Annotated in this window: 49 protein-coding genes (1 of these 49 cut by a window edge); 18 read left to right on the top strand and 31 right to left on the bottom strand. The window is 58.1% G+C overall.

Annotated features, from left to right (window positions below):
- The coding region (locus ACYQZ5_RS14865) for an Eco57I restriction-modification methylase domain-containing protein (RefSeq protein WP_459846725.1) at positions 1-2305 on the top strand (2305 nt) is incomplete at its 5' end.
- Positions 2306-2313: 8 nt separating this feature from the next.
- Here the strand turns inward: ACYQZ5_RS14865 and ACYQZ5_RS14860 are convergent.
- The 4 genes from ACYQZ5_RS14860 to ACYQZ5_RS14845 all read right to left on the bottom strand — a co-directional run bounded on the left by ACYQZ5_RS14860 (position 2314) and on the right by ACYQZ5_RS14845 (position 8258).
- Positions 2314-6120 (bottom strand): helicase-related protein, encoded by a 3807-nt coding sequence (locus tag ACYQZ5_RS14860; RefSeq protein ID WP_379730299.1) that lies wholly within the window; start codon positions 6118-6120, stop codon positions 2314-2316.
- Between the two features lie 79 nt (positions 6121-6199).
- Complete coding sequence (locus ACYQZ5_RS14855; RefSeq protein WP_225935246.1) at positions 6200-6421, bottom strand: DUF8139 family protein; 222 nt, start codon at positions 6419-6421, stop codon at positions 6200-6202.
- A gap of 11 nt (positions 6422-6432) precedes the next feature.
- Complete coding sequence (locus ACYQZ5_RS14850) at positions 6433-7212, bottom strand: RipA family octameric membrane protein (RefSeq protein ID WP_379730298.1); 780 nt, start codon at positions 7210-7212, stop codon at positions 6433-6435.
- 212 nt (positions 7213-7424) lie between these two features.
- On the bottom strand, positions 7425-8258 hold the full coding sequence (locus tag ACYQZ5_RS14845) for a TIR domain-containing protein (protein WP_379730297.1): 834 nt from the start codon (positions 8256-8258) through the stop codon (positions 7425-7427).
- A gap of 224 nt (positions 8259-8482) precedes the next feature.
- Here ACYQZ5_RS14845 and ACYQZ5_RS14840 point away from each other — a divergent pair, with 224 nt between their 5' ends.
- A complete protein-coding gene (locus ACYQZ5_RS14840) occupies positions 8483-9511 on the top strand; it encodes a Cdc6/Cdc18 family protein (protein WP_379730296.1) in 1029 nt (342 codons plus the stop codon).
- A gap of 15 nt (positions 9512-9526) precedes the next feature.
- Here ACYQZ5_RS14840 and ACYQZ5_RS14835 read toward each other — a convergent pair whose 3' ends face one another.
- Complete coding sequence (locus ACYQZ5_RS14835; protein WP_379730295.1) at positions 9527-10216, bottom strand: SOS response-associated peptidase; 690 nt, start codon at positions 10214-10216, stop codon at positions 9527-9529.
- Between the two features lie 303 nt (positions 10217-10519).
- On the opposite strand from ACYQZ5_RS14835, the gene ACYQZ5_RS14830 reads away from it, so the two are divergent.
- The 4 genes from ACYQZ5_RS14830 to ACYQZ5_RS14815 all read left to right on the top strand — a co-directional run bounded on the left by ACYQZ5_RS14830 (position 10520) and on the right by ACYQZ5_RS14815 (position 16139).
- Positions 10520-12433: a DUF262 domain-containing protein gene (locus ACYQZ5_RS14830; protein ID WP_379730294.1), complete on the top strand. Its 1914-nt coding sequence runs from the start codon at positions 10520-10522 to the stop codon at positions 12431-12433.
- A gap of 387 nt (positions 12434-12820) precedes the next feature.
- Complete coding sequence (locus ACYQZ5_RS14825; protein ID WP_379730293.1) at positions 12821-13660, top strand: hypothetical protein; 840 nt, start codon at positions 12821-12823, stop codon at positions 13658-13660.
- Positions 13661-13662: 2 nt separating this feature from the next.
- Complete coding sequence (locus ACYQZ5_RS14820; protein ID WP_379730350.1) at positions 13663-13968, top strand: DUF8156 family protein; 306 nt, start codon at positions 13663-13665, stop codon at positions 13966-13968.
- A 2-nt stretch (positions 13969-13970) separates the two neighbouring features.
- Positions 13971-16139 carry a type B DNA-directed DNA polymerase gene (locus ACYQZ5_RS14815; RefSeq protein ID WP_379730292.1) on the top strand — a complete coding sequence of 723 codons (2169 nt, stop codon included), beginning with the start codon at positions 13971-13973 and terminating at the stop codon, positions 16137-16139.
- Positions 16140-16278: 139 nt separating this feature from the next.
- Here ACYQZ5_RS14815 and orc4 read toward each other — a convergent pair whose 3' ends face one another.
- Positions 16279-17511, bottom strand: a complete 1233-nt coding sequence (gene orc4, locus ACYQZ5_RS14810; RefSeq protein ID WP_136718528.1) for a DNA replication protein Orc4 — start codon at positions 17509-17511, stop codon at positions 16279-16281.
- Positions 17512-18141: 630 nt separating this feature from the next.
- Positions 18142-18465: a DUF6788 family protein gene (locus tag ACYQZ5_RS14805; RefSeq protein ID WP_008364341.1), complete on the bottom strand. Its 324-nt coding sequence runs from the start codon at positions 18463-18465 to the stop codon at positions 18142-18144.
- A gap of 138 nt (positions 18466-18603) precedes the next feature.
- Between ACYQZ5_RS14805 and ACYQZ5_RS14800 the strand changes: the two genes are divergently transcribed.
- Both ACYQZ5_RS14800 and ACYQZ5_RS14795 read left to right on the top strand, forming a co-directional pair.
- Positions 18604-19530 carry a helix-turn-helix transcriptional regulator gene (locus ACYQZ5_RS14800; RefSeq protein ID WP_379730290.1) on the top strand — a complete coding sequence of 309 codons (927 nt, stop codon included), beginning with the start codon at positions 18604-18606 and terminating at the stop codon, positions 19528-19530.
- Positions 19527-20330, top strand: coding sequence for a DUF6036 family nucleotidyltransferase (locus ACYQZ5_RS14795; RefSeq protein WP_379730289.1), 804 nt, complete (start codon positions 19527-19529; stop codon positions 20328-20330). The genes ACYQZ5_RS14800 and ACYQZ5_RS14795 overlap by 4 nt, the downstream gene beginning before the upstream one ends.
- 12 nt (positions 20331-20342) lie before the next feature.
- Here the strand turns inward: ACYQZ5_RS14795 and ACYQZ5_RS14790 are convergent, their stop codons facing one another.
- Positions 20343-21158, bottom strand: coding sequence for a hypothetical protein (locus ACYQZ5_RS14790; protein ID WP_379730288.1), 816 nt, complete (start codon positions 21156-21158; stop codon positions 20343-20345).
- Positions 21159-21361: 203 nt separating this feature from the next.
- On the opposite strand from ACYQZ5_RS14790, the gene ACYQZ5_RS14785 reads away from it, so the two are divergent.
- Positions 21362-22381 carry a hypothetical protein gene (locus tag ACYQZ5_RS14785; protein WP_379819002.1) on the top strand — a complete coding sequence of 340 codons (1020 nt, stop codon included), beginning with the start codon at positions 21362-21364 and terminating at the stop codon, positions 22379-22381.
- Between the two features lie 82 nt (positions 22382-22463).
- Here the strand turns inward: ACYQZ5_RS14785 and ACYQZ5_RS14780 are convergent, their stop codons facing one another.
- From ACYQZ5_RS14780 to ACYQZ5_RS14735, 10 genes are all read right to left on the bottom strand, one after another.
- A complete protein-coding gene (locus ACYQZ5_RS14780; RefSeq protein WP_379730286.1) occupies positions 22464-23396 on the bottom strand; it encodes an ArdC-like ssDNA-binding domain-containing protein in 933 nt (310 codons plus the stop codon).
- An 87-nt stretch (positions 23397-23483) separates the two neighbouring features.
- Positions 23484-23831 (bottom strand): DUF8013 domain-containing protein, encoded by a 348-nt coding sequence (locus ACYQZ5_RS14775; protein ID WP_222609100.1) that lies wholly within the window; start codon positions 23829-23831, stop codon positions 23484-23486.
- Positions 23832-23902: 71 nt separating this feature from the next.
- Positions 23903-24904, bottom strand: coding sequence for a DUF6610 family protein (locus ACYQZ5_RS14770; protein WP_379730285.1), 1002 nt, complete (start codon positions 24902-24904; stop codon positions 23903-23905).
- Between the two features lie 123 nt (positions 24905-25027).
- A complete protein-coding gene (locus tag ACYQZ5_RS14765) occupies positions 25028-25249 on the bottom strand; it encodes a DUF8129 domain-containing protein (RefSeq protein ID WP_379730349.1) in 222 nt (73 codons plus the stop codon).
- A 139-nt stretch (positions 25250-25388) separates the two neighbouring features.
- A complete protein-coding gene (locus ACYQZ5_RS14760; protein WP_379730284.1) occupies positions 25389-25700 on the bottom strand; it encodes a hypothetical protein in 312 nt (103 codons plus the stop codon).
- 97 nt (positions 25701-25797) lie between these two features.
- Positions 25798-27003 (bottom strand): hypothetical protein, encoded by a 1206-nt coding sequence (locus ACYQZ5_RS14755; protein ID WP_379730283.1) that lies wholly within the window; start codon positions 27001-27003, stop codon positions 25798-25800.
- Positions 27004-27129: 126 nt separating this feature from the next.
- Complete coding sequence (locus tag ACYQZ5_RS14750; RefSeq protein WP_379730282.1) at positions 27130-27672, bottom strand: hypothetical protein; 543 nt, start codon at positions 27670-27672, stop codon at positions 27130-27132.
- On the bottom strand, positions 27669-28214 hold the full coding sequence (locus tag ACYQZ5_RS14745) for a hypothetical protein (protein WP_174955913.1): 546 nt from the start codon (positions 28212-28214) through the stop codon (positions 27669-27671). Before ACYQZ5_RS14745 ends, ACYQZ5_RS14750 begins: the two co-directional genes overlap by 4 nt.
- Positions 28215-28330: 116 nt before the next feature.
- Positions 28331-28462, bottom strand: coding sequence for a hypothetical protein (locus tag ACYQZ5_RS14740; protein WP_379730281.1), 132 nt, complete (start codon positions 28460-28462; stop codon positions 28331-28333).
- Positions 28462-29130, bottom strand: a complete 669-nt coding sequence (locus tag ACYQZ5_RS14735) for a DUF6166 domain-containing protein (protein ID WP_379730280.1) — start codon at positions 29128-29130, stop codon at positions 28462-28464. Before ACYQZ5_RS14735 ends, ACYQZ5_RS14740 begins: the two co-directional genes overlap by 1 nt.
- A gap of 135 nt (positions 29131-29265) precedes the next feature.
- Here ACYQZ5_RS14735 and ACYQZ5_RS14730 point away from each other — a divergent pair, with 135 nt between their 5' ends.
- Both ACYQZ5_RS14730 and ACYQZ5_RS14725 read left to right on the top strand, forming a co-directional pair.
- Positions 29266-30633, top strand: a complete 1368-nt coding sequence (locus tag ACYQZ5_RS14730) for a restriction endonuclease (protein ID WP_379730279.1) — start codon at positions 29266-29268, stop codon at positions 30631-30633.
- 350 nt (positions 30634-30983) lie between these two features.
- The gene (locus tag ACYQZ5_RS14725) at positions 30984-31325 is read left to right on the top strand and encodes a hypothetical protein (RefSeq protein ID WP_379730278.1); all 342 of its coding nucleotides are present in this window, start codon (positions 30984-30986) and stop codon (positions 31323-31325) included.
- 87 nt (positions 31326-31412) lie between these two features.
- Here ACYQZ5_RS14725 and ACYQZ5_RS14720 read toward each other — a convergent pair whose 3' ends face one another.
- Complete coding sequence (locus ACYQZ5_RS14720) at positions 31413-31985, bottom strand: hypothetical protein (protein ID WP_379730277.1); 573 nt, start codon at positions 31983-31985, stop codon at positions 31413-31415.
- 207 nt (positions 31986-32192) lie between these two features.
- Between ACYQZ5_RS14720 and ACYQZ5_RS14715 the strand changes: the two genes are divergently transcribed.
- Positions 32193-33056: a hypothetical protein gene (locus ACYQZ5_RS14715; RefSeq protein ID WP_379730276.1), complete on the top strand. Its 864-nt coding sequence runs from the start codon at positions 32193-32195 to the stop codon at positions 33054-33056.
- A gap of 22 nt (positions 33057-33078) precedes the next feature.
- On the opposite strand, the gene ACYQZ5_RS14710 is transcribed toward ACYQZ5_RS14715, so the two are convergent.
- Together ACYQZ5_RS14710 and ACYQZ5_RS14705 are read right to left on the bottom strand one after the other, a co-directional pair.
- Positions 33079-33474: a DUF7567 family protein gene (locus tag ACYQZ5_RS14710; RefSeq protein ID WP_379730275.1), complete on the bottom strand. Its 396-nt coding sequence runs from the start codon at positions 33472-33474 to the stop codon at positions 33079-33081.
- 336 nt (positions 33475-33810) lie between these two features.
- Positions 33811-34551 carry an Lrp/AsnC family transcriptional regulator gene (locus tag ACYQZ5_RS14705; protein ID WP_379730274.1) on the bottom strand — a complete coding sequence of 247 codons (741 nt, stop codon included), beginning with the start codon at positions 34549-34551 and terminating at the stop codon, positions 33811-33813.
- A gap of 756 nt (positions 34552-35307) precedes the next feature.
- Here ACYQZ5_RS14705 and ACYQZ5_RS14700 point away from each other — a divergent pair.
- From ACYQZ5_RS14700 to ACYQZ5_RS14685, 4 genes are all read left to right on the top strand, one after another.
- Positions 35308-35658 carry a hypothetical protein gene (locus ACYQZ5_RS14700; protein WP_379730273.1) on the top strand — a complete coding sequence of 117 codons (351 nt, stop codon included), beginning with the start codon at positions 35308-35310 and terminating at the stop codon, positions 35656-35658.
- A gap of 1 nt (position 35659) precedes the next feature.
- Positions 35660-36103 carry a universal stress protein gene (locus ACYQZ5_RS14695; protein WP_379730272.1) on the top strand — a complete coding sequence of 148 codons (444 nt, stop codon included), beginning with the start codon at positions 35660-35662 and terminating at the stop codon, positions 36101-36103.
- Positions 36104-36158: 55 nt separating this feature from the next.
- Positions 36159-36845, top strand: coding sequence for a potassium channel family protein (locus tag ACYQZ5_RS14690; protein ID WP_379730271.1), 687 nt, complete (start codon positions 36159-36161; stop codon positions 36843-36845).
- A 174-nt stretch (positions 36846-37019) separates the two neighbouring features.
- The gene (locus ACYQZ5_RS14685; RefSeq protein WP_379730270.1) at positions 37020-38510 is read left to right on the top strand and encodes a TrkH family potassium uptake protein; all 1491 of its coding nucleotides are present in this window, start codon (positions 37020-37022) and stop codon (positions 38508-38510) included.
- 87 nt (positions 38511-38597) lie between these two features.
- On the opposite strand, the gene ACYQZ5_RS14680 is transcribed toward ACYQZ5_RS14685, so the two are convergent.
- From ACYQZ5_RS14680 to ACYQZ5_RS14645, 8 genes are all read right to left on the bottom strand, one after another.
- The gene (locus ACYQZ5_RS14680) at positions 38598-38960 is read right to left on the bottom strand and encodes a DUF7568 family protein (RefSeq protein ID WP_379730269.1); all 363 of its coding nucleotides are present in this window, start codon (positions 38958-38960) and stop codon (positions 38598-38600) included.
- Positions 38961-38963: 3 nt separating this feature from the next.
- Positions 38964-39455: a DUF7995 family protein gene (locus ACYQZ5_RS14675; RefSeq protein ID WP_074879733.1), complete on the bottom strand. Its 492-nt coding sequence runs from the start codon at positions 39453-39455 to the stop codon at positions 38964-38966.
- A 104-nt stretch (positions 39456-39559) separates the two neighbouring features.
- The gene (locus tag ACYQZ5_RS14670) at positions 39560-39976 is read right to left on the bottom strand and encodes a DUF8025 family protein (RefSeq protein WP_379730268.1); all 417 of its coding nucleotides are present in this window, start codon (positions 39974-39976) and stop codon (positions 39560-39562) included.
- Between the two features lie 74 nt (positions 39977-40050).
- Positions 40051-40713: a DUF6735 family protein gene (locus ACYQZ5_RS14665; protein WP_379730267.1), complete on the bottom strand. Its 663-nt coding sequence runs from the start codon at positions 40711-40713 to the stop codon at positions 40051-40053.
- A gap of 67 nt (positions 40714-40780) precedes the next feature.
- Complete coding sequence (locus ACYQZ5_RS14660) at positions 40781-41161, bottom strand: hypothetical protein (protein ID WP_379730266.1); 381 nt, start codon at positions 41159-41161, stop codon at positions 40781-40783.
- 91 nt (positions 41162-41252) lie between these two features.
- A complete protein-coding gene (locus ACYQZ5_RS14655) occupies positions 41253-41441 on the bottom strand; it encodes a DUF8012 family protein (RefSeq protein WP_049908471.1) in 189 nt (62 codons plus the stop codon).
- A gap of 138 nt (positions 41442-41579) precedes the next feature.
- Positions 41580-42461, bottom strand: coding sequence for a biosurfactant protein 1 (locus ACYQZ5_RS14650; protein WP_379730348.1), 882 nt, complete (start codon positions 42459-42461; stop codon positions 41580-41582).
- A gap of 94 nt (positions 42462-42555) precedes the next feature.
- On the bottom strand, positions 42556-43482 hold the full coding sequence (locus ACYQZ5_RS14645; RefSeq protein ID WP_379730264.1) for a transcription initiation factor IIB: 927 nt from the start codon (positions 43480-43482) through the stop codon (positions 42556-42558).
- Positions 43483-43598: 116 nt separating this feature from the next.
- Between ACYQZ5_RS14645 and ACYQZ5_RS14640 the strand changes: the two genes are divergently transcribed.
- On the top strand, positions 43599-44180 hold the full coding sequence (locus tag ACYQZ5_RS14640) for a DUF8048 family protein (protein ID WP_379730263.1): 582 nt from the start codon (positions 43599-43601) through the stop codon (positions 44178-44180).
- Between the two features lie 3 nt (positions 44181-44183).
- Here the strand turns inward: ACYQZ5_RS14640 and ACYQZ5_RS14635 are convergent, their stop codons facing one another.
- Entirely contained in the window at positions 44184-44945 is a 762-nt protein-coding gene (locus ACYQZ5_RS14635) for a hypothetical protein (protein ID WP_379730262.1), read from the bottom strand.
- Positions 44946-45054: 109 nt separating this feature from the next.
- On the opposite strand from ACYQZ5_RS14635, the gene ACYQZ5_RS14630 reads away from it, so the two are divergent.
- Entirely contained in the window at positions 45055-45780 is a 726-nt protein-coding gene (locus tag ACYQZ5_RS14630) for a hypothetical protein (protein WP_379730261.1), read from the top strand.
- Positions 45781-45931: 151 nt separating this feature from the next.
- On the opposite strand, the gene ACYQZ5_RS14625 is transcribed toward ACYQZ5_RS14630, so the two are convergent.
- A protein-coding gene (locus ACYQZ5_RS14625; protein ID WP_379730260.1) for a homing endonuclease associated repeat-containing protein crosses the window boundary here: on the bottom strand, positions 45932-46163 show its 3' end. It continues 731 nt past the right edge of the window; the window shows 232 of its 963 coding nt (coding positions 732-963); its start codon lies beyond the right edge, outside the window; its stop codon occupies positions 45932-45934.

Below are 46163 nucleotides of genomic sequence, written 5' to 3'. Positions count from 1 at the left end.
GCAATGCATTGAGTATTTCCAGCGGCTCGAAGCTGAAGGGCAAGGCTGGGAGCTAGAATCCAGAACGCGAGAAGAGATAGAGGAAATTGAGTCTGGAAAAGGCTCCTCATCACTGTACGCAAAGCGAACGGCCATTCTCAACAATTTGTACGGAGTCGATATCGACGAAGGTGCTGTTGAGATTTGCAAGCTCAGGCTCTGGTTGTCGATGGTCGCTGATATCGAGGATGAACCGAGCGAGGTGGAGCCGCTCCCCAACATCGATTTCAACGTACGACGGGGCAACAGCCTAATCGGTCAACTCGATACGGACATCGAGAGTAACGAAGACGGAGACAGCGATCTCGATTCTTGGGAGGTGAAAACTCGTTTTGAGGACGTGAAAGAGGCCATCAAGAAGCACAAGAAAGCGGAGACCAGTGTTGAAGCCCAAGAATGGCGGAAAGAGGCAGAAGACAGAATAGAGGGACACCGGGACAAATTTGACAAGATCCTTCGGCGAGAATTCCAAGACGCTGGCTTTGACGACATAACGATCGAGGAAATTCGGGAGTGGTCACCCTTCCACTGGCCGTTGGAGTTCGCCGACGTCTTCGAGAAAGGTGGATTCGACGTGTTCATCGGGAACCCACCATGGGACATGCTCTACGCGAATCGCGACGACTTCTTCATCCGCAACGATGAGCAGTTCCGTACCTATCCGTCGGAGGAAAAAGACGGTGTGATGGAAGACCTCCTCTCAAGCCCTGAAGTTGCGTGGGAATGGGAGGACTACAAGGAATCAATGGAAACTCAGGCAGACTTCTTCACGCAGGGAGATGTTTATAAGCTCCAATCTCCAGTGGTGGGCGGTCGAACGATGCCGACAAAGAACGAACTTTCGGCTCTTTTTCTTGAGCGGGTCTTCAGACTCTCCAGAGACGGCGTGAAGGTGAGTCTACTCCTCCCCGGTACTATCTTCGGGGGAGTAATGGGGAAAGACCTCCGAATGCATCTGCTGGACCACACGGACGTGGAGAATCTCATCGGGTTCGAGAACAAGGGTATCTTTGAGGCTATCGACGATAGATACCGGTTCGCGATTCTGACGTTCGAATATGGGGGGAAGACATCAGCTCTTCGGGGGATATTCAACCAACGTGACATGGATATAGTCTACAGGATCGAAGATGAGGCAGTCAACATTCCGCGCGACGTACTCGTCAGTTATTCTCCAGAAGGGGGAATCTTCCCATCCATCACCTCGCAGATCGAAGTAAGCGTCTTGGAGAAGGTAGTTGAGCAGCCTTCCTTGGGTGAAGATTTAGAGGAGACTTGGACAGTTGATATGCTCACTAAGGAGTTCGTTGAATCAACTGATAAGGATAGGCTCTTGACATCGCCGGAGGAGGCCGACTATCCCGTCTACGGCGGCAAAAATATCCACCAGTTCCAGTACGATAATACCCACACAGGAGCGTTAGATGGACCGCAGTACTGGAGTCGGGGGATGTACGATCCACCGAATAGTGCTCAGTACCGTGTTCGAGAGAAGAAATTCAACAGGGGTAATCTCAAACGGGCAATCTACGACGCCTTTGGAGGTTCAGAGACGAGCAAGTCTCAAGTTCAATTCGTAGATGAACTACTCGAAGAACACCGTGGTCACGGACTTGAGGAAGAAGATGTCCTGCTCGATTGTACTGAATACCGAATCGGCATTCGAGACGTTTCTCGATCCCGGGACGAGCGGACGATAATAGCGACGGTACTTCCGAAGGACGTCATTTGTCTCCACACCATTAACACGTTCAAGCCGTTCGCTATTGAGCCGGAAGAGGAACACCTCACAGAGTCCCCACTTCGGTCACCCTACGTCCGGCGATTTACGGATCAAGAACTCTTCGTGGCAACGGGGCTCCTGAACAGCATTGCGTTCGATTTCCTGATGCGAACCAAAGTCGAGACGCACATCGTCAAGCGCGAGCTATTGGAATCCCAGCTACCACGCCTCACCGATGGAGATGACTGGTTCCATTATATCGCTGAACGAGCTGCCCGGTTGAACTGTTACGGAGAAGAATTCAAAGAAATGCGTGAGCGACTCGGCGGAATCGAGGCAGCGGTAGAAGATCAAGAACGCAGAGAATTACAGGCTGAAATCGACGCGGCCGCATTCCACGCGTATGGCCTGGAACGTCGTGACGTGAAGTTTGTCCTCGACGACTTCCATCGCGTTGAGAATCCGAAGCTGATGGACGAGATGTACTTCGATCTGGTCTTGGAGAAATATGATCTGCTGGATCAGAAGGGGCCCCTACCGTAGCTCCCAAATCACTGTCCGACAACCCCCCAGCATACGAGCTTCGCTTGTACATCACTCTCTCCCATCAGTTTTGTCTGGTATTCAGTAGAGGCTTCGACGTTCTCTTCCAAGAACTCCCCAAGCTGACTGAGAAACTCCACAGTCTGCCACTCTGGGAAGGAGTCATACTGCTCGTTTTGGCGAAAGATCTCCCGTAAAATTCGGTCTTCATCCGTGTTCGCCAGCTTTACTTCCTGCAGCCGCTCTTCGATGTCGTTAGCCCATTCTTCTATCGTTTCGAACTCTTCGACAGGAGCCGGCTCATCGCCGTGATTCGGCTGAACGTAGTGACTGATGAAATCGAGGATCGTCTCTTGTTCCTTCGAGAAGGCCTCTCCCTGTTTGAAAGCACCCTCAACTTGGCCCTCTCGAATCACCTCAAGACGCTCGTCAAGCACTGCTTGAATTTCGCCGCGATTCGATAACACCGTATCTGGATTTCCGGTAATCGGGTCGCCGTCAACTGAAGGGTCAATGTTGAGCGTGCTCACGGGCCGCTCTTTGACCTCGTCGGCGAAGGGCTTGTAGTAGAAAGCACGACGGACGCGACCAAGCGGGGACTCGTGGTCATCATCGTCGAACCAGAGGTGGGCAAGGGCGAACACCCCCGGACGAGGACCGGCATCGTGGTCAGTTACATTCGTGTAGAGGAATTCCCGTTCTTCGGGCGGGTCATCGAAGAAGTCCTCAGCGTACTCGAAGTCTTCCGCGGTCAGGTCGTAATCCTCGTTCAGTTCTCGCTTCAGAAGGTACCGTTCGAACGCAGCGTGTTCATTACTCCCAGCGTTGCGGAGGAGCGGATTCTTGCTCGTGTCGTCGAGTTCATTCACATCGTCAATTTCACGGGATTTCTGGAGAGAGTCCTCAATCTCGTCTACCTGTAATTCCCCGATTGTCTTCTCCGTGTCTACACCTGTCTTTTCGAGAATCTGGTCTTCGTTCGGATCGAGGATGTTGTTCTCCTTTCCGACGATGAGCGCGATATCGTTGATCTTTGCCTGCAGACGTTTCAGGAGCTTAATCGCCGCCTCGATGTCGCCGTCCGGGTAGAAGTTGTGGACGTGTTTCTCGGCGGTACTCCCAATCCGGTCGACTCGCCCGACACGCTGGACAATCCGCATCGGGTTCCACGGCAGGTCGTAATTGACCACCACATGAACGTCCTGAAGATTAACCCCTTCACTCAGCGTGTCAGTGGCCACTACGTACTGTAGCTCTGAATCCCCCGACTCGGCGAGCGTTTGCTGATAGCCTGACGCCTCAGGGGCAAAGCGTTGAATAATGTCCTGCTTATTCTCGTCGCCACCCTTGACGACGGCACTGTTCGCCTCGGTAAGTGGTGAATCCGCGTTGTCACAGAGGGTTCGATAGACGTAGTCTGCAGTTGCTCGATACTGCGTGAAGATGAGCACCTTCTGGTCGTGATCAGAGAGGACATCTGCAAGTCGGTCGATCTTCGGGTCGCGGAACTCGCGGAGTGAAAAGACGGCCTCGTAAAAGTCGCGTGTGGCGGGGTCGACTTCGCTCAGGTCACTATTCGGGTAGAGAATCGGATTCATCTCTTCTTCAGGAATATCTGGGAGGACACCAGCGCCGTGGTCAGCGAGCCATTGCCGCGTGGAAACCGCATAATCGCTCACATCACCCGCATCACGGGCGACATCACCGATGAACTGCGAGAGGAAATACGAGAGAAGGGTGAGGTCCTCCCTGATGTACGTCTTCACCTCGCCGATGGTGGCGTCTGCCAGTTCATCTCCCTCGGTATCAGCTCCTTCTTCCGATTGAATAGCGGTGGTATCGAAACCGAATTCTTCGAGTGTTTGTTCGAGATCTTCAGCAGCGTCGGCTCCTTCGACAAAGTCACCGAGTTCAGAGTCATCCCCCTCCCGAACAGTTCGGAGCATATCGATGTCTTCGTCCTCGGGGAGTTCACCAAGAAGGCCGAGAAGCTGGCGTTCGCTCTGATGCAGCGTCTCGATCGACTGGACGAACGCGTACGTTGAGGACTCGAGCCGTTTGAGGAGGTTCAGCTTGTAGAGAGCTTTCAGAGTGCTCCCCGCTTTCGGGTTTTTGACTGTGATGTGGGGAAGGTGGAGGGCGTCCATCACGTCGGGAAGCATCCGATATATTGGCTGGTAGGCCGCCGGCAGGGAGTACTGTTGCTTGTTGAGTTTCGGCGGCTTGAAGCTCATCTCGAAGTCTTCGCTGTCCTGAATCTGATCTTTGACGTGCTTGCGCGTCCGGAGAACCATCACTTCGTTCAGGATATTCGAAATCTCAGAGGAGTGTCGCTGTAGCTGCTCGGTGATTTCTTGCTGTTCGTCGTCGCCGACCTCCTCTTTCCCGGATGCGATGCGTTTTCGCGTCTCCGAGAGTTCGATATATTCGTCGAACGCATCAAAGTCGAGTGACGCCTTGTTCCGAAGTTCCTCCGGGCTGGTGAACAAGCTGATGAGGTTCTTTAGGTCGGTAGCGCTGTTATTGATCGGGGTCGCGGTCAGCATAATCATCGTCTTTCCGCGGAGTTGCCTGAGATTCGCGTGTCGTCGCGTCCCCTTGTAGTCATCATCGTGGTCCGGATTCGGTCGCCACTTCCCGTAGTTCCGGAACCGATGAGCCTCGTCGATAAGCAGGACGTCAAACTCGTCTTTGAGGTCCTGCACCTCGTCGTAGGAGAGATTCTGGAACTTGCTGATACTCATCACGTCAAGGTGCGTGCCGTCTACCTCTAACCCGAAGTACGGATTGCCGTCTTCGTCAGTGTCGTTCTGGAGTAGGTCTTCCCACTGATCAGTCAGGTTGGCCGGGACAATGAGGAGACAGTGGTCGCCACGTTGACGGTAGTCGTGGAGGAGTTCACCCCCAATAAATGATTTTCCCAGGCCGACCGAGTCGGAGACGATGCACCCGTTGAACTGGGAGAGCTTCTCCTTTGCACTCTCGTACCCGAGCTTCTGGAAGTAGTACAGTGGGCTGTCACGGATGTTGACGTTCCCACTCAGTTCGTCGTAGGCGAGCAGCTTGTAGAGCTCGAACGGTTCGAGATACGTGCCCAGCTCCTCAGATGACGTTTCCTGGTCGGACTCGTCCTCCTGCTGTTCCTTCCAGTCCTGGTACTCCTCGCTGTTCTCGATGATTCGGATGATTTCCTCACTGAACTCCTCGGCGTTGGCCCACTGGTTGTCGTACCACTCCTCGAACGCTTCGGCCTTGTGTCGATCCTGACTCGTGAGGTTCAGCTCGATGTTGTTCTGGTGGCCGCTCTTGGTGAAGTTCGAGGAGCCGACAACTGTAGCACATGGGCGGGTGTCTTCATCCCCGTCGTGTCCCCAATCTTCGTCATCTTCGAGTGGCGCTCGAAATGATGCACCCTTTGCGTGGAAGTAACCGTTTTCAGGATTTCGCACACGGACGCTCACCTCGCCTTCGGCGATAAAGTCTCGTAGCCGGTCTAGTCGGCCGATCTGAGCGTTATTCAGCTCCGAGATGCTTTCTCTCACTTCTCTTTTGAGTTCCTCTTTGAGATTCTGTCCCTCACCGATTTCGTCAGCAGTTCCCCTATTCGTCTGACGACCCATCAAAATCCGAAGCGGAGCGTGGCCGAGATCATCGGGGTCAGCCAAGTTTTCAAGGTCTTCCCGGTAGAGGTCAAATCCTGAGAGATAAAAGTAGCCAGTTGCGATACGGCCTTCCTCGATCTGGGGAATGATCCGCTTGTAAGCGTCTTCTAGTGTTCTGTTGGCGTTATCGACAAGCGGAGGAAGTGAGAGCATCGTAATGCCGAGATGTATTCAGTACGCGAACTTAGTGTTTAGTGACCTCCCTACAGAGGTGGCACCAGACAATAGTCAATCAAACTGGCCGAAGATCCCGCCAGCGGACGTCAACGGTGTCACCATTAGCGATTTCAACCCGAAAAAGATAGCCCTCTCGTTGATCATCAGTCACAGCTCCCGCATCGTCTGAGATGATCTCAACGACTGTTCCTCGACGTCCATGGAGGCGCTCGTGATCTGGATCTGTCTCGTCCGGGATATCGATTCGGACCGTGTCTCCAATATCGAATCGTTTCATAGTAGGTGTCATCAGCTCCGCGTCCAGAATAGCCCTATCGAACCAGCCATAACGGTTGCACCGATTATTAGCCCGACTGTGGTCGGAGACGGCAGGGAATAGCCTGCACTCGTGAGCAAAGGAGTTAGAATGAACCCACCAGCGTATCCTCCGACAGTAAGATATCCAGCGGCAAGGAGACGGACAAACCACTGTTCGACAATCGTATGCGAGCGGTGATCAGGGTCGTCATCAGGTCGGGGCTCAACGATTTCCGGATCGGGCTTTTCCCGCTTGAGGTATCGCCATTCATCAAGATACATTCGGACAGGAAGGGCAGACTCGATTTGGTTGAGAATAGCATATCGGGCCTTGTTCAGCCGGCGATACGACTGTAAACTCTGATACCAAAAGTAACAGATCAGACTTCCAAATCCAGAGGCGAATAGAACGATTGCAGCACTCGTAGTCGTCAAATTTCCTCGGGCGAGAGCGAAGAGTCCGGCTAGTATCGACGTCAAAATCAAGCCGAAAAATCGGTTCATCTGAACCCGCTGATTCGCAGTCTCGATTGCCACCTCCCCATAGTGGATGTATTGATCCATCAAGCGATCCGTCTCTTCGTCGTTCAGATTTGTTAACGGCCCATTCTCTACGGCATTGGGCTCGGCCGATTCGGCCGGGTCTCCCCCAGTAACCTCTTCGGGGTGTTCCGGCTCTGTTTCAGGCGTGTCTTTGTCCTCGGTATTTTCGCCAAGATTTGCATTATTCGGCTCGCTCTCGCCAGAGGTCTCGTCAGTTGGTTCAGACATATTCCGCTAAGGTGTCGGCGAATGATGCTTTGCGCCATCCTAAGAATAGGGGACCGTAGAAACAGTTCAGATCCAAACGCTGTTCGGTCGCCATTGCGCTTTCTGCGTAGTGCCTGTACTGATTGATGAGCGTCTTATCACGCTCTGGCCGTCTGGGTGAAGATCGTGTACTGCAATCCCTCTGTCTTGGGCCATACTCGACCGAGGGTGAATCATGCATGCTTCGCGATGGCGTTCACGATAGACTTCTGCCGCCAACCGACAATCTCATCGGCTTCCTCCTTTACCACAGCTGGAAGTCGCTCGTTCCCGTTCGGTCGCACACCGATAATAGGTTTCTCGAAATGGTCTGCCATCTCAACCTCCTCCTCGATCCACTCGCTGTGCGAGACGTACATCCCAGCGACGACGACGACCACATTTGCCTGCCCAACCTGCTGATAGAGCTGCTGACGAAGATCATTCTTATCTTCAAACTCCATCGGATCGTCCTCTGGGACACTGAAGTTCTGCCAGTCCAGCTGATTTTCATCATCGAGGAACTCCTCAATACGTTCACGTTGTTCGGAGTACTTCCACGAGTGACTCACAAACACCCGATACGGCCGATCTTCCAGAGGGAGACGCGGCTGCGTCGACGTGCCGGTCTCATCTGTTGTTGAACCAGATGAAACTAGGCCACCAAGTCCTTGAGCGCCCTTGTATGTGAAATAGCCTGCCACAGCAGCAGCGATAATGAGTTCAGGGGCGTCGTGCCAAAGGTAACGAAGTGGATCGTCGTGTGGATCATGATCAACTTGTCCACCTTTCCAGTCGGCATATCCGGCGAGGAGGTCTTTTCCGAGATCGACGACATCGGTATTTTGTTGGTTTGTGGTTGGACCGGATGTCGTATCGGAGCCTCCAGTAGTATCCTCGAACAGGCCAGCAAACGGATCGTCTTCCCCGTTTGATTTGATAAGGGCGTTCACGTCAAGGCTTCCGGTGGGGCTTTGCACCTCGACGGTCGGCACGTTGGTGACAGGGTCGTTTTCGTTGGGTGTCACAGGCGATACATCGCAATTTGGATATTTAAACCCAAGGGGATATTTGCTATTCAGGAAGGTTCGTGTTTCCGTGAACTTCCGAAAAGCCACCACGACAGATTCCTTCCAAATCACCACAAAGAGACCCGGTATTCAACCGATGGCCAATTGGTGAGATTTGCTTTCCGGAAACAACCCGGTCACGTATTTATGGCCTGGCGCAGAACCAGTCACTTACTAACACAATGATCCGCGATGCTCGCGTTCTCCGCGCCGGGTTCGTCCCTCGGGAAGTTGAGCATCGCGACGCCGAAGTCAACCACCTCTCTAGCGTCCTCGAGCCCATCACGAATGGTGAACCCGCCGACACGGCCATCGTCACCGGACCCAGCGGCGCCGGCAAGACGTGCATCTCGAAATTCGTCACCGAACGCCTACGTGAGGAGGTCCTCGACGTCGAGACCACCTACGTCAACTGCTGGCGCAATTACACCCGGTTCCGCACGCTCTACCAGATCCTCGACGATCTCGGCGCAACCATCGACATCCACCGGCAGTCGACGCCGCACGACGAACTCGTCGATCGCCTCCAGCAGCATGACGGCCCGCGAACCGTCGTCATCCTCGACGAGGTCGACCAGCTCGAAGACCCCAGCGTCATCTACGACCTCCACAGCCTCCCGCAGTTCGCGATCATCTGCATTGCGAACAAGGAAGAGGAGCTGTTCAGCCGCGTCGACGACCGGCTCGTGAGCCGGCTGCGCTCCAGCGAACACGTCCGGATGGACAAGTACCACGACGAGCAGCTGTACGACATTCTGAGTTCGCGGGCGAAGTGGGGGCTCGACGAGGACGTCATCACCGACGACCAGCTATATCGAATCGCCGACGCGGCCGCCGGCGACGCACGCCTCGCAATCGGCATCCTCCGAACGGCCGCCGGCAAGGCCGATCGCGAGAACCACGAGCGCATCACCGACGATATTCTCCTGGACGCCGCCGAGGATGCTCGGGCCCAGATCAAGCAGAAAAGCCTCGACTCGCTCACGCCGCACCAGCGCGTCGTCTACGATATCGTTCGCAAGCACGGGCCGGTCGGGCCGAGCGAGATCCACGAACGCTATTCCGAGGACGTCGATGATCCGCGGACGAAACGGACTATCCGCACGTACCTCTCGAAGATGGAGCAATACAACCTCCTCGAGGCGGAAGGGACGAGTCGGGACCGAAAGTACTCGCTCGTCGATTCAGCAGCGGCGTCACCGATGCAGTGACCGTGACGCCGCGACCTACCCCGAACTGAACTCGCCGAGGCCCGATTGCTCGTGGTCTAGCGGCTCGATGACCTGGGGATCGTCGTTGTCAGGGTTGTTGACCCGCGTCGAAATCTCGTAGGCGTCCAAATCGTCCTTCGGATACGGCTGGCACAGTTCCTTGCGAGTGTCCGGGTCTGCGGCGAGCCAGTCGGACTCAGCGTCCTTTGGGAGGACGATCGGCATCCGGTTGTGGATTGAGTTCATCAGGTCGTTCGGCTCCGTCGTGAGAATCGTGACGCACGAGATCGCCTCGTCCTCGCCCTCCCAGACGTCCCAGAGCCCGGCCATCGCGAACGCGGGGTCGTCCTCGCGGTGAATCCGGTAGGGCTGTTTTGTCCCGCCGTTCGGCGATTTCCACTCGTAGAACCCCGAAGAGAGGACCAAACATGGGCGGGATTCCCACGCCCGCTCGAAGACGCGTTTCTCGTCGGCAGTCTCGGAGCGAGCGTTGATGATGCCCTCCTCGGGCTCGTCCGCCCAGAACGGAATCAGCCCCCAGTGGTAGGCGTCGATCTCGTCGGAAGCCTCGTTCGTGATGATGTGGAGGTCGTCGCCGGGTGCAATGTTGTATCGGGGTGTATACCCGCCGTCAGTGACGACCTCGGCGTCGAAGCGAGCCTCGAGGTCAGCCTGATCGATGAAGAGCGAGTTTCGGCCACACATACCAGAGGGTTCGGAGGGTGGCATCTTCAACGTGGTCGCACAGGAACTTCGCGGCACCGACGTACTTAACCAACATTCGCCCCCGTTATGCATAGAGCGTTGGTTAACGGAGACAGTACTAGACAAGACTGATTCTGGAAACTTCTCGGAACCAGGCGCACAATCCCAAAAATTCGGTGGCTAACTCACCCACACCGTAACTCAGCAGTTCAGCCAAGCCTTCGAGTTAACCCGGGGCAGAATACACCCGGAATTCGATGGGCGACGACAGAGTATTTATACTCTTCTTCCGTTCTGGTGACTATGTCCAGACAGGTCTCGGATTATTTGTCTGAAATAAATGACCATATCTTTCTTCCCGGCCTCCAGCGGGAGTTTGTCTGGAATCCCAGGCAGATTGAGGAACTGTTCGATTCATTGATTCGAGACTATCCAATCGGAGCCATAACTGAATGGAGAGTTCGAGCGGCCAATATCAGCGACTACAACTCGTATAATTTCCTGCGGATGTACGTTGCCGATGACTATCGGCCACCGGATCCAGTTTTGGCGGAGTACGACCTCTACAATCAGGAGGTTGAAGACAAAGAACCGGAGATTCTGATTATAGACGGCCAGCAGCGCTTGAACTCGCTCTATATCGGTGTCGAGGGTGGAATTACAGTATATAATGGCGGACGGGGGAAGCCCAGTGATGAGCTCCAGTACTGGGAAGGCCAGCGGCTGTGTGTTGACCTATTCGGTCACCCAGAGTACGATCGCGACGATACAGCAGGCGACTACGAGTTTGAGTTCAAATCGACGGGGAAGTTTGGAGGAACGGACGAGACGGGCTATACCATGACCGGCGACACGCGACACCTTTGGATGCCGGTCGGGGAGTTATGGAACGGAGGGGACGAAGGGAGCTCCGGGAACTCCACGGTACTTGAGGGAAGATCGCTTAGCGAAGTCGTCGATGAATACGTGGATACCGCCGAACTGAGGGCGGACAACGAAACCCGCTACCAACTGCGCAGTATTTCGATGGCCGTCGCGAGAGACATTACGAGCAACGTTCTACAGGACGATCTCGAAACGGACAGTACGAACAAGGATAGATCCGAAATTCCCGAGATATTCACGAGGCTGAACATGGAGGGCTCTGATCCGAAGCCCTACCAGCTCCTCCTCTCAAAACTAATGAGTTATTGGCCGTACGCAGAAGAGGAGGGCGAGCGGATCAATCCTAGGGAGGTCATCCAAGATTGGATTGACGAATTTAAACAGAAGTTCCCTGAGTATGAGCAAGAAATCGACCGGAAGCTGTTCCTCCGGTATACAGCATACTTAGTCGGAACGGACCTCCTCCGCAGCAATCTTAGCAGTATCGACGAAGAAAGAATGGACGAGATGCGCGAGCGGTGGCTGTATAATGAGCCCGTCGTCGCCGGACGGCGCTTCGAGTGGTTTCGGACATCGCTCGAGAAGGCATTCCAGACAGTAATCGAGAGCGGGATTCGGAGCTCGGTTATGAACACGATGCCCATCTTCGCACTACTTGGCGTGTTCTATTACCAGAATCCTGATGCTGAGGTCTCCGACGCGAACCGGGAGAGTGTTTTCCAGTTCGTCGCAAGATCCCTCTTGCTGAACAAGTATTACCAGGTTCTGACCTACGGCAAGTGCCGCAACTGGATGCGATTCCTTCGCGAATGGGAACCAGAACCCAACGAGCCCATCGTTTTCCCAGGAGAGGAGCTATTTGAATCGGAGAACATCAGCCCATCTGCTGAAGACATCCGTCGAGTCGTAGCCAACGCTCGTTACGAGAGCAGCCCAGGAGAGCCTGTATTTACCGACACAGATGTCACGGCAGTACTCGGCCTCATTGAGGAATCATATACGCAATCCACGTCCACCAGTATTGGCGACTACTCGGTTGACCACATCTACCCGAAAAGCAGGGCAGAATCAGTATCTGAATCTATTGGAGAGGCTGTTGATCTTAATCGAATCGGGAATCTACAGCTGTTGCCACACGAGATGAACGAAGAGATCAAAAGCGACCAGTGGCCCCACGACTGGTTGGACGACCTCGGCAACGCCGAGGCTGAGCGTATCCAACGTGTAAATCAGTATCCTGATATCGAGCCCACCCCGGAGAACGCACAGGCGTTTATCCAGGCTCGCGAAGAGCAGATTACCGACTACTTGATTGACAAATACGTGAAGTGAGAACTGCACGTCGCAGTTTCCTATAGAATTTCCACAGAAATCAAACTGAGACAACGGGCAACTGAGCTCCTTACGTATTAACCAACAGACCAAGGGTGTATGCATCCAATTGTTGGTTAACGGAGGAGGCGCCTCATATCGGAATTGTTCTCGGAAGTGTCCCTCCTAACACGAAAACACGCAAACAGCGACGCTACTTGTTGTATTCAGATCGGTTCCCTGAAACGCGGAAGTGACACGCCGCGGCTTATCGGGAACGTGGACATATAGTTGAGTATGCCCAAGCACTCTACATCAACATCGAACCGGTTGGCGGTCGACCAGCCGACACGGGGCGCTGACCGCAATCGGTCCCTCGCTGACCAGGCCGATCCGGCCACGGACGAGATGCTGCTGCCGTCACTCGACGACGGCATCACGCTGCTCGACGTCGAGGGAGGCCGCGGCGTCCCGATCCTGCAGTCGCTCGTACTCGACCATCTCCTCCTACACGACGGGCCCGCCTTCTGGGTCGACGCAAACGGACACGCGACAACGACGACACTCGCTCAGATCGCGCCCAGTCAACGGTTGCTCAACCGAATCCACGTGGCGCGCGGATTTACCGCCTACCAGCACTACGGCGCCGTCTGTGATCTCCCGACGGCAGTGAACAAGTCGATCCAGACGTCCACGGCCGATACCGGGGCGGCCGGTCGAGGGGAACCAAGTCGTGACGAGGACACGTCGCCCCACACACCCGCCCTCATCGTCGCGCCGGCGGTCGACGCCCAGTACCGCGCCGACGATACCCTCGGTGAGACCCACGCGAAAACCCTCCAGGCCCGAACCCTCGCCCAGTTGGCGACCTACGCCGAAGGGTACGACATCCCGGTGCTCGTTACGCGAAACGAACGAAACGAATTCACCGAGCCGGTCGCGACGGTCGCCGACCATCACCTGGAGTGCGAGCAGACCCGAATGGGGCCACGGGTCGTCGGCGAGGACTTCGAGACGCTCGTCTATCCCGTCGACGACGGCGCGTACTACCAGACGACGTTCGCGTACTGGCGGCAGCTGCTCGCGGCCCGCGCCACGCAGGTCGGCGTGGAACCGACGACGCCGGCGCCGTCGACGCCGACCCCGGAGGGTGTCGGGACGGGCGTCACCGCTGACGGTGAGACGGTGGCGGCCACCGCGGATCCCTTGCTCGATGCGTGGACTGCAACCGGGACAGGAGGCCGATAGCGATGGGGCGCACAAACCCGACGTACCGGGATGCGCTGCGGGCTATCGAAGAGCGCTGGGCAGAGTTCCGGCGGGCACTGCGGCGTCGCGACCAGCCGCGATTCGACCGGTTGTTCGAGTACGCCCGCGAACACGCCGACGCGAGCGGGTTGTTGAACCACCAGAATCCGCTGCTGCCGGCGCTACTCAGCATCGATCTCGAACAGGAGGCCCGCCTCGACGACCACGAGGAACGCCTTGAGGAGCTCGAAACCGCGGTCACAGCGAGCGATGACCAGGAGAGCTCCCCACCGGACTCGAACCCGTGACGATGCCGTTCAGTATCGACTTTCTGGACGACGGCCGCGTCCTGGAGTGGGAGGGAACCGCCGACGGCGCCGTCGCGACCGAGCGCGATGACTACACCCCACGCTTCTACGTCGCCGCTCGCGACCCAGCGTCCGACCTCGACCTCACGACCCTCCAGTCGGTGTACGACCAGCACCCGGACGTCGTCGCGACCGAGATGGTTACGCGATGCCCCGGCTTTCGACGGGCCGAGGAGACCGTTCTCGCGGTCGACGTCGACCACATCGACCGCGTCACCCCACTCGCCCGGCAGGCACGCCAGCTGTCGGCCTATCCAGTCGGGGATCTCGCCTGTTTCAACGTCGACTTCTCGCGAGAGTTCCGATACTGTCTAGAGACCGGCGCCGATCCGACGCCGGCGAGCGAGCTGTCGACGCTCCGGCTCAGTGTCCCGGTGACCGAAACGAGCAACGACATCTATGGGGAGCTGTCCGTCGCCGGCGACACCGTCACCGGCTCGCCGACGGATCTCCTGACCGCCGTCCAGGGGGCGCTCGACGCACACGATCCGGACGTCCTGGTCTGCTCGACGAGCGAGATCGTCCCGACCCTGTACGAGATGGCGACGGATGCCGGCATCGACGACTTCTCGCTGAGCCGGTGGCCGGGCGTCGACTACCAGCAGCTTGCGAGCCAGTCGACGTATTCGAGCTACGGCCGCGTCGGTCACTCTCCGGCGCAGTACAACGTTCCCGGCCGGGCGATCATCGACGAGTCGAACACGTTCTTCTACGGGGAGACGAACCTCGACGGCGTCCTCGACCTCGTGTCGCGCTCGAAAAAGCCCGTCCAGGAGATCGCGTGGGCGTCGATCGGGAACGTCCTCACGGCGATCCAGATCTGTGAGGCCCACGACCGCGGCGTCCTCGTGCCGTGGAACTCCTGGCGTCACGAGTTCTACAAGCCGATGGGGACGCTCCACGATGCCGACCGCGGCGGCTTCATCTTCGCGCCCGAGGTCGGGCTTCACGAGAACGTCCACGAACTCGACTTCTCCTCGTTGTACCCGAACATCATCTGTACCCGGAACGTCTCGCCGGACGTCATCCGGTGTGAGTGCCACAGCGACCGCGACGACGTCCCCGGCCTCGGGTACTCGATCTGCGACGACCGGGGTTACCTCGTCGACGTGCTCCAGCCGATCATCGACGCTCGCGACGAGATCAAGGCGGCCATCCGTCGCGAGAAGGAACGAGACGACCCCGATGAGGATCGGCTGGCGGAACTCGAAGGGCGGTCGGGAGCGCTGAAGTGGATCCTCGTCGCCTGCTTCGGCTATCAAGGGTTCAGCAACGCGAAGTTCGGCCGCATCGAGTGCCACGAGGCGATTAATGCATTCGCTCGTGAGATTCTGCTGACGGCGAAACAGCGACTGGAAGCTGGCGGCTGGCGCGTCGTCCACGGCATCGTCGACTCCATCTGGGTGACGCCCGACCCCGACGTCGACGACGATGACCGAGAGGACCTCGGGACGCTCGCGACGGCAATCACGGAAGAGGTCGAGATTCGGCTCGAACACGAAGCCCACTACGACTGGGTGGCGTTCGTCCCGCAGCGCGAGAGCGACGCTGGTGCGTTGACGAAATACTTCGGGAAGGTCGCCGGCGGCGACGACTTCAAAATCAGAGGTATCGAAGCCCGACAGCGTTCGACCCCGCCGTTCATCGAGGACGTCCAACGGGATTGTCTCGACCGGCTCGATACCACGCGGTCACCGGACGCAGTGCTCGGACGGCTCGAACGAGCTATCGACGAACTGCAGGCGGGCAACGTAGCAGTGGAGCAGCTCGTCGAGCGGAACCGTGTCTCGAAGCCCCTGGAAGGCTACTCACAGAATACCCAGAACGTGGCCGCCTTGAAGCGAGCCCGCGAGCAGGACCTGGCAGTCCACCCGGGTCAGGATATCGAGTACGTGGTCGTCGACGACGAGAAATCCTCGCGAGACCGGGTCGCCCTCGCCCACGAGGAGATCGAGACCTACGACGCCTCGTACTACGAGACGCAGCTGGTCAGAGCGGTCGAGAGCGTGCTTTCACCGCTCGGGTGGGACCGCTCCGACATTCGTCGAGAGCTCTCCGGTGAGAGGGACGCCGTTTTGAGCTCGTTCGGTGCCACCAACGAACTGTCGTAGTGGACCCCACCCCTGGTTTCCGTCGTTTCGAACCAACCCCACGTTTCCGACGTAATTTTCGACCCCCCTCGTTTCCGTCGTTTCCTCACGCCCCACCCCGGATTTCCGTCGTCCGCACCCACTCAGTAGTAGGAGGTCACTACTCGCGAGTCCAGTCCTGCATCCGGCTGTCCTCGAGGATCGTCTCGCGGACGACCTGGGGGTCTTCGATGAGTCGATTCTGGAGGTGGATGCCGCCCGCACTCCCCTTGTTGATCTTCTCGATTTCGACAACCCCGAGGAAGGCCTGCTCTTTCAGGATGTCGCGGAACCGACGGACTGAGAGGATATCCATATCGAGATGGTTGCAGATGCGTTCGTACTGGTCGTACACCCGGCTCGTGAGGAACGCATCGTCGTTACTGTTGACACTCAGTTCCGTGAGCGCCAGCAACGCCGCCTTCGCCTGCGTGGGTGCGCCGTTCACGAGTTCTCTGAACCTGTCCTTTTCGGCGTGTTGCTGTGCCTGGCGGACGTGTTCCTCCGTCACTTGCTCTGCCCCGGCCTCGTAGGCGACCTCCCCGGCGTGGCGAAGAATGTCGATCGCCTTCCGAGCATCGCCGTGTTCCTGCGCGGCGAAGGCCGCTGAGAGCGGAATCACGTCCTCGGAAAGGACGTCGTCCTGGAAGGCGTCCTCGCGGTTGAACATGATCTCCCGAAGCTGGTTGGCGTCGTATGGCTTGAAGAACAGCTCCTTGTGCTGGAAGCTACTTTTCACGCGCTCGTTCACGTTGTCGACGTACTGGATCTTGTTGCTGATCGCGATGACGCCGACGCTACAGTCGATTTTTCCCGCCTCCTCAGCGCGCGAGAGCTTCATCAACACGCTGTCGTCGTTCATCAGATCGATCTCGTCGAGGATGATGATCACAGAATCGAATTGAGCGTCGAGCGTCTTCCAGAGGAGTTTGTAGTATTTCGACGTACTGAGGCCGGTATGTGGGACGGAGATTCCAGTCGAAGATTCATCGTTCAGCTTCGCGGCAAGTGAGGAGATTGCCTGAGTCTCCGTGTTGTCTTCAGCACAGTCGATATACGCTGTTCCAATCTCGACGCCATCCTGAGCGGCATTTTGAGCTCGCTGGCAGACGTGTTTTGAAACGAGAGATTTCCCGGTCCCCGTTTTCCCGTAGATCATCACGTTCTCCGGGGAGTACCCGTGGACAGCACCGTTGAGACGTTTCGCGAGCTTCGAGATTTCCTCGTCGCGACCGACAATCCGGTCAGCCTCCGGAACGTGGCCGATTTTCAGGAGATCCTTGTTCGCGAAGATGCGATGCCCGGATTCAAAGAGTGGATCGTCGACAGAACTGGGTGAAGAGTCGGGCGTCATTGAATATCACACGGTGTGAGCGGGGGGAGTATAAATCTAGTGGAGAACACCACCCCACGTTTCCGACGTTCCTTGTCCGATATCAGCGTGAAAATGCCGTCATTCGGTGGAATTGGATTGCTGACAATATAGCCGCGTTTCCGACGTGAGAGAGGAAACCCGTAGACGGAAGCGTCGCCTCGATGTCGAATCCCGAACTCACACACCCCACGTTTCCGTCGTAATCGCCGAACAGGTGGGGAGGGGACTCGAAGAAGACATCCACGACGAGATACCAAAGACGAGAGCGGCCTATCCTTCCAATACTGGCCGTCTACAGAAGCAGCTGGAAAGGATCGTTTCATCTGAGGGGGCGAAGTACTTCGCCCCCTCTTTGGTCGAAGTACACTCAATGAGCTTTTCTCAGCTATACCACTTTAATCTATGTGTTGTAGAAGTTGGTTCACCTCTAGATTGGTTCTAGGTCAACAGAATTAGTGGCTGTATAGCACTATCGTAGCCTCTCCCTACGCCGTCGTGGAGAAACGACGGAAACGCGGGGGGTGTGGTCCCTTCGAAATCTGCGTCACCCCCTCCACCAACATCCAGTTACGACGGAAACGTGGGGTGGGTGTCCTCTATCATCGAGTTTTACTCGTCCGGGTTGACCGGACCCTTGTACTGAGAACGAATCTTCTCTCCCTCCCGCCACTGCCAGTAGTAGTAGCGATTGTCGTTGATTTCCTTGATCGTGATCGTCGCTTTGGTAGGGACGTCGTCCGGGAGATCGTCCGGTCGTTCTTCGACCTCTTCTTGATCTGCCGACTCCTCGAGACGGGCCTCTCGTTCCTTGTGCTCGGCGAGCGCTTCAGCGTACGTCGCAACGTCTCGGAGCTGCTCCGGGTCCGACTCGTTGAGCGTGTTGACGATCTCCGTCGGAAGGTTCGCCGGTGGGGTCGGGGGTTCGTAGGACATCGGCTCTTCTCGTGTTAACCAACACGCCCCACGAATCCATAGTTTTGTTGGTTAAGTCGATGGAGACAGTTCTCGCGACCGCTGGCTGTAACACTACTCGAAACTTCTTTATATACAAATTTCGTACTATGTTACACCGTGCTCCGGCGCATCGAACTGGAGGTCCTCGCCACGGTCGACCGCGGCGACACGATCTCCGAACTCGCGACGAAGCTCGACCACAGCGAGAGTTACCTCTCTCGTGCCGTCGCCGACCTCGTCGAGAGGGGGCTCGTCTACACGGAACGCGATGGCCGGCGAAAACGAGTCATCCCGTCGGATGCTCGCGCCGTCGAGCTCTATCAGGACCTCGCTCGTCAGCACTCCCACATTGACTTCCCCGAGCTACTGACCGGCAAGGCACTCGAGGTGCTGTACTACCTCGACCAGCCGCGAACTGTCTCCGAAATCGCTGACCAGAGCGATAACTACCGCAACACGGTCAACCGCGTCCTCAAGCGGTTTCGCGACCGTGGGCTCGTCGGGACGGACGACGGCCGCTATGACTTCAACGCCGATTTCGACCGCCTCCACGAGTTCGCCCGTGAACTCGCACACCATCTGCATCGTCAACGCCTCGAAGCCGTCGCCCCGAAGGGCACGATTCTCTGGGAGGACTATGACGAATTCCTCGCCCAGGCCGAGAAGGAGATCGACGCCGAGGAGTTCCACGAAACCGGCCTCGCTCGATTCGCGGCCTTCGACCTCCAGTTCCTGCTCACCGGCCACCGCTACTACGTCTACTCCGAGGAACTTGACGAAATCTCGCCGGCAGAGCTCTGCTGTCACACGCTGCTCATCGACGACGGCAGCCGTCACCGCTCGTACTGTCTCCTCCTGCTCAGTCAGGTCGACGTCGACGAGGCGGCCCTCCGAGAGCAGGCGGCAAAGTATGGCCTTGAAGCCGAAATCGACGCCTTGCTCCGCTACCTCGAGACGCAGGGCGAGGTCGACGATGACCGGCTCCCCGAGTGGGACGAGTTTCAGGAGCTGGCGGCTGACTACGAGGTGACACTACCACAATGAGACCAACATTCGGACGCAAGTACATCGAGAACGAATTCCAGCGCATCGGGGATGGCCTATCTGAACCGCTCACGGTCTACCTGATCGGTGGTGGTGCGATGTCGCTGCGCGACCTCAAGGGGGCGACGAAAGATATCGACCTGGTCGTCCCAGATGGCGACGCATACGGTCAGCTGTGGGCGGTCCTGATGGACCTCGGGTATGCAGAGGTTCAATCGCTGGATCCAGATTACCGGGCGCTTGGGGCGACGAGCTGCGTCGAGAACGACGATGGGTGTCGCCTCGACATCTTCAACCAGCAGGTCGCGAACAAGCTCGTGCTCACCGACGGGATGCAAGAGCGCAGCGAGCCGTTCCTCGACACGGATCGACTGATGGTCCGGCTGGTCAGCAACGAGGATATCTTCCTGTTCAAGGCGATCGCAGGCCGTGACGACGACATCGAGGACATGAATATGCTCGTGCAGGCCGGCCTCGATTACGACGTCGTCCGGGCTGAACTCGAAGCCCAGATCGAACGTCTGGGGGACGATCAGTTCGCCACGTTCGCGAACGAGGCGCTGTTCGAACTCGAGGAGCGGTACGGAGTGACCACACCGATCGAGGCCCGCGTCCAGGAACTCACGAACAGGTACTACCGAGGGCTCGAAGTCCTTCAGGCACTCGACGAGCCGATGACCGTCGACGAACTGGCCGCCAAACTAGAGCTGGATACTGACGAGGTTCACGACCGGATTGCGTATCTCTCAACGTTCGACCGGATTCGTCGGGATGGCGAGACAATCCGTCACGTGGAGTAGCTCACTCACTACCTATAGAGAAGGAAGGCGGCCGTCTGGTCGGGGAACACGGCCTCGTTTGATCTCGTGATCGACGCGACGCAGGTGCTTGCAGCCCCCCTCGGGTGAGCGCTGCTGCCAGTCAGGACAGGAACACGACTCGTCGACGATGTCGACTTCGTACCTGTTGCCGGACGCGGACTGCACCTCATAGCGGCCACCTTTCGAGAGGAGCGAAACGTCCATCGCTTCGGCGACGGCACGCTTCGTGCGGGGCTCGAGATCGCCCTGTGACTCTGCGTTCTCGTCGACGACCAGTCGGTCGCGAACGTCGCCCGTTCGGCCTCCGTCCGGCGCGACGGCTTCCGCAGGGCCGCTGAGCCGCTCGAGGAGCACTTCCTCCACCGGATGGCCTTCCGGCCACAGGTAGTGGACCTCGCGGCGCTCGCGATGGTCGTAAGAGCCGCACGCCGCTGCGCTCCCGGTCCAGACGCGCCAGGCCCCGAGCGCGGCCATCACGTCGACGATGTCGCGGGGAACCGTCTGGTGGTCGTCCGGGAAGAACACCCGGAAGCGGGTACACGCCTCCTGCGGCGGGACGGTCTCCCACCAGTCTTCGCTGGAGCCCCAGCTGTCGTACATCGCGTCGTCGCTCCCATAGCCGACGGTCACGCCGTCGATCGGCGTCCAGTCCGCCGGGAGGTGGTCCGCCTCGCCTTCGAGCACCCGGAGAACGGCGTATCGGAGGTACTCGTGGGCTTGGTTGTCTGTCGTACGAGCGACCTGGTCGTGCTGCTCGGCAACGTGCTCAGCTTCCTCGAGGACCGTCGTGAGATAGGGTTCAGTCATCATTCGACGGAGGTCTGAATGCGCCTCCGCACCTCCGCGGGCGCAGAAAAACTTCCAGTAGCAGGTAGCCCGACTCCTTCGTAAGGAATTGACCGAAGAACTGCTGATTTACAAAAACAAGCTATCAACCGGTGTGTGACACACCATTAATAGGGGTGTTCCACGAAGGATTTTTCTCAATATCGGGATATAATCGTTCTATAGTGAACAGAAGGAGATTCGTTCAATCTACTGTAATCGGACTGGGTGTCGGTGTAGGTAACGTGGAGGCGCTGAGTTCACGTGACGAATCGGGATTCATCGATAAATTCGGTTATGGCGTGGTGGACTTTTTTGATAGTAACTGGGATGTGAACGATCTTGAGGAGGAACTCGAGGCAGTAGTGGACCTCACGTGCTATGCATACGGGGAAATAGAGGAGCTGGCCGATGAGGACCAAGATGTCCCCGAAGATCCAGGATTTCTTGATAGCTTCAAAGAACTCGTTCTAGATGAACTGGACGACAATCCAGAGGCTTATAATTGGATATTGAACTTCACCGATGATATAGCGAGTCTCCTGAGCCATCTGGATGTATTCCCCGATGAGATCGGGGAAGATCTGGAAGGTGTTAGCACGGCTGGAAAGGAGGTCACAAAATTCATCCCCTTGGTTGCAAATGTGAAGCAGATTCTGGACACCGGATGTAGAATATATAATAAAATACACGCCGGAAAATCTCCCTCAGAGAGCACATTTGTAAACTTCTTCAAATATGTTGCCCTCACCATTATTGAGGTAATTCTTCTCGCCACGGGTGCAGCTGTGTCCTACAGGGTTGCATTTGGGGCTACTGGATGGGTAAATCAACGCTTGATAAATGTCGTGGGCAGAAGAATTGGATGGCGTGCATATTCTTGGGTCCTGAGTCAAATCCATTGGGGGGTCAGGATGTCCTTTGCGGAGGGAATAGGACAGACAATTAGTGATGTGACTGAGACAGTCACTCAACGATTAGTTGCTGTATCCACGGATGCTAACGATCCTTTATCTACATCTGAGGCACGGCAGATTGCGAAAAACGATGTGAAGAAGATGGCGGACCACACAGACGAATGGGACTTCAGCTATGAATATTGGGAGCTGAATCAATGGAGGGAGCAGCAGATTAGTGAGGCTTCGCAACAGGCAAATCAGATCACGGAGAGAATTAACAACCTATTGAATAGTCTTCCAATATAGCTGTTATAGAGTCTATCGCATCTCGCTTATTCTGTTTAACCAACAACCCGTAAAACTCCAGCCTTCTGTTGGTTAAACAAATTTAGAACTCGTCGTCAAGGACGTCGATGAGTTCCTCTGCCGTCCGACTGATCCGTCCGAGCCGCTCGCGAACGACCTCAGGATCGTCCGACTCCCACGCAGCGAGGTAGAATGCCGAGCCGCTCGTGTCGAGCCCCCAGTAGCGCCCGACGACGTACGCGACGGCTTCGGCCTCGACTTCGCGTTTCGCCCGCTCGGTGTCGTCGTCGACATCGAAGTGGAGCAGGGCGTGTGCGTACTCGTGAATCAGCGTCCGCGCAAGGTCGGCCTCGTTCTCCCGATCACGCACCTCGACGAGCGGCTGAACGTCGACGAGACTCAGCTGTTCGCAGATGCCCTTCGCCTCGCCGTGGGTCCACTCCTCGGCTGGAACGATCCGCACCGTCACGCCGAGGTCGTCAGCGGCGCCAGTCAACTGTTCGACGAGGTCGCCGGCGTCCCCAGTCGCTTCCGTGGCCAGGTCGGGAAGCGGTTCGCCCTCGGTCTGGGAGACGTCGAACACCGGCGCGGGCTTGAACCCGACCAGCCCCTCGGACCACTCTTCGGGCGGCGTCTCGTCGTACTCACAATCGCTGTCCTCGTGGTAGCTCGGCGAGTTCTCGCACTCCGGGCACTGTTTCGCGATGATTGGCGCCCAGATCCAGATGGCCGACTCACCCTCTTTGACGTGACGGTCGAACTCCTCCTGCCACGTCCGGTAGCCAGCCACGCGGGTTGCCTCGGGACACTGCCGCTTGATGAGGAGCGTGTTCCGGTAGGAGTAGTCGTGGAATCGACTCTGGACGTCAAGCCACTCCTGGAACTCCGCGCTGGCCTGCGCGTCGTCGACGCCGGCGACGAGGTCGTCGATCCACTGTTCGATCGTACTGTTCATCTCGTCGGATCGCGTGTCGGTCTGGTCGAAGGAGACCGACGAATCACTGGTCGTAGCCATTGTGTTCACCGAATCAAGTTCACGGCAACTGCGTCTGCTCAGACCGCGCCGCAGCCCTCAGGGGCGTTCAAAAAACCGCTCTGTCGGTCAGCGGAGCTCGTGGCGTTCGTTCGCAAAGCCAACCGAGACGAGGTACTCGAGGAACTCGTCGAACCGCTCGACGTCACTGGGGGTGTCGGTCGCAAGGTGACGTGCCCACTCGATGGCCCATTGGAAGGCGGGATCTGTGCCGCCCTTGCCGTGAATGTACCACCACCGGGCCGCTTTCAACACGACCAGCGGATTCGTCGGCGGCTGCTCACCGGCGAGCCCACGGGTGATGGATTCGATTTCGTCGGGCACGTCGGCGGAATCGACCTCCGCTGATTGCGTGTTGTCGATATCGACCGGGATCTCGTCGATCGAGACGTTGTCGGGACTCTGTTGTTGACTCACTGGAAGTCACCTCTGAGAGCTTTCGAAGGAGCCCTCGCCCTCTCGGGGGGCACGAAAAACAGGTCGCGAAGTCACGTCGGCGGGAGGTAGACGCTCTGCTCGCCGACGATCTCCTCCAGGTTGTTCCGGTGACGGTGGTTGAAGTAGCACTCGTAGCTGCAGTATCCACAGATTGCGCCGGTATCGTACTCGGCGACGTACGGGCCGCGGCGAGTTCGCCAGACGTTCGTCCCGCACTCGGTACAGGCGGCGTCCTCCAGATCGGCAGGACTCGGTCCCTCGTACTCAACGTTGAGCCCCTCGTTTTGCGGTGTCGTTTCGGGCCAGATTCCGTGGGTCCTCCAAAACTCACGGACGCGAGCGAGGCTGTGGCGCACCGTCTTTCGGACAGTGACGTGGTCGGCGTCGCGACCGCTGTCGTCCCAGCCGTCGGCCGTCCAGAACTCACCGAACTGCGCGCCGCGATGCAGCCCGTTCCAGTCGACGCCGACTATGTCGGCTGGTGGCTCGTCCGTGAGTGTCGGTCTGGTCAGCTGTCGAATGGCATCGAGCTGTTTGGGCGGACTCCCGCCGAGGATGTGGACGCGCCGCCCTCTCCAATCGGCAGGGTCGGAGAACTCGTGGGCCAGGCGGTCGGCGTATCCCCGTGAATACCCGAGGACGAGGGTCTCGGGAATCGCGTCGATTACTGCTTGGGACTTCGGAACGACGATGAGCTCGGCCTCTGGATAGCTCGCTTGGATCTCACGAGCAGCAGCGACGTGGGCGTCGACGTCGTCGATTTCGTCGACGTCCCCGATGACCCCGACATGAGGTTCGTACTCGAAGAAACGGTCGACGAACCGCTCCAGATCGGGATTCCGGAAATCGTTGTCGAGCATCCCAACGGGGAGGCTAAGGTTCTGATACTGCGCCTCCTGATACCCACAATCCTCGCGAAAGCCGGGAAGGAAGCCGAGGTCGACAGCGTCGACGACAAACGGGGCTCGATGCAGAAACGCCACGTAGTCTGCCTGTCTGGCGGCGGCGATTTCGCGGGCGGTGCTGGCGCTGGAGCTCAGCTTGAGGGACATGATTAGGCTCGCGAGGCCGCTGCTGGCTGCCCCGCACCCTTTCAGGGGCCCGAAAAACCGAGACTCAGTCAGTTAACCAACAATCAGGAAACCCACGCGGAATGTGTTGGTTAAGAATAGACCTTACTCTTCGTTCTCACGCAGCTCTTCAGCCTTCCACTTGAGCCGGCGCAGAATTTGCGTTCGATTCTGGTGGGCGTTCTCGTAGGCAACGCACTCCTGGAGGGTTTCCATATCCGGAATCGTCTCGATCCCTGCCTTGATCAGGCGCGTGTTCGGTGCCTCAAGCCGCTTTTCAGGCGGAAATTCGTCTGACGCCTCTGAGTCGTCTGTAGAAGTACCCATAACGGATGCCTCCACCTATCGAGGGCACGAGCAACAGCAGAGAATTGAAGCAGTAGATCTTGGGAAGGTGCACCCACTGCGAATGAGACCATCAATATAGAGGCCTTCACGACAGGATTCGAGCTGTCTCGAAGCCCAATCAGGCTTCCGAGGATTCGAGCAAAACGAGGTTCTGAACAGGGTATGGGTTATTCTCGCCGGCGAACTCGTCCTCAGGGACGTAATGCCAGAGGTGGCCGTCTACCAGGTAGAGAAACGACTCGCCGCCTTCTGCTTCAACTCTCACCCGCTTCCCGACATTGTCGTCTTCTTCCCAGCCGATCACGGTCAACGGCTCGACGGGCCATTCAAAGAATTTGACCGAGTCACCACGCTCCAACTCTTCAAAAGTCTCTATATCCCCCTGCTGTGGCTCTCGCGCGTCGAGAGTCGGATTATGCTCAATAGACATGGTCTCTGGGTACGCCCCTACTCACTTAATACTGTCAGCAGTGGATTCCAGCCGCTAGAACGGGAGCACGCCTGGCGTATTTTCTCTCCGACTGCTCTTAGCCCATCGCCTCTTGGAACCGCTCACGCAGCGCGTCCTCGCGCTCTTCGAACTGCTCGACTTTCTCCTGCAGGTCGTCGCTGACGCGCTCGATGCTCGCCAGCGCTCGTTCGCCGGCCAGCGAGGCCTGCGATCCGTCGTCGCCGTCCGCCTCTAACTCCTGCTCGTACGCCTGCTCAACACGCTCGATCGTGCCTTCCGGGTTGAACAGGATGTCGTTGGCGATCCGGACGTACTGATCGAGGGATGCCCCTTCTTTCCCCTGGAAGAAGTGTGTGAGCGCGTACGTCGCGCCGGAATGCAGCGTCCACATGTCGATCTTGAAGGGGGACGTCGCATTGGCTTCTGCATCGCCGGCGGCGCGCTCGGCCAGGTAGTCCGGGAAGCCCAGCAGGGTGTAGAACTCCGTGACGGTGAACGGGAGCTCCGAGAAGTCGAGGTCGATGTCCTGAGCGTCACGGATGAACTCGAAGAGGTCGTCGGCGACGAGTTCGACCTGTGCGAGGAGTTCCTCCCACCAGGTGCGGAAGTTCCGCACGTCGCCGACGTGTTTGATGACCTCCTTGTCGGTGAGCGAGCGCATCGTGTTCGAGCAGTAGCCATCCTGAGCGAACCCCTCCACGTAGACGGCGTGCTCGCCGAAGAAGTCGTAGCCCGACGTGACGCCCATCGTGATCGGGTCCGACCGGCCAGGAAGACGCACCTCGAGGCCGTCGAACATGATGTCCATGTGGACCTCGCCGCCGCCTCGGTAGCGCCGAATCTCGCCGAACATCACCTCACCCAGCGGCGCCCCGTCAATGGTTTCCTCGCGGAGGACTTCTTCCAGCGGCCCGTAGACGTCGACCGGGTTGATGATCGAGTAGCTGTCCGTGGGAACGTGGAACAACGGGTCCGTCTCCGCGTCATCATCTCGGGCCTGCTCACGGGCTCGACTCGGCTCCACGAGCGCGTTGAACCGCTCCGTCTCGACCCATTCGTCGGTGAAGGGGTTCTGGTACGCCACGGTGGTCTCGACGGCCTGCGGAAGATCACGGACCGCCTCGGCGAAGCTCACGGAGTCTTCCCCTCCGTGACGCTCTCGGTACCACTCGGGTAGTTCCGTGTCGGTACGCCCGTCGACGCCAGCGAAGATGGTTCTGGACTCTGGGTCTTTCATCTCTGTCACCTCGAAGCAGGAACGCTCGTCGATCCGCGACTGCATCGTCTCGCGCCCTGCGCCCCTCTCCCGGGCGCAAAAACAACACCACGTTAACCAACGCCCGTCTCTGAATGGCGGGGAGTGTTGGTTAATCCAGATCCAGTCCACGGCTCGGATCAGATGTCGGAACTACTCAGATTCGTCTCTCCGTACCCGGACCTGCTCAGGATTTGGAACCCAGGGGTGTGCTTCCCAGCAATGCCGAGCGTGACTATGCGGTGAGTCGAACTCTCTACTACAGGATCCACACTCGTAGGTGGCATCGGTCCAAGGCTCGCTGACGAACATCGCTGTCACCGTCGTCGCCACCGGCTCGGGGGCCTCGCCCCGCGTAACGTACCTGTAGCCGAGAACCGTCCGTTGCCCCATCGCTGTTCGGGCGATCTCGGTTGGCTTGTCCTCGGGGAGATACACCCAGCGAACGAAGTCGTCGACCGAATTCTTGGCTGAGGGCTGGAGGATGAACCATCGCTCGTGGTCATCTCGGAACAGGTAGCGTTCGGTCCCCCTGTTTTGGAGGTATATTGGGTCACCCCTGCCGGGGACGAGCCGTAGTCCGAGCGACGGCGATACCGGTTTCAAAAGCTGGTCGACGACCGATGGGCCGTCATCTGTCTGGCTGTCCGAATCAGCCTCCGCTCCGAATTCATCGAGACTGGCATTCGTGGTCACGGGGACCACCTCCCGAGTGAGGCCTGTTCCCGGTCGGACTCAGCTGGAACTTCGCAGAGAAACCGCCACTTTGGCTGCTCTCGGATCTGCTTATCGGGGCGATTTCCCGCTTGGCCGGGGTCCGTTTTACCGGCACAGTGCCAGCCCTTGTCTCTGAGCGCTTTGATCATCGAGCCGTCGAAGTCGGCTCGCACGAACGTCAGCAGGAGCCGAACGCCTCGTCGCCGACCGTGCCGACGCACGAATCGTTCCATCGACCGGGCGAGGGCGGCAGAGGCGAGATTGGGGAAATCGACGCCGATGCAAATCCGTGCTGCCTCGACGATTTCGTCACCCTCGAATCGCGTCCCGTCGTACTCCAGCGAGCGAATCAGCGGATAGCGCCACGTAATCGCACCTAGTAGCTGGTCCTGGTAACAGAGTCCGTGATGGACGAGATTTGTCCGGGGGACATCGTCCATATAGGAGTGATGTGCTTCGTAGATCGCGCCGGCGACATGGCGCGGGATCGATTCGATATGGACGCGCTCTGCGAACCGCAAACCGAGCGGCGCCGTGACCGGCTGCCCCTCCCGATGGATGGGACACGAGCACCCCTCGGGGGTAGGCGTATACTGGAAGCCGGTACTCCGTATTTGGTCTAGAGAGTGAGTTTCGGTCACGAGTCGGTGTCGTCGGTGCGCTCCTGTCGGTCGTTGTATCGCTCCAGTTCACGCCCGAATTTCTCGAGCGCCTCGACACCACGTTCGAGGAGCTGATGGGTGGCTCGCGCCAGTCGAAGCGTCTCCATCAGTGCTCCCCCTCCGGGGGTTCGATGAGGTCGTTGCTCTCTTCGGCGAGTTCTTGGATTACCCGTTCCACGTCGGCCTCCTCAACAACCGTCCGATGCGCGAGCGGAGCAGGATATGCACGGTCGCCCTGGCTGCAGAGCACGACCAGCCACTCGTCGCTTCCATCCCCGAGTACGATGTAGTGGTCGCGATCAGCGCGCTGGAACACTCTTCGATCAGGGCGAGAGACGGCTCGCCAGTTCTCGGGGAGCGTCGGTGACGGCCGTCCGCCGTCGGCGAGGGCGACGACGTCGTCGGTAAGGGTCGCCATCGCGGCGTCGATCTCTTCGCCGGGGAGGTGCCAGCACGCCGCGGCACCGTCGCACTCCAGCTGTGAGACCACCTGATTCCGGAACGCGATGTAGTGCTCACGGGCGAACTGCTCATCGTCGTAGTAGTCGAGGAGGAGCGCGCACGCGAGCTGGGCGGGCCCGCTACCACTATACCCCCACTCGAACCCGCTTGGACTGTGGTTGACGAGGTCCAGACTGCGCTCGAGGGAGAGTCGCCGATGCTCCGAGAGGTTCAGGACGACGGCTTGGCCGTCGACGCGGAAGCCGACGTATTCGACTGCGTCTCGGTGAGCCTGACCTGGCGATGCGACTGGAACCGATTCCGAACTGGCCATAGGTACATTCCCGTTCATCGTTGCTCGCGGGCGGTTCGGTGACCCCCGCACCCCTCTCAGGGGTTCAACAAACAGGACGGCGTAGCGTTCGGCAACGTATTTGGCAGTTGCAACGTACTGTCCACATAATTGAGGATGGCTGTACTGGACGATCTCTCGGGGTTCGAGTTCGAGGACGTGATGGAGGACGTGTTCCGGAACCTCGGCTACGAGAACGTCCGCCAGGCCGACCGCACGGCTGACGAGGGTCGCGACGTCATCATGGAGGAGGTCGTCGACGGCACCCGGCGTGCGATCATCGTCGAGTGCAAGCACACGGGGACAGTCGGGCGGCCGGTCGTCCAGAAGCTTCACTCGGCGATCGCGACGTTCGACTTCGACGGCCCGAAACGCGGAATGGCCGTCACGACCGGCCGGTTCACGAATCCTGCTCAGGAGTACGCCCAGCGCCTCCAGCAAAACGACGACCCACATCCAATCGAGCTGCTCGACGGCGAGGATCTCCGGGAGATCGCCGACGAGATCGGCCTCGACCTCTACAACGGTCGCATCGAAATTCTCTGCGACGAGACGCTCCGCCCGTACGACCCGGCCGCCGACGTCGACACACCCGTCGAAGAGGCGTTCCGCGACGTCGAGAACATCGAGGCCGCCGACCTCCCAGACCCGCACTCATCGGTGACGTTCCGGCCGGTGGTCGCGGTCACCGCGGACACGAACGCCGTCTTCGAGACGTCGGTGGGCGTCATCCATCGGATCAACGACCGATCGCGATTCGTCGCCCACGCCGAACGCGGGCAGCCACAGGTCGCGGACGAGGACGTTGCAACGCTGGTCACCGAGAACCTTCACGCGACGGTCGACCTCGATACCGAGCAGTTCGCGGAGGTGTTCGACGACGTCGAGGAGCGGCGGTTCGGCCAGACTCAGACGGAGTACAAGGAGTGGGCCGTCGAGCGACTCCAGCAGCACCACACGACGAAGGTGACCTACACCGGCGACAACAACGTCACGTACAACAAGACCTGCGAGCCGAACCGCTCGGACATCTCCGTCCAGTCGATTGAGCCGGTGTACCTCCCCGAGGTTCGACAGACAACCGAGCTCCAGGAGTACACCTACCCCTACGAGTACTACGCGGCAGGCCCGTCACGAGTAACCGCAGAGGACGGCATCCATCAGTGCGTCCACTGTGACACGAGCGGCGTCGACGAGACGTACACCTACTGTCCGAACTGCGGGGCAATCGCCTGCTCCAGCCACATCAAAACGGAGCGGCTGGAAGGCGAACCGATCTGTACGGGCTGTGCGGTGACGGAACGGTTCGCATTGAAGACGAAGTACTTCTACGAGGAGGAGAATCTCGAGGCCTTCCGCGAGGAGTACGCCGCGATGCCGATCCACGAGAAGGTGATGGAGAATAAGCTCCTCACTGCTGGTGGGGGAGTAGTTACGGCTGTTCTATTACTGCTTGGCATCCTCGCACTTGGAGGTGTAATCTGAGTATCGAGGTGTCGAATTGGTTATCGCTCGGCCCAGGTCCGACGGTATTCAATAAAGTCTCGAGGATGTTGATGATCTCTCGCCCACTCTTTTGCTTCGCCAGGTGAATCACACCGCTCAGCGGTTTCGCAGAGGGTACATTTCGCTGTTACCCGAATCACCATCACAGGATTCTCCGTTTCCGGCGGCTCATCCACGTAATCCATACTGGACCAATCGGACTTATCGATTAAAACGGGTATCGTTCTCTGATGTCCTGGCAATGGTCTGCTTTGAGCGCAAACACCTCGTTCTGATACGACCCTTTGTTCCCCCTGTCAATTTTATCGAGCAACGACTATTCTACAGGTATGCCTTCCAATCAGGTCGGAGATGAGTGGACCGTCGAGTGGATGACGCCCAAGCCGAACAGCGATGAATTCCTCGATAACTTGGTGCTGAACCCGGAACAAGCAGCTGAATACGGGGACGACCTCGTAATGGCTCTGCGTGTGGACGACGAAATACTTCGAGAGCGGGGATTAGACCCTAAAGAACCGTTTGGCTGGAAAGTCGAAAACGGTGAGCTCCTGATGAAACAAATTTCTCGTCAAGCGTTTGAATGGGTCGCGGAAAGCGACCGAGAGGATTCACTCTATGCACAGCAGGTATTGGATTCTCGAGCCCGACGGCGGATTCGCAACTCTCAGTAGCAATCTGCAAATCATTCGTTCCGAAGAATCCTATACTGGGTGCTCCTTCTCTTCAGCACTCGAACCTTGGGAGTGTCCAATTAACGATTAGCTTGGTTGAGCTAGTAGTTCGTCGACGGCGGCCGAGAGCGGTCCTTCAAACTGCCAGCTAGCCCGATCGAAGGCTTCCTCGGTCGGACCATCCCAGCGCGGGAAGGCGGAGTGACCGCTCACCTTGACGGTCCACTCGGATGGCTCCTCGAATGGGTTCCGGGTCGGGAGTTCGACGACGTAGAGGTACTCCTCGTCGCCGTGGATGCCGTCAGCCGGGTTCTCGACACCGTGTCCCAGCAGGAACATCGGCTGGTCGAGGTGCTCCATATTGTCCGGATCGAGGATATCCGAGGGTTGGTCAGCGTGGATGCTCCGATCACGCCCTTCGTCCACGTAGAGGGTCATCGTCGAGAGCGTGTCGAGGAACAGGAACTGGGCAGCGGCGTACGCAGGCCCGCGCTCTGTTCCTGTCTCGTCGAGCAACTCTTTCAGCTGGACAAGGTCACGGAGGACGCTATCGGGATACCCGTCCGAGTGGCGGTAGATTTGTGCGATGCGGTCGGTATCGGACTGTTCGCCTGCGGTCTCGCTCCGTTGGATGAATCGGAGTTGACTTCGTGTCGACATCGATCACCGCCGGCGCGTGTGCGCCGGCACCCATCGCCGGCGCAGAAACAACCTCTCCTGAATCGAGTGGAGTCGCTGGAATCTCGCCGAATGGCTGTCACTGGACAACTTAAACCTGGTTAAAAATGAATTCCAAAATTCGCAAGATTGCAGTCGGGCGGGGTCCTTGCTCGGAAACTGATGCTGTTCCAGCCCAAAGGTATGCGTATGTCATCGGAGTCTGAGAGGGGCTCACCACTCCCCGATCCAGATGAGATTGCCAGGCGGGCCGAACGGCAGCGTAGTCTCTACGAGGAGGCCGCCGAGAATCCAGACCGGGTGGTACCAGCGATGTTCATCGAGGACTGCGCCCGGTGTGAAACACTCGCCGACAAGCGGCGTCGTGAGGGCTTCTATAAACACTTCTATCGGACACTCCCTGACCGAGAGACGGCGAAGCTGTCCAGCGACGATCTCCCCGAGGAGATTCAGTCTGCTGCGCCCGTCCATCGTGCAATCGATGATACGACTCTCGAGGACGAGAGCGCCGACGTAGCCTCCGTCTCGGAGCTGTGGGAGCAGATCGGTACTGGTGAGCACCCGGGCAAGCTGTGTCAAGCTCCGCTGGTCCACTATATCGACCGTGAGGACTGCTATATCCACGCAGAACCAACGCGGGTCGGCTTCAGCTATGGTCTCCCCGTGTTCGTGTACAAACGCCGGCAATCGGACAACCACTACGGAGTCTTCTTCTCGAGTGAGAAGGCGTATCTGTGGCTCTGTGGGTGGATTCTTCACGCAAACGGATTCTTCGACCCGAAAGAGTTCATCCCATCACTCTACTTCTTGAAGGCCTCGGACCCATCCACAGTTGCTCCTGAGCTGGTGTCCAAAACAGAAGATCTCGTGTTTCGTAACGGGTTCCCCGGCGTAGATGCGCCCGAAATCACAGACCTGCCGGACGGGGTCAATCTGTACCAATTCCCGTACAGCAAGGACACGTATGCGGATCAGTTTGCTCGATGGCGCCGTCTCTACTTCGACGAGCGAACCCCTCGTGGATGCGGGTCCTGCGACGTGTGTCGGGCGTAAATTCACCCCCCTAACGCGTGCTCTACGCCAGATGCGACACCTCTGATGGTTCTTCGATGTCGTCGAACTCGCCGCGCTCGACAGGTTCCCAGTCCTCACCTGGCTCTGGACTCCACCAGTCGACCTTGTAGGCGCCCGGTGCGCCGAGGATCTTCATGCGCGCCGATCCATCAGGCAGGTCGCGGCGCAGTTTCTCGTCGACGTGGAGGTTCCAGGTCGTGGTTGTATCGAAGCAGGCGAGCACGGCCTCCTCGTAGCCGCGCGTCTCTCGGGATTCTTGAAGTTCGACCTGGGTGTTGCAGTTCTTGCAGAACACCCCCTCGAACGGGATGTGAGTGAAACCCTCCTGCCCGCAGACGGGACACCAGAGGAACTCGAACAGTGCCTCGCTGTGTCTGTTGCGTACTTTCAGGCTCATTGTTGATCGCCCCGACCGAATCGGGTCCCTCTTCCCCCTCGAAAGAAACAATCTTCGAAGAACCTCTTCTCCCAGCCAGACCCTGGCGTCTTAGACTATCTTCGAGCGGCCATCAATGCTAAAGTCGGATAGTCGAATCGCCACCGCACTCTCTCGTCGCTTGCTGACTTCTGGTCGCAAAAGATATCGTCATCCAGATATTCAGGATAGGTCACTCCGGGGGGGTTGTTCTCTGAATACTCTAGGGAGGAAATCATCCACTACCGTACAAAGGTAACTCGCGGTTCAATCAAAGGCCAATGACTCCCACTGGCTTCCCTTCCGGCTTTGCGTATACTACGTTCCAAACGCTTCCAATGAATCCTTTTTCAACGGCGCTTTCGAGAATAGCGCGATAACATCTCCTGGCTGAATTACGGTTTTTCCTTTCGGCGTGAGCACATCCCCGTCTCGTTCGATACCAACGACAAGCATCTCGTCGGCCAGCAAGCCTTCATCGACAGCCTGTTCAATAGTCATATTCGCGATTGTGGCCCCCTCTGAGACAGTAAACTCAACCACTTCGGCGTCCCCCGCGAGACTCATGAAGTCTGTTAGCGATGGTCTCTTCGATACCTTCTCTGGTCCGAACGGGTTGTACGGAGTGTGGTATTCGTCTTCGATTACACTCTCGTCGTCGATTTCTAAGCCGAGATCAGAGAGTTCGTGGGCGATTTGGGTAATCTCATCAGTGTCCGCTCCGACGGCGGTAATTACCAAGTTCGAAGAGCCGGCCATTAACTCTCGAGCTGTTATTACCCCGTGGATTTCCAGAGCAGACTGAGCAAGTCGCTTGCGATCCGGAATAGCGGCCGTACATCTAAATTGGTATGTGACATACCCTTCGATGGATTTGTAATCAATATCAGCAGTGTATCCCTGAAGAATACCCTCCTCTTCGAGTTTTTTAATTCGATTCCGGATGGTTGCTGGGGTCACATCCATCTCTTCGGCGATGTCTGATGTTGCCGTGTTCCGGGCATCTGCTGCGAAGTGGTAGAGGATGCGTTTGTCTATCTCATCAACGCGGTGAGCCATACAGAAGCTACGACCAGCGATAATAAAGCGTCTTCCTTGTTTCCCTCTGGTATTCTATTACGCTTGAGCCTGGCCTCGGGAGAGTACGGACAGATACAATCGAAGACGCCGGGAGTAACTATTTCTCACATCCGCTAGTGTAGTGACGCTAATACAGTCATATGGCACATCCGAAGCAGTCCGGCTCCAAAACCAAACCCAATGAAAGAAGCAAGAATCGAGATCTCGTTGTGAATTCGTCCCTCTCCTTCCGTAAGGAATGCAAGGCCGATCAGGGAACCCGTCCCGATGCAGATCACGGTTCCCGAGAGGAATCCAAGCCATGCAAAGTAAACATCATCTGATAGTGACAGGAATTCGAACGATGGCGACCACAACCCCACTGAGATTGCGATAGAGCCCCCAATTAGGTACACGAAGAAAGCGAAACCAATGGGAAGAAACAGCGGGATTGACCAGCGGGCGGCAATTACACAGACTCGTTCGATGGTTTTTACAGCTCGCCCGCGTAGTGATTTCGTTGGAAGATCAAATTCGTCAGACACGGATGGTGACCCCATCTACCACTCCCTAAGTTTGGCCTGGTAATTAGATTTCGGGAGGCAAAAATAGAGTGGCTGAATAATTCCCCAAAGCGAAATAGAATGCCAATATTTATTGCGCGACGAAAACTCTTCATACGGTAGCCAGACTCTGCAACAGTAGCCCCGTAGTCCACCCAGCCGGACGAAAAACGGCAGTGATTCAATACAACGTATGACTTCATCTGATATCGATCCTCCGGACGATCTCCCTGAAGGACTTATTACTGCACTTGAAGGCCGCAGTGATCGCGAACTCAGGGAGATTATCGATTACGCACAGCAACTTCTTCGAGAGCATCCGTCGATAACGGATGCAATCGAATCGCGCCCTGGGGAGGAACTCGTTCGTGTAGAGGATCACGGCGCGTACACAATCGCTGTCGTAGAACGACCGGATGAAACGGGTGAGGCACGCGGTCCGTTCGCCTACAGAGTCAGATGGGGACCCCATATCGACGACGAGGGGGGCCGGTACAAATGGCACTATCTTGGGAAAGTCAATGAGGACGCCGGAGGCGATTAAGATGACTACATCGTTCTTCCAGCGGGTTATTGTTCCAGTTGCCAACCGTGATGACGCCACGGCGACGACAGCTGCACTCCGTCCATATATTGAGGGGTCGGATTCGACTGTAATCGCCGTCCACGTAATCGAAAAGGCTGGTGGTGCCCCTGATAAAGCATCCGTCGAGCAACGTGAACAGCGTGCCGAGGAGATTTTCCGAATCGTTGCCGATGAGTTCGACGACTCGGGGATTGTCCTCGAAACGAATCTCCGCTACGGAACCGATATCGCATCGTCGATTATGGATGCGGCCCACGACAGTAACGCCAGTGCAATCGTCTTCACTCCTCGTAGGGGGAGCCGCTGGCGCAAGCTGTTGACGGGTGACGTCACCCACAACCTCGTTCAGAGTAGTGACATTCCGATTCTGGTTCTACCAGACCGAGAGGTGAGCGAAGCGTGAGTGTACCCGACGCCAGTCGCGCGAAACGTCAATAAACGGATAATTCATATTACACATGTACATCATCATCGTTGGAGCAGGTGACATCGGATCGCCACTGATCGACATTGCGACTCGGTCAGGCAACGAAGTTGTCGTTATCGAACGAGACACACAGAAAGCCGACGAGATCGCCAGTGAATACGACTGTATGGTGCTGAATGCGGATGCAACTACGAAAGAGACGCTCGAAGACGCCGGTGCGGACCGTGCCGACGCGATCATCTCGACGACCGATCAGGACGCGACCAACGTGATGGTCTGTCTGCTCGCCAAAGAACTTGAGATCCCGGCAATTACGTCAGTCGTGCACAACCCGGAGCACATGAACCTCTTCCGCCAGATCGGCGTGAACACGATCGAAAACCCGCAACAGCTAATCGCTGGCCACCTCTACAGGGCGGTCGCCAGGCCAGCAATCGTCGATTATATGCGGATTGGCGAGGAGGCCGAAGTCTTTGAAATCACGGTCACAGAGGATGCACCGATTGCTGGAAAGACACTCAACGAAGCAGGTGAGGAAGGGTTGCTGCCAGATGATGTCTTGATCGTTGCTATCGGTCGAGAAACCGAAGACAAGCCATTAACGCCGCGTGGCAACACCCAGATCAAGGTAAACGATCTACTGACAGTCTATTCCGGGACCGGGGCCGACCCAAAACTCACCGATCTCTTTGGTCACTACGAGGACAGAGAAATATAATTGCTCAGAGATAGTAATTTGGTTAATCTCTCCACTAGTTGACTCGATATACGCTGATGATAAGTCTGAAAACTAAAGCCGTTCATTCGGCGTCCTAACTGACGATTCATGCTACGGGTAAACACAAGAGCTGTCGGACACGACGTTGGTCGGATCATACAGGCTGTTTCGCTAATGTCGGCGATATCCATCATCGTCGCAGCCGTCAACAGCGAATTCTACGCAGTTCCTGCCTTTGGTGTAACAGCGGTGATAATGGGTATCCTCGGGACTGGACTCGTCTGGCGATACCAAGACCCTGATCCGCCGGAGAAACGGGACGCAATGGTCACAGCAGCGACCGCGTGGGCCGTTATCGGTGTTCTCGGCGGCTTGCCGTTCTTGCTCATCGCGTGGACGATCCAGATTGACCCGTTTCCGGTCTGGATGAATACCCCACCGATGGACGGCACGACGGCCATTTTCCTTCAGCCCCTGGACGCGGTATTCGAGAGTATGAGCGGCTTCACCGGGACAGGGCTCACGATGGCTGCTGTTGAAGAACAGCTGCCGCGGTCGTTGCACTGGTGGCGGTCGTTCATCGAGTGGATCGGCGGCGTCGGCGTCATCGTGCTGACCGTCGCAATTCTCAGTCGGGGTGGTGGAACCAGTGGGTCATATACGCTCTACGAGAGTGAAGCTCGGTCGGAGAAGATTCATCCGAGTATCGTGACGACTGTCAGGGAGATCTGGAAGATTTTCGTGGGACTCACTCTTGGGTCAATCATCCTGTTCTTGTTGGTCGGGATGCCGCTATGGGACGCGATCAACCACGGAATGACCGGGATCGCAACCGGTGGATTCTCCGTCCACGCGGCGTCGATCGGACACTACGACAGCCCACTAATTGAGTACGCGGTCGTGCCTGTGATGTTCGCCGGCAGTATTGCGTTCCCCATCCACTATCTGATCTACAAAGGCGAGGTACGGAACTTCTACGCTGACCTACAGACGCGGTGGGTGTTCATCTGGTTTACGGCCGGCTCACTGGCGCTGATAGGACTCCTGTATGCGAATGGCCAATACAACACATTCGAAGAAACAGTCAGACTCGGTCTGTTCCAGTTCGTGTCCGCGGTCTCGAATACTGGGTTCGGTACTGCGACGATCGGTGAGGGGACGGAACAGGTCTGGAGTGCCGGCGCGACACTGTTGATGTGTCTCGGAATGCTCACCGGTGGCGCAGCTGGGTCAACGACAAGTGGCCTCAAACTCGTCCGAGTGATCACACTAGTCAAGGGGACAGCCTGGCAGATTCGAGACGTATTCAGGCCATCGACTGCGGTTCAGTATCTCCAAATCGGTGAGCGACGACTCGACGAAGACCAGGCGCAACGTGAGTACACGGAAGCAACTGTCGTGTTCATCCTCTGGATTGCGTTCTTGGCGATCGGTGTTGCCGTCTTACTCCGCGTTCTCTCACCGGCTCATCCCCTTGAGTACGTCATCTTCGATGTTATGAGCGCACAGAGTAACGTGGGGCTGGACTCCGGGATTACCGGTCCGACGATGCCGGATACGGCCAAAGCAATGTTGATTATCAACATGTGGGTCGGACGACTTGAAATCATCCCGGTTGCAGTACTGCTTGGTTCGATCTTCCAGCGACTCAATCTATATCGGTAGATGGAATCTAAGCAGTTTTGACTCGTCTGTCCCTATTTCAGGAACTCTACGACATTACGATTTGAATTGAATCGGTTGGCGACGTTATCACTCATTCCGATACACGATCTGTGAGGGGGCTTCGTACCCACAGTCGGGGCAATCGAACCACCGCTGGACCTTCCTCCCGTCTGCTGCCTTCTCGCCGAGGCGAACGTCGTCGTTCGGACACTCCGGACAGCTGAGGTCCGGAGACGGCCGCTCCCGGAGCTCGTCACGGAAAGACGTCGCATCCTTCGTCCCGTATCCCTGCGACCAGACCGGGTAGCCGTCGACGAGGATTGCCCCACGCCATTTGTACCGGTAGGAATCCGGCGCTCGATGCAGGACGGCTCGCGCACCGGTCTCTGTGTTCCGATACGCGAGTGTCGGCGAGCGGCTCTCGCGTCGCCAGTTGGTGATGTGAGGCATTATTCAGAAGTGGACGTCAGCGGGTACGATCCAGAGCTCTTCACTCTCCTCGAGGAGTCGATCCAGCTGTCCACGGTGGCGAATGCCGGTTCCGTGTTCGGTGTACAGGAAGATCGTCGGGCCGTCGTACGCACCGACCTTGTGGAAGGCATGCCGGGCGAGGTCCTCGTCGCGCATGATCTCCTCGTCTGAGAGCTCGTCGATGGCCTCTTTCACCCGGTCGAGATTCCGCTCGAATTCCTCCTTCGTCGCCTCCCAGCCACGCTCGAGGAGATCCTGGCCGTCGTCAGAGTCGACGGGGGCTGCAGTCGGCAACTCTCCCCAGCGCGCCTTCCCCGCAACGGACGTGTCCTCCTCGTCAAAGGTCACGTAGTAATCGAAGACGGCGCCGGCGTGTGGGTCCGCGCCGACCAGTCGGTCGAACACCGTCTTTCCGGTGGCCAGCGCGTCGTCGTGCGTCGATGCCTCTACCAGTGCGTAAATCACCATATGCATCTCGAACACCTCGAAACGCCGACGCACCGGGAATCGTTGCTCGCTCCAGCTGCGCCGGCACCCATCGCCGGCGCTCGAAAAACTCTCCTCGTGACGGCGGATTCTCAGGATTCGTCCGCTCGTTCGACAGTGATGGTCAGGTCGCCCGATTCGTAGTCGGCCTCGAAGTCGACCGCGAACGCATCCGCCTCGTAGGCGGCGTGGTAGGCGCGGTGGCGTTCGAGCGAGCCAGTCGCCTTGAAGTGGAAGAATGCGGCCGCCGTGTAGGGCTTGCTCTGTGTTTCGACCTGCGACTCGACGGATGCGGGGAGCGCGATCTGGGGCGTCTCCGTGTCGATACTCGCAGCGAACTCTTTCGCTTCATCGACGGTTGCTTGCGAATGTGCCGGTGTCTCGCCGGTGAGCACGTTCACCGGAGTTTCCGTCTCGTCGGTGAACAGGACATCTTCGAAGGTGTGTGTTCCGAGGATCGCTTCGGGATCCAACTCGCAGTCGTGAAACGGGTCGTCCTCTGAGGTCATCGAATCACGAGCCTACGGCGGGGCTCACCCATTCTGACCCCTGAAAAACAGGATCTGCCACGAAGCAGATCGAACTAGGAGTGGTTCAGGCTCGCCTTCTCGAAGGGTGACTCTCCGGTCGGAATGAGCAGCTCCTGTCGGTCTCCGACTCGCTCGGCCAGCTTCCGTTTCAGGTACTGTCTCGCCGTCGACGGCGTGAAGACGCCCTTGTCGAGCATATCGCCGACGACGTCTTTGAGGGCCGCGAACTGTCCCTGGAGGTGGCCGTCGCCGACCGACTCGCCGTCGTACCAGCGCACCGTCGCGAGCGCTCCGTTCCCGACTGTTTCTCCCTGCTCGACCGTCTCAGAGTCGTACTGGAGGCCGAACCACAGCGTCCGATAGGCGGTCACCTCGAACGTCGTCGACACCACGAAGAACGCCTCGTGGTGGAGGTAGTCGAGATGGTCAGCGACGATCTCGTCGAGGGTGAGCCCGGTGGCGCGGGGCTTCGGTTCGACGACCGTCGACGGTCGATCCTCGCCGGTGAGGTAGCCGTCGACCGCATCTGCCTCGAGGCCATCGGCCAGTTCCGCCAGCAGCTGTTTCGCCCACTTGGAGTCGGTGTCGTCGCCACCGAACGGCGACTCAGCCGAGATTCGGCGCTTGAGCTTCAGGTTCGCTGCGCCCCAATGGCTGTAGTGGAGCGTGTACTGTTCGTCTGTGCGTTCGTACGCAACGAGTGCGCGGTGGCCCATCGAGCAATCACCTCACGGGGCGACCGCGACTGGATCGCCCCGCACCCCTCTCGGGGGACGAACAACGCTACTCGTCGATCGGGTCAGGGGAACTGAGGTCCGCGTGGAGGACTTCGCCATCGCGAACGACGTACCGCTTGGCCAGGACTGGGAAGCGGCACTTGGTGAACCCCGCTGTTTGGATATCGAGTTCCTCGTCAGCTTCGAGGTGGTCGGCGAGTTCTCGCAGGAATGCGTGAGTCACGATCCCGCCCTCGTAGTCCGGCAGGCCGTTCTCCCGCGCCTCGTACACCTCGAAGTCGTCGTACCCCCAGATGGTGAGCTCTCCGTCTTCGGTCACCTCCCAGTCGAGCGTCCCGAAGCAGTAGCTCTCAAAGAGCTCGCGGACTGCCTGCGGATCCGATACGATCGCGCCAGTCGACGTCGTCGCAGCTTGCAGTGTCGCCATGTCTGGACTTCACGGGGTCGCCCCCGCACCCCTACCGGGGGCGATAAACCGACGTGAGAGGTGCCTCCCGAGGCGTGGCCGACGACGCCAGTTAGGAGTCTGCGTGGGCGTCCGCCCCGGCTCCGTCGCCCGGCCGCGTGAGAAGGCTCACCTCTTCCAGGAGGTCTCTCGCGGTCTCAACTCGCTCTCGATCCGCGTCGTCCAATCGGTCGACGTCGAGTCGGTTGAGATTGCTGAGTATACGATGCATCCGGTAGCCCTGTTTGAACTCTTGCTCCATCGGAAGCGCCTCACCGCTCGCCGGCGCGGAAAGACCCACCATCGAGACTGGCGTCGGGCTTGCAGAAGATTACGGCCTTAACCAACGAACCTCGACGCTACTCGCAGGGTGTTGGTTAATCGCCGCCGAGCACTGGGGCTACTCGAGACTGGGTCCGTAGCGAGCCGAGCCACACACCCGGCACTCCCAGATCGGTTGCCCCGTCCACGCCTCATCCGGGTCCGACTCGTGGGTCTTGAACCGATGGTCGGTCGCCCGTCCACAGGTTTGACACTCGAGTTCCTGCGTCGTCGGTACCGACGACGCCTGGCGATCAGCCCCAGCTTCGCCAGTAGATTCGGTCAGCGCCATCGCTGGAACCAGCCACACCACGTCGTCAGCGTCGTCGAGGACCGCGTCGAGACGCGACGCGTCGCGGATGCCGTCCCCACGCTGATCGTAGAGCCGCGTCGTGGCCTGCTCCTGACGCTCCGACGCTTCCTGCCCGTGCCACCCAGCCCGGTCACGGACGGCACTGAGAAGCCGTTCTCCCTCCTCTGACGACACCTGTATCGCATCGGGGAGTGAGGGCCATTGCTCGGCCAGCTGGCGCGCCGGCGCCTCGTCGAGGTCGTAGATGAGCGTGTAGTCGTCGACGGCCGGCTCCACCTCGTTGGCGGAGAGAAGGTTCGCCGCGGCGCCGCCCTTCGCGACGGCGCCGTAGAACGTGGTCGACTCGACGACCAGGTGGACGATGCCGAGGCACGTCATCGACGCTGTCTCGTTCGTGCTAGTGGCGTCACTCCCGAGATGGTTAGTGAGACAGAACCGGCATTTCGTCTGGCCGTCTGGGACTGACGCCCCACACGACTTGCACTCGCCATCGGCGGCCGTCGGCGCATCAGGATAGCCACCAGCGCTCGTCGCGACGCGTTGCCGCCGGGGGGCACCCTCACAGCCGTCGTCCAGCCTCGTGTCCGGAATGTGGGACGCCTCGCCGGTTGGCCGCAGTTCCTCAAAGTCGGAGTAACGACCGTTCATAGAGTAGTCTACAGAGAACATGGCTCGTCTTCGTGTTTAAATCGTAGCGTGGATAGAACGATGTGCAGTACAGACGGAGAGACAGTGGACTGCGTCAGGCGACCTGTTCCTCCAACGTATCCCGGTGTGCCCGGACAGTCGCCTTCGAGGCGTTCGCCACGTCCGCGGCCTCGGATTGCGTCAACCATCGGCCCTCCTCGCGACCGGCCTTGTAGAGGCAGGCCGCGGCGAACCCGGCCGGATGGACGCCCGTTGTGACGCCGCTCTCTTCGGCCTGCTCTGCGAGGGTTCGGGCCCGCTGTCGGATCTCGTCCGGACACTCGAGGTCCGAGGCGAGTCGCGGCACGAACATGCTGGGAGAGACGGGCTCAGCGGGGAGGCCCAGCTCTTCGTTCAGCGTTTTGTACGCGTTCGTGACTCGCGATTCCGCGACGCGGGCCATCTCGCTGACGTCGTCCACTAACCGCGAGAGGCCGTTACACCGGCAGGCCCCGTAGACGCTGGCCGCGGCGATGGCCTCGATGGATCTGCCACGAAGCAGATCCTCGTTCTGGGCGCTCCGGAAGAGCTGACACGCCTGGTCGCGGACCGAATCGGAGAGTTCGAGGGCACTCGCCAACCGACGCACCTCGCCCAACCCGTGTGCGAGATTCCGTTCCGCTTTCGACCGCCAGCGCCCACGGGTCTGCTCACGGCGCATCCGCGCGAGTCGCCGTCGCTTCTGCCCAGAGATCTCGTTCCCCTTCGCGTCGGTGCCGCGACCGATTTCCGTCGACAGGCCGCGATCGTGGCGGGCCGCAGTGAGGGGAGCACCCGTTCGCTCGCGCTCTTCGTCGTCGTACGCCCGCCACTCCGGCCCGTGATCGATACGCTGTTCGTCGATGACCAGGCCACAGTCCTCGCAGACCGTTTCGACCGCGTTCGTGGTGACTCGGCCGTCGCACTCGGGACACTGGTTCGCACTCGATTCTGTTCGGACGTCTTCGTCGAATCCGCTCTCGTAGATGTCTCTGGTTGCCATTTTAACTCACCTCTGTCTGGGACACCTCCTTCTGAGGGCCCCATCCATCAGGGCCAAAACAAACTACAAGTTGTGTTGTGGTGGGGTTATAAGTAATTCCAAACAAGAGGTTGGGTATGGCTCAGGAACGGCGTGTTCATCGAGGGCAAATTCAGCAGGTTGCTGCCGAGACCTCTGTGTCAACGTCGCGGCTTACGGAACTCTTGGAACGGATCGCCGACGTGACCGTTATCGATGATTACCTCGGGAAGGCGTGGCGCGATTCTTCATCGACGGTCGAGCTAGCATTCCAGAATCCACCGAGTGACTTCGTCTTCGCTATACCTGATTCTGAGTGGTCAACCATTTTCGAATCGATCGATGTGGAGGAGGACGAGGCGACTGCAGCGAAAGAGTGGCATTCCATCCGCGCACATGACCTTCTCACGTCCAGCGGGCGCTCTCATGAATTGGAGGAGGGTCACTCATATCTCGTCGTACCGATTCAAGATATCGAGGTCTGGCGACGTTCAAGACTCGTCCTATCCTGGTGGTTCCAAGAGCTGGCAGAGGATGGCCTCACCCCACCTGAAATCCTCGACTATTGGATGACCGAAGAGCTAGGGAACGCCCCGAAAGAATGGGCATCCCAACGTGATGTCCACCCTGAAGCGGTGCGAAAGAATGTCCGACAGGCCAGGGAGAAACTCATCGAGTAACGCTTACTCTGATTCTTGCCTGAATTCCTCAGAGTACTCATTTCGGCGCGTTGCAGAGTCGGTCTTGAATCCTCGCGGTTTAATGATGGGCAGCTCTGGGTCGTAGGGGGACGCAACCCCGTAGGTGTCGTCTTCAGGCTCGTTCTGATACGTCTCTCGGAGATCGGCTCGATACCGGTCGTCCGAATAATAGAGGCAGAGGACTGCATCCGGTTTCCTGTTCGGAATCGTTGGGACCTTCGCAGAGTCGAACGGGCGAGACTGAAATTGCTCGACGATGATGTCCTCGAGGACGCCCGTGTCATCTGGTGTGAAGAACAGATATTTTCCGTGGTCAGTCGTTTCAGCCAACGATCGTGGCCGGTCATCTGTCCGCTCCTGGATGCTGTCGGTCGTATGGTACCAGACCCACTGACGGGAGGTTGATCGACTGATTCCATCTGGTAGTTCAGATGCAGGCTGGAGTGAATCCGGCCGTACCGAGTCCCTTGCTTCGATGACGCCCTCGACGTACTCAAGAGCCTGCTGCCGGTAGCTCTCCGTTGGTTCTTCCGGGACTGCGGCTAGCTCTTCTTCGTGGTCGTAGTCCGGCAACTTGGTGACTGTCGGATGCGGGTTCTTCGGCGGCTTCACCCGTTCGAACCACTCCGATGTACTGTCTTCCCGGAGCAATCTGGCGAGCTCTCGAAGTTCCGGATCAGAGACCCGACCCACAGGGGCTATTCCAGTGGGGGCTGTTGGCCAGGAGACGTCTGTCTGATTCATACTTTCGTTATCAAGTCTACCCCGTCAAAAGTATTCACGACCGGGAACACTGACAGCTGAACTCAGACACTTCACTTCGATTTAAATATCCAGACTTGGACAACCCGCTATGTCATCTAGTGGTACCAGACGACTTGCCCTCGATATCGAGACGATCAGCCCGCACCTCACGCCTGATGACGATCCTGACTGGGAGGATCCGGAGGATTTCCAGCTCGCGGCAATCGGATTCGCGTATGACGGTCCCGAAGCAGGCGGCCGCTTACCCCGAACGCAGATTCTCACTCGGCGCGCTCCAGGACTTGCGTCCGAACTGGATCTACTACGACGGATCAATGCTGAGCTGTGGGCCTACCAACCGGACGAGATCGTAACGTATGCGGGCGATTTCTTCGACCTGCCGATGCTGAAAAAGCGACCCGTCTATGCTGCTGACGGCCCTGCCGGTGACGGGCTTGCTGGCGATCTGAAGACTATCATCGAAAGTGCCGAATCTGTGGATTTGGGGGACTTCGCAGCTGAGGCCTACGGGTATGGAACTGGACTCGACGACCTCATCCAGCATCAGGAGGTCGGGCTCCGACGGACGTTCTTCGACGACTACACTCATGAATTAGATCTCCAGAGGATTCGCCCGACTGATGCAGACACCGACTACGTCGATAGCGGCGACATCCCTGGAATCATGGAAACGTGGCTCCACGCTCGTTCGGACAGCCACGACGATATTGGTGCATGTAATCTCGAGCATACGGAGCGAATGCTCTCGGACTACATCTTGGGCGATATCGAACACCTCATCACGCTCTCGCACAGGATACCCTTCAGCGAGTAAAGTCGTGGCTGCGCGCGCAGCGAAGCGAGCACGGAGCGGAGGGTGGGGCGGCGGGGCTTGGGCTGGTCTGGCAGTAGTAAATCACCAGGTCACCGCTCACCTTTTCGCCATTCAATCAGAAACTCGTCCGAATGGCCGGCGGTTGCGAGACTCATCTCGTATCGAGCCGTAGCGGTGATGCCCGCTCCCAGAGATGATGGTGCTCGGCACACACCGTAACGAGGTTATCCAGCCGGTTGGCCCGCTCGAAATCCACCTCACTCTCGTCGTCGCCGAAGGCGCTTAGCGGTCGGATATGATGTACGTGGAGTCCTCTCGTGAATGTCTCGCGATGCGCCTCCTCCGTCCACTCACAGCTCGGCGTTTGACAGGTGTAGTCGTCG

The organism is Halolamina salina, assembly GCF_054653455.1.
This window is presented reverse-complemented; position numbering and strand designations above follow the sequence as displayed.

Excerpts from the sequence above, each read along its gene's own strand:
- ACYQZ5_RS14825 (WP_379730293.1), top strand. The coding sequence starts at position 12,821 with ATGCTGCTGCCGTCACTCGACGACGGCATCACGCTGCTCGACGTCGAG.
- ACYQZ5_RS14645 (WP_379730264.1), bottom strand. The coding sequence starts at position 43,482 with ATGGCAACCAGAGACATCTACGAGAGCGGATTCGACGAAGACGTCCGA.
- ACYQZ5_RS14740 (WP_379730281.1), bottom strand. The coding sequence starts at position 28,462 with ATGGAGACGCTTCGACTGGCGCGAGCCACCCATCAGCTCCTCGAACGT.
- ACYQZ5_RS14855 (WP_225935246.1), bottom strand. The coding sequence starts at position 6,421 with ATGAAACGATTCGATATTGGAGACACGGTCCGAATCGATATCCCGGAC.
- ACYQZ5_RS14655 (WP_049908471.1), bottom strand. The coding sequence starts at position 41,441 with ATGGAGCAAGAGTTCAAACAGGGCTACCGGATGCATCGTATACTCAGC.
- ACYQZ5_RS14650 (WP_379730348.1), bottom strand. The coding sequence starts at position 42,461 with ATGAACGGTCGTTACTCCGACTTTGAGGAACTGCGGCCAACCGGCGAG.
- ACYQZ5_RS14640 (WP_379730263.1), top strand. The coding sequence starts at position 43,599 with ATGGCTCAGGAACGGCGTGTTCATCGAGGGCAAATTCAGCAGGTTGCT.
- ACYQZ5_RS14695 (WP_379730272.1), top strand. The coding sequence starts at position 35,660 with ATGACTACATCGTTCTTCCAGCGGGTTATTGTTCCAGTTGCCAACCGT.
- ACYQZ5_RS14720 (WP_379730277.1), bottom strand. The coding sequence starts at position 31,985 with ATGTCGACACGAAGTCAACTCCGATTCATCCAACGGAGCGAGACCGCA.
- orc4 (WP_136718528.1), bottom strand. The coding sequence starts at position 17,511 with ATGACGCCCGACTCTTCACCCAGTTCTGTCGACGATCCACTCTTTGAA.
- ACYQZ5_RS14685 (WP_379730270.1), top strand. The coding sequence starts at position 37,020 with ATGTCGGCGATATCCATCATCGTCGCAGCCGTCAACAGCGAATTCTAC.
- ACYQZ5_RS14665 (WP_379730267.1), bottom strand. The coding sequence starts at position 40,713 with ATGGGCCACCGCGCACTCGTTGCGTACGAACGCACAGACGAACAGTAC.
- ACYQZ5_RS14760 (WP_379730284.1), bottom strand. The coding sequence starts at position 25,700 with ATGTCTATTGAGCATAATCCGACTCTCGACGCGCGAGAGCCACAGCAG.
- ACYQZ5_RS14860 (WP_379730299.1), bottom strand. The coding sequence starts at position 6,120 with ATGCTCTCACTTCCTCCGCTTGTCGATAACGCCAACAGAACACTAGAA.
- ACYQZ5_RS14770 (WP_379730285.1), bottom strand. The coding sequence starts at position 24,904 with ATGTCCCTCAAGCTGAGCTCCAGCGCCAGCACCGCCCGCGAAATCGCC.
- ACYQZ5_RS14780 (WP_379730286.1), bottom strand. The coding sequence starts at position 23,396 with ATGGCTACGACCAGTGATTCGTCGGTCTCCTTCGACCAGACCGACACG.
- ACYQZ5_RS14790 (WP_379730288.1), bottom strand. The coding sequence starts at position 21,158 with ATGACTGAACCCTATCTCACGACGGTCCTCGAGGAAGCTGAGCACGTT.
- ACYQZ5_RS14725 (WP_379730278.1), top strand. The coding sequence starts at position 30,984 with ATGCCTTCCAATCAGGTCGGAGATGAGTGGACCGTCGAGTGGATGACG.
- ACYQZ5_RS14635 (WP_379730262.1), bottom strand. The coding sequence starts at position 44,945 with ATGAATCAGACAGACGTCTCCTGGCCAACAGCCCCCACTGGAATAGCC.
- ACYQZ5_RS14835 (WP_379730295.1), bottom strand. The coding sequence starts at position 10,216 with ATGTGTGGCCGAAACTCGCTCTTCATCGATCAGGCTGACCTCGAGGCT.
- ACYQZ5_RS14700 (WP_379730273.1), top strand. The coding sequence starts at position 35,308 with ATGACTTCATCTGATATCGATCCTCCGGACGATCTCCCTGAAGGACTT.
- ACYQZ5_RS14690 (WP_379730271.1), top strand. The coding sequence starts at position 36,159 with ATGTACATCATCATCGTTGGAGCAGGTGACATCGGATCGCCACTGATC.
- ACYQZ5_RS14715 (WP_379730276.1), top strand. The coding sequence starts at position 32,193 with ATGTCATCGGAGTCTGAGAGGGGCTCACCACTCCCCGATCCAGATGAG.
- ACYQZ5_RS14705 (WP_379730274.1), bottom strand. The coding sequence starts at position 34,551 with ATGGCTCACCGCGTTGATGAGATAGACAAACGCATCCTCTACCACTTC.
- ACYQZ5_RS14660 (WP_379730266.1), bottom strand. The coding sequence starts at position 41,161 with ATGGCGACACTGCAAGCTGCGACGACGTCGACTGGCGCGATCGTATCG.
- ACYQZ5_RS14675 (WP_074879733.1), bottom strand. The coding sequence starts at position 39,455 with ATGCATATGGTGATTTACGCACTGGTAGAGGCATCGACGCACGACGAC.
- ACYQZ5_RS14755 (WP_379730283.1), bottom strand. The coding sequence starts at position 27,003 with ATGCAGTCGCGGATCGACGAGCGTTCCTGCTTCGAGGTGACAGAGATG.
- ACYQZ5_RS14850 (WP_379730298.1), bottom strand. The coding sequence starts at position 7,212 with ATGTCTGAACCAACTGACGAGACCTCTGGCGAGAGCGAGCCGAATAAT.
- ACYQZ5_RS14815 (WP_379730292.1), top strand. The coding sequence starts at position 13,971 with ATGCCGTTCAGTATCGACTTTCTGGACGACGGCCGCGTCCTGGAGTGG.
- ACYQZ5_RS14795 (WP_379730289.1), top strand. The coding sequence starts at position 19,527 with ATGAGACCAACATTCGGACGCAAGTACATCGAGAACGAATTCCAGCGC.
- ACYQZ5_RS14680 (WP_379730269.1), bottom strand. The coding sequence starts at position 38,960 with ATGCCTCACATCACCAACTGGCGACGCGAGAGCCGCTCGCCGACACTC.
- ACYQZ5_RS14840 (WP_379730296.1), top strand. The coding sequence starts at position 8,483 with ATGATCCGCGATGCTCGCGTTCTCCGCGCCGGGTTCGTCCCTCGGGAA.
- ACYQZ5_RS14730 (WP_379730279.1), top strand. The coding sequence starts at position 29,266 with ATGGCTGTACTGGACGATCTCTCGGGGTTCGAGTTCGAGGACGTGATG.
- ACYQZ5_RS14820 (WP_379730350.1), top strand. The coding sequence starts at position 13,663 with ATGGGGCGCACAAACCCGACGTACCGGGATGCGCTGCGGGCTATCGAA.
- ACYQZ5_RS14710 (WP_379730275.1), bottom strand. The coding sequence starts at position 33,474 with ATGAGCCTGAAAGTACGCAACAGACACAGCGAGGCACTGTTCGAGTTC.
- ACYQZ5_RS14830 (WP_379730294.1), top strand. The coding sequence starts at position 10,520 with ATGTCCAGACAGGTCTCGGATTATTTGTCTGAAATAAATGACCATATC.
- ACYQZ5_RS14670 (WP_379730268.1), bottom strand. The coding sequence starts at position 39,976 with ATGACCTCAGAGGACGACCCGTTTCACGACTGCGAGTTGGATCCCGAA.
- ACYQZ5_RS14805 (WP_008364341.1), bottom strand. The coding sequence starts at position 18,465 with ATGTCCTACGAACCCCCGACCCCACCGGCGAACCTTCCGACGGAGATC.
- ACYQZ5_RS14765 (WP_379730349.1), bottom strand. The coding sequence starts at position 25,249 with ATGGGTACTTCTACAGACGACTCAGAGGCGTCAGACGAATTTCCGCCT.
- ACYQZ5_RS14735 (WP_379730280.1), bottom strand. The coding sequence starts at position 29,130 with ATGGCCAGTTCGGAATCGGTTCCAGTCGCATCGCCAGGTCAGGCTCAC.
- ACYQZ5_RS14630 (WP_379730261.1), top strand. The coding sequence starts at position 45,055 with ATGTCATCTAGTGGTACCAGACGACTTGCCCTCGATATCGAGACGATC.